Genomic DNA, 57,381 nt, shown 5'->3' with positions numbered 1-57,381 from the left:
GGCGTGCTGCTCGAGCTGTGGGTCGCGCTGCGCGCGAGCGTGCGCGAGGTGCTCGAGGGCACAACCCTCGCCGATCTCGCCGCCTCGCGGCTGCCCGACAATGTGGCCGCGCTCGTGCGCTCGCCCACCGCATGGATCAGTCCCCACCCCGAGCGGCGCACGGACGCGCCGGAGTTCTTCATCTGATCCCCTGATCGGGGGCCGATAACCGGCGCGGTCGAGGTTTTCCTACCTGCGCGGTGGGGATTCGTAACACCACGTCTCTTCGTGTCGCCATCCGCACGGTGCTCCTTAGTCTCCTGGAGACGACGAGTCAGAGGAGACCCCGCATGACACCCACGGAGATCGCTGCTCCCGCCGCCCCGGTGCGCGGCGCACGCGTCCGTCCGTCCGGCAAGCCGAACGGACAGTGGCTGGTCGATGGCACGGCGCCGCTGAACGCGAACGAGGAGTGGAAGCAGGTCGACGACGGCCTGAACGTCCGCGCACGCATCGAGAACGACTACGCGCAGGGCGGCTTCGCCTCGATCGACCCGACGGACCTCCACGGGCGCTTCCGCTGGTGGGGCCTCTACACCCAGCGCAAGCCCGGCATCGACGGCGGCCGCACCGCCACGCTCGAGCCGCACGAGCTGGAGGACGAGTACTTCATGCTGCGCGTCCGCATCGACGGCGGGCAGCTCACGACCGAGCAGCTGCGCGTCATCGGCGGGATCTCCACCGAGTTCGCCCGCGACACCGCCGACCTCACCGACCGTCAGAACATCCAGCTTCACTGGGTGCGCGTCGAGGACGTGCCCGAGATCTGGCGGCGGCTCGAGGGCGTGGGTCTGTCGACGACGGAGGCGTGCGGCGATGTCCCGCGCGTCGTCCTCGGCTCGCCCGTCGCCGGCATCGCCGCCGACGAGCTCATAGACCCCACCCCCCAGATCGACGAAATCACGAGCCGCTTCATCGGGGACCCCTCGCTCGCGAACCTTCCTCGCAAGTTCAAGTCGGCGATCACCGGGCATCCGAGCCAGGATGTCGTGCACGAGATCAACGACGTCGCCTTCGTCGCCGTCGACCACCCCGAGCACGGCGTCGGGTACGACGTGTGGGTGGGAGGCGCGCTCTCGACCGTGCCGCGCCTCGGTGAGCGCCTCGGGGCCTGGGCCGCCCCCGACCAGGTCGCCGCCGTGTGGCACGGCGTCGCCAGCATCTTCCGCGACTACGGCTACCGCCGCCTCCGCAACAAGGCGCGCCTGAAGTTCCTGCTCGCCGACTGGGGAGTCGAGAGATTCCGCGAGGTGCTCGAGACCGAGTACCTCGGCTACCGTCTCGCCGACGGGCCCGCCGCCCCGACGCCGGCCACCCCCGGCGATCACGTGGGTGTGCACCGGCAGAAGGACGGCCGCTTCTACATCGGCGCGACCCCGATCGTCGGCCGCGTCTCCGGCGCGCGCCTGACCGCTCTCGCCGACCTCGTCGAGGCGCACGGGTCGACGCGCGTGCGGACCACGCCGCATCAGAAGTTCGTCGTGCTCGACGTGCCCGAGGACCGGGTCGAGTCGCTCATCGCCGGGCTCGACGCGCTCGAGCTGAGCGCCCGGCCGAGCCTCATCCGGCGGGGCACGATCGCGTGCACGGGCATCGAGTACTGCAAGCTCGCGATCGTCAACACGAAGGACACCGCCCGCGCGGCGATCCTGGAGCTCGAGGAGCGGCTCGACGGCCTCGACCTGAGCGCGCCGCTGAGCGTCCACGTGAACGGCTGCCCGAACTCGTGCGCCCGCATCCAGACAGCGGACATCGGGCTCAAGGGCCAGATCATCACCGATGACGAGGGGAACCAGGTCCCCGGCTTCCAGGTGCACCTCGGCGGCGGCCTCGCCTCGAGCGAGCGCGCGGAGGCCGGCCTCGGTCGCACCGTGCGCGGCCTCAAGGTCACCGCGGACGGCATCGCCGACTATGTCGAGCTGCTCGCGACGCGCTACGTCGCGGGGCGGGCCGGCGACGAGACGTTCGCGCAGTGGGCGCACCGCGTCGACGAGGCGGAGCTGCGATGACCGTCTCGCTCGCGCCGCGCGTCGCGACGCGCCGCTCCGCCGAGGAGCTCGAGGCCCTGGCGCTGCAGGGGAACGCGGAGCTCGGCAGTCTCACCGACGAGGAGGCGACTCCGGCCGAGGTCGTCGCGTGGGTCGCCCGCCACTTCGGGGTCGGTGCCGTCGCCGTCGCGTGCTCGATGGCGGATGCCGCCCTTCCGCACCTCGTGGCCCAGCAGCTGCCCGGGGTCGACGTCCTCTTCCTCGACACCGGCTACCACTTCACGGAGACGATCGCCACGCGCGACGAGGTCGCCCGTGCGCTGGATGTCCGGATCGTCGACGTCCTCCCCGAGCAGACGGTCGCCGAGCAGGATGCCGCCCACGGCGCCGACCTGTTCGCCCGTGACGCGGCGCGGTGCTGCGCGCTGCGGAAGGTGGCGCCCCTCCACGACGCGCTGCAGGGGTACGAGGTGTGGTTCACGGGCGTGCGCCGCGAGGAGGCCCCCACACGCACGAACACACCGCTCGTGTCGTGGGACGCGAAGAACGGCCTCGTGAAGGTCAACCCCGTCGCGGCATGGAGCTTCGACGACCTCATGACCTACGCGACCCTCCACCGGGTGCCGATGAACCTGCTGCTGGACTTCGGATACCCGTCGATCGGCTGCAAGCCCTGCACCCGCCCCGTCGCCCCCGGCGACGATCCCCGCTCCGGCCGCTGGGCCGGACTCGACAAGACCGAATGCGGACTCCACACATGAGCGACATCCTGACCGCGCCCACGCGGCCCGCCCAGCGCCTGTCGACCCTCGATCTGCTCGAGGCCGAGGCGATCCACGTCATCCGGGAGGTCGTCGCCGAGTTCGACCGGCCGGTGCTGCTGTTCTCCGGCGGCAAGGACTCCGTCGTTGTGCTGCACCTCGCCGCGAAGGCCTTCCTCCCGGGCCGCGTGCCCTTCCCCGTGCTGCATGTGGACACCGGGCACAACTTCCCCGAGGTCATCCGGTTCCGCGACGAGACGGTCGAGCGGCTCGGACTCACGCTCGAGGTCGCGCGTGTGCAGGACTACATCGACGACGGTCGCCTGCACGAGCGGGCAGACGGCACCCGCAACCCGCTGCAGACCCAGCCCCTGCTCGATGCGATCGCGGCCGGCCGGCACGATGCCGTCTTCGGCGGCGCGCGCCGCGACGAGGACAAGGCCCGCGCGAAGGAGCGGATCTTCTCGCTCCGCGACGAATTCGGCCAGTGGGATCCGCGTAACCAGCGCCCCGAGCTCTGGAGCCTCTACAACGGCCGGCACACCGCCGGGCAGCATGTGCGCGTGTTCCCGATCTCGAACTGGACCGAGCTCGACATCTGGCGCTACATCGAGCGCGAGCGGATCGCGCTCCCCCCGCTCTACTTCGCGCACCGGCGCGAGGTCTACCGGCGCGACGGAATGTGGATGGCGGTGGGACCGCATTCCGCGCCGCGGCCCGAGGAGACGGTCGAGACGCGCACCGTCCGCTACCGCACCGTGGGCGACATGAGCTGCACCGGGGCCGTCGAGTCTGCCTCGGCGCACGTCTCCGACATCGTCGCGGAGGTCGCGGTGTCGACCCTGACCGAACGGGGCGCCACCCGCGCCGACGACCGCATCAGCGAAGCGGCGATGGAAGACCGCAAGAAGGACGGATACTTCTGATGACCACGCTCGCTCCCTCGACCCTGTTCCGCTTCGCCACGGCCGGATCGGTCGACGACGGCAAGTCGACCCTCGTCGGCCGCCTGCTCCACGACTCGAAGGCGATCCTCGCCGACCAGCTCGAGCAGGTCACCCGCACGTCCCGTGAGCGCGGCTTCGCCGGGGCGGAGGGCATCGACTTCGCCCTGCTGACCGACGGCCTGCGCGCCGAGCGCGAGCAGGGGATCACGATCGATGTCGCCTACCGCTACTTCGCGACGGCCGAGCGCTCGTTCATCCTCGCCGACTGCCCCGGTCACGTGCAGTACACGCGCAACATGGTCACCGGGGCGACCACGGCCGACGCGGTCGTTGTGCTCATCGACGGTCGCAAGGGAGTGCTCGAGCAGACGCGCCGCCACCTCGCCGTCACCGCGCTCCTGCGTGTGCCGCACGTGATCGTCGCGGTCAACAAGATCGACCTGCTCGAATACGCCGAGGCCGCCTTCCGCCCGGTGGAGACGCAGGTGCGCGAGGTCACGACCGAGCTGGGGCTCGGCGACGTGCATGTGCTGCCCGTGTCGGCGCTCGAGGGCGACAACATCGTCGAGCGCTCCGCCCGCACGCCCTGGTATCAGGGTCCCTCCCTGCTCGAGCTCCTTGAGCAGCTGCCCGCGGCCGACGCCGAGGACCGCGAGCAGGAGGCGTTCCGCCTTCCGGTGCAGCTCGTGCTGCGCCCGCAGGGCGGGCTGTCCCCCGTGCTGCTGGCGGAAGAGCCCGGCGCGGCCGAGCGCCTGCGCGACTACCGCGCCGCCGCGGGACGGATCGCGGCAGGGTCGGTGCGGGTCGGCGACCGCGTGCGCGTGCTTCCGGCGGGCATCTCCACGACCGTCGCGGCCGTCGAGCTCGCGGGCGTGCCGGTCGTCGAGGCCGCCGCGCCCCAGTCCGTCGCGGTGCGGCTCGTCGACGACGTCGACGCGGCGCGCGGCAGCGTCCTGGTGGCCGAGGGCGCCGAGCCGACGCTCGCGAAGGAGATCGACGCGAACGTCTTCCTGCTTGACGAGCGGCCGCTCGTGGCCGGCGCCCGGGTGCTCGTCAAGCACGGCACGAAGACGGTCCAGGCGGTGATCGACGAGATCGTCGATCGCCGCGACCTCGATTCGTTCGCGCACGTCCCCGCCGACACGCTCGAGGCGAACGAGATCGGACGCGCGCGCATCCGCCTCGCCGAGGCCCTGCCGCTCGAGCCGTACGCCGTGTCGCGGCACTCCGGATCGTTCCTCGTCATCCGGCCGGGCGACGGCCACACCATCGCGGCCGGCACCGTCCGCGGCTGAACGCACGCGGCGGCGGCATCGCGCCGCTGCGCGGCGCTCCCCTGCCTCCCTTCCCCTCGCACCCGCCGAGGCCGTCGACGCGCCGCGTCCAGGTCTCCGAACGAAAGACAGCACAATGAGCCTCGACAGCAGCCCCCGCCTCGACCTGCGCGTGGCGATCGTCGGCGCGGGCCCGGCGGGCATCTACGCCGGCAACCTGCTCGCGAACGCCGTCGAGGAGGCCGGCGGATCCGTCGCGATCGACCTCCTCGAGTCGCTCCCCGCGCCGTACGGCCTCATCCGCTACGGCGTCGCCCCGGATCATCCGCGCATCAAGGGCATCGTCGACTCGCTGCACGAGATGCTCGACGCGGGGCGCATCCGCTTCCTCGGCAACATCGAGGTCGGTCGCGACCTGTCGATCGAGGAGCTGCAGCAGCGGTACCACGCCGTCATCCTCGCCACCGGTGCGATCCGCGACGCCGCGCTCGACATCCCGGGCATCGGTCTGCCAGGGTCCTTCGGCGCCGCCGACTTCGTCGCCTGGTTCGACGGTCACCCCGACGTGCCGCGCACGTGGCCGCTCGATGCGCGGGAGGTCGCCGTCATCGGCAACGGCAACGTGGCGCTCGACGTCGCGCGCGTGCTCGCGAAGCTGCCCGAGGACCTGCGCACCACCGAGGTCCCCGACAACGTGCTCGAGGGCCTCGAGGCCTCGCGCGTCACCGACGTGCACGTGTTCGGCCGCCGCGGGCCGGGCGACATCAAGTTCACGCCCATCGAGCTGCGCGAGCTCGGCGAGCTCTCGGGCGTCGACATCGTCCTGGATGAGGCGGACTTCGCCGACGTCGACCCCTCGGCCGCCCCGACGAACCAAATGAAGATCATGCTCCGGACGCTGAACTCGTGGCGGGGCACGGAGCCGACCGGGGCGTCCCGGCGCCTTCACCTCCACTTCTGGCACGCGCCGGCGGCCGTGATCGGCGACGACCGGGTCGAGGGGATGCGCTTCGAGCGCACCCGCACCGAGGACGGGCGCGTCGTGGGCACGGGCGAGTTCGTCGAGTATCCGCTGCAGGCGGTGTACCGCGCGGTCGGCTACTTCGGCACCCGGGTCGAGGGAGCGCCGTTCGACGACACGCGCGGCGTCATCCCGAACGTCGCGGGACGCGTCACGGATGCGCCGGGCCTGTACGCCACCGGCTGGATCAAGCGCGGCCCCGTGGGCCTGATCGGCCACACGAAGTCGGACGCGATGGAGACGGTCGGGCACCTCGTCGCCGACGCGCAGGCCGGGCTGCTCGCCGCACCGACGGAGGCGGGCGTGATCGAACTGCTCGAGCAGCGCGACGTCGCCTACACGACGTGGGAGGGCTGGCTCGCGCTGGATGCCCACGAGCGCCACGCCGGCGCGACCCACCGTCACGCGCGCGAGCGCGTGAAGCTCGTCCCCCGCGACGAGCAGGTGGCGATCTCCCGCTCCGGCACGCTCGCACGCGCATGACCTACGTCATCGCGTTGCCGTGTGTGGATGTCAAGGATCGCGCGTGCATCGACGAGTGTCCGGTCGACTGCATCTACGAGGGTGAGCGCAGCCTCTACATCCACCCGGACGAGTGCGTCGACTGCGGCGCGTGCGAGCCGGTGTGCCCGGTCGAGGCGATCTACTACGAGGACGACCTCCCCGACGAGTGGCAGGACTACTACAAGGCGAACGTCGAGTTCTTCGACGAGATCGGCTCCCCGGGCGGCGCCGCCAAGGTCGGCGTGATCCCCAAGGACCACCCCGTCATCGCCGCCCTGCCCCCGCAGGCGCACTGACTCACCACACCGACAAGGCCCCGTGATCTCCGGATCACGGGGCCTTGTCGGCGATCAGGTGCCGGGGGTCACTCGCCGACCAGGGCGGGCTCCCGTGGCTCGTCCGCGGGTGCCGCGGCCTTCGCGGCCGCGACCGTCCTGCGGTGCTCCCTGAGCGACCAGCCGACCGCTGCCGCCCAGAGCACCGAGATCGCGACGAGCGAACCGCTCACAACGCTGTCGGAGGCCTCGGCGGAGGTCAGGATCGTCCGGACGTTCGTGAAGACGATCAGCCCGCCGACGAGCGAGCCGAGGATCCTGGCCGGGATCAGCCGCACGAGCCACGCGGCAAGGGGCGCGGCGACCACCCCACCGGCGAGCAGCGCGAGCACCCACGTCGTGTCGATCCCGGCGCCGCTGAGGCCGACGAAGAAGCCGACGGATGCCGCCACCGCGACGAGGAACTCGCTGGCGTCGATCGTGCCGATCACCTTGCGCGGCTCCAGGCGACCGCTGGCGAGCAGCGCGGGTGTCCCGACCGGGCCCCAACCGCCGCCACCCGAGGCGTCGAGGAAACCGCCGACGAGGCCGAGGGGCGCCAGGAACCTCAGCGAGAGGCGCCCCGCGGCGCGGCGCGCCGGGAGCCCCTTGAGCGTGAAGCGCACGAGCACGTAGATGCCGAGGCCGAGCAGGATCGCGCTGGTGTAGGGCTTCGCCACGTCGGTCGCGAGCCCCGACAGGAAGGTCGCGCCGGCGAACGCGCCGATCGCGCCCGGGATGCCGATCTTGAGCACGGCCCGCCAGTCGACGTTGCCGAAGCGCCAGTGCGACAGGCCCGACACCAGGGTGGTGCCGACCTCGGCGAGGTGCACGGACGCGCTGGCGGCGGCGGGCGCGAGCCCGACCGCGAGCAGCAGACTCGTCGAGGTGACGCCGTAGGCCATTCCCAGCGCACCGTCGACGAGCTGCGCTCCGAGTCCGACGAGAGCGAGGAGGATGATCGTCTGCATGCCTCCGAGAGTAAGGAGGCGCGGCGAGGGGCGCGTCCGCGCCGAAACCTCACGTCACAAAGGCCACCGCTCCGGTAGGAATAGGCGACTCCGGCCCCGCCCGCCGCTCAGTGACCGGTGCTGCGCAGCGTGAACTCGCCCGTGACGGCGGGAAGTCCCCGGCCGTTGTCCCGGCGCGCGACGGGCACGCGGGTGCCGAGCACCTGCGCGACGACATCCTGAGCGATCTTGGCGGGAGTGAGCCCCGCGTCCTCGAGGATCTGCTCGCGCGACGCGTGATCGAGGAACTCGTCGGGAAGCCCGAGCTCGTCCACGGCCGTGTCGATCCCCGCCTCGCGCAGCACCTGGCGCACGCGGGTGCCGATCCCGCCCACCCGGATGCCGTCCTCGAGCGTGATGACGAGACGGTGGCGGGCGGCGAGCTCGACGATCGACGCCGGCACCGGCACGACCCAGCGCGGGTCGACGACGGTCGCTCCGATCCCCTGCGCGCGCAGCCTCGATGCCACGTCCAGACCCAGCCGGGCGAACGGCCCGATACCCACGATCAGGACGTCCTCCGCGTCTCCGCGCGCAAGCACGTCAACGCCGTCCTGCAGGCGCTCGAGGGTCGGGATGTCCTCGCCGACCGCGCCCTTCGGGAAGCGCACGACGGTGGGGGCGTCACGGACGGCGACGGCCTCCTGCAGCTCCTCCCGCAGGCGGGTCTCGTCGCGCGGCGCGGCGATCCTGATCCGCGGCACGATGTGAAGCAGCGCGAGGTCCCACATTCCGTGATGGCTCGGGCCGTCGGGGCCCGTCACGCCGGAGCGGTCGAGCACGAAGGTGACGCCCGCCTGGTGCAGGGCGACGTCCATCAGCACCTGGTCGAACGCGCGGTTCACGAACGTCGAGTACAGCGCCACCACGGGGTGGAGGCCGCCGTACGCGAGGCCGGCGGCCGACGTCACGGCGTGCTGCTCGGCGATGCCCACGTCGTACACGCGGTCGGGGAACCGCTCCGCGAAGGGCGCAAGGCCCGTCGGTCGCAGCATCGCCGCGGTCATCGCGATGACGTCGTCGCGCTTCTCGCCGATGCGGACGAGCTCCTCGGCGAAGACGTCGGTCCACCCGGGAGCGGACGCGCCGAGCGCCCCGCCCGTCACCGGATCGATGCGCCCCACGGCGTGGAACTGATCCGCCTCGTCGTCGAGGGCCGGCTGGTAGCCGCGGCCCTTCTCGGTGATGACGTGCACGATCACGGGGGCGCCGTACGACTTCGCCAGCTCGAGCGTCTCGATGAGTGCGGGCAGATCGTGCCCGTCGACGGGCCCGAGGTACTTCACGTCGAGGTTCGAGTACAGCGCCGAGTTGTTCGTGAAGCGCGACAGGAAGCCGTGCGTGCCGCCGCGGACGCCGCGGTACAGCGCACGCCCTACCGCGCCGAAGCGGCCCGCGATGCGCGACGACTTCTGCGAGAGGTCGCGGTACGTCTCGGTCGTGCGGACGCGGTTGAGGTGGCGCGCCATGCCGCCGATCGTCGGCGCGTAGGACCGGCCGTTGTCGTTGACGACGATGACCAGGTTGCGGTCGTTGTCGTCGGTGATGTTGTTGAGGGCCTCCCATGTCATGCCGCCGGTGAGGGCACCGTCGCCGACGACGGCGACGACGTGGCGGTCGCTGCGGCCGGTGCGGCTGAATGCGCGCGACACGCCATCCGCCCAGCTCAGCGAGCTCGAGGCGTGGGACGACTCGACGACGTCGTGGGGGCTCTCCGACCGCTGCGGGTACCCCGCCAGCCCGCCGCGGGCGCGCAGCGCGGAGAAGTCCTGACGGCCGGTCAGGAGCTTGTGAACGTACGACTGGTGACCGGTGTCGAAGATGATCGGATCCGCCGGGGACGCGAACACCCGGTGAAGCGCGATCGTCAGCTCGACCACGCCGAGGTTCGGGCCGAGGTGACCGCCGGTGCGCGCGACGTTCTCCACGAGGAACGTCCGGATCTCGGCGGCGAGATCGGTCAGCTGCTCGTGCGTGAGGGCGTCGAGGTCGCGAGGATCGCGGATGCCGTCGAGAAGACTCACGTCGCCTCGCTCCGCTGCTCAGTACGTCGCATACGGCTGAGCCTACGCGCGTCATCTGGGATTCCGACGAACGACGAACGGCCCCCGGAGATCCCGAGGGCCGTTCGATGCGGTGCGTCAGACGAGGCTGCGCAGCACGTACTGCAGGATGCCGCCGTTGCGGTAGTAGTCGGCCTCACCGGGGGTGTCGATGCGGACGATCGCGTCGAACTCGATCGTCTGCTTGCCCTCGGCCGAGTGCTCGCTCGGCGCCGCCGTGACCTTGACGGTCTTCGGAGTGACGCCGTTGTTGAGCTCGTCCAGGCCCTCGATCGAGACGATCTCGGTGCCGTCGAGACCGAGCGACTCCCAGCTCTCGCCCGCCGGGAACTGCAGCGGGACGACGCCCATGCCGATCAGGTTCGAGCGGTGGATGCGCTCGAAGCTCTCGGTGATGACCGCCTTGACGCCCAGCAGGCTCGTGCCCTTCGCTGCCCAGTCGCGCGACGAGCCGGAGCCGTACTCCTTGCCGCCGAAGATGACGAGCGGGGTGCCCTGTGCCTGGTAGTTCTGCGACGCGTCGTAGATGTACGACTGCGGGCCCTCGGGCTGCGTGAAGTCGCGCGTGAAGCCGCCCTCGATCTGCTGGCCGTCGTTGACGGCCTTGACGAGCGCGTTCTTCAGGCGGATGTTCGCGAAGGTGCCGCGGATCATCACCTCGTGGTTGCCCCGGCGCGAGCCGTAGGAGTTGAAGTCGCGCTGGGCGACGCCGTGCTCCGTCAGGTACTGCGCGGCCGGGGTGCCCGCCTTGATGTTGCCGGCCGGGCTGATGTGGTCCGTCGTCACCGAGTCGCCGAGGGTGGCGAGGACGCGCGCGCCGGTGATGTTCTCGACCGGGGTGAGCTCCATGGTCATCCCCTCGAAGTACGGCGCCTTGCGCACGTACGTCGAGTTCTCGTCCCACTCGAAGACCGGACCGGTCGGCGTGGGCAGGTTCTTCCAGCGCTCGTCGCCGTCGAAGACGGTGGCGTACTGCTTGATGAACTGCTCGCGAGAGATCGACGAGTCGATGATCTCCTGGACCTCTTCCGGCGCGGGCCAGATGTCCTTGAGGAAGATGTCGTTGCCGTCCGCGTCCTTGCCGAGCGCGTCGGTCTCGAAGTCGAAGTTCATCGAGCCGGCGAGCGAGTAGGCGACGACGAGGGGCGGCGACGCGAGGTAGTTCATCTTCACGTCGGGGCTGATGCGGCCCTCGAAGTTGCGGTTGCCCGAGAGCACCGCGGTGACGGCGAGGTCGTTCTCGTTGATCGCCTCGGAGACCTCCTCGATGAGGGGGCCCGAGTTGCCGATGCAGATCGTGCAGCCGTAGCCGACCGTGTAGAAGCCGAGGGTCTCGAGGTCCTTGTCGAGACCGGACTTCTCGTAGTAGTCGGTGACGACCTTCGACCCCGGGCCGAGCGTGGTCTTGACCCACGGCTTGCGCGTGAGGCCCTTCTGCGCGGCCTTGCGGGCGAGCAGGCCGGCCGCGATCATCACGGACGGGTTCGACGTGTTGGTGCACGACGTGATCGCCGCGAGCGTCACGGCGCCGTGGTCGAGCAGGTACTCGTCGCCCTCGGGCGTGGTGACCTTCACGGGCTTGGAGGCCGCGTGCGGTGCGCCGCTGACGAGCATCGACGGGGCGTGCTCGTGGATCTCGCCCTCGTGCTGGTGCGAGACGCCGTTCACCGCGACGTGCTCGTGCTCGACGCCGGGGGTGTTGCCCGGGTCGGAGGCCGGGAAGGTGCCCTCGACCTCGACGGACTCCTGCGCGTGCGCGCCGTCCGCGTAGCTCAGGATGTCCTTCGCGAACTGCGACTTCGCCTCGGACAGCAGGATGCGGTCCTGGGGACGCTTCGGGCCGGCGATCGACGGGACGACCGTCGAGAGGTCGAGCTCCATGTACTCGCTGAAGACGAGCTCGCGCGCCGGGTCGTGCCAGAGCTGCTGCTCCTTCGCGTACGCCTCCACGAGCGCCACCGTCTGCTCGTCGCGGCCGGTCAGGCGCAGGTAGTCGAGGGTGACGTCGTCGATCGGGAACATGGCGGCGGTCGAGCCGAACTCGGGGCTCATGTTGCCGATGGTCGCGCGGTTCGCGAGCGGCACCGAGGCGACGCCCTCGCCGTAGAACTCGACGAACTTGCCGACAACGCCGTGCTGGCGGAGCATGTCCGTGATCGTCAGCACGACGTCGGTCGCCGTCACGCCGGCGGGGATCTCGCCGCTGAGCTTGAAGCCCACGACGCGCGGGATGAGCATCGACACGGGCTGGCCGAGCATGGCCGCCTCGGCCTCGATGCCGCCGACGCCCCAGCCGAGCACGCCGAGGCCGTTGACCATCGTGGTGTGCGAGTCGGTGCCGACGCAGGTGTCGGGGTACGCGCGCAGCACGCCGTCGACCTCGCGGTCGTAGATGACCTTCGCCAGGTGCTCGATGTTGACCTGGTGCACGATGCCGGTGCCCGGGGGCACCACCTTGAAGTCCTGGAACGCGGTCTGACCCCAGCGGAGGAACTGGTAGCGCTCGCCGTTGCGCTCGTACTCGATCTCGACGTTGCGCTCGAGCGCGTTCTCCGAGCCGAAGAGGTCGGCGATGACCGAGTGGTCGATGACCATCTCGGCCGGCGAGAGCGGGTTGATGCGGTTCGCGTCGCCGCCGAGAGCGGTCACCGCCTCGCGCATGGTGGCGAGGTCGACGATGCACGGCACGCCCGTGAAGTCCTGCATGACCACGCGGGCCGGGGTGAACTGGATCTCGGTGTTCGGCTCGGCGTTCGGGTCCCAGGAGCCGAGCGCACTGATCTGCTCCTTGGTGATGTTCGCACCGTCCTCGGTGCGAAGCAGATTCTCCAGCAGCACCTTGAGGCTGAAGGGGAGCTTCTGGAAGCCTTCGACCGCATCGATGCGGAAGATCTCATAGTCGGTGCTGCCGACCGTCAGGGTGCTCTTGGCACCGAAGCTGTTCACCGTGGACACGGGTGTCTCCTCCTGGTCGACCGCGCACTTGCGCTCCCCATCTTGCCCTCATGCACTGCCTTCGGCCACCAAGGCGGGCCTAACAGCTGGAGGGTGCGGGACGGGCCCGCGGGGAGTGCAAATTTATCTTGACATCGAGATAAATCTACCACGAGGGATCGCGCCGTGATCGACGCGGCCCGCGCGTCTAACGCTCGCGGGCGGCCGGGTACAGCGCGCGGACGGCGAGCCAGGTCACGGCGACGAGCGGGGCGAACAACGGCAGCCCCATGATGAGCTTCAACGTGCCGAGCAGCGTCGTCTCGTTCGCGAGATACAGCGGCAACTGCACGGCAAGGCGCGCGTAGAAGAGCGCTGCCCACGCGAGCGCGAGCCACAGGAACACGCGGCGCTTGCGCCGATCCTGCCGCCAGCCGGTCCCCTCGCCCATCAGGTAGCCGGCGGCGAGCCCGATCAGCGACCAGCCGATCACGGCCGAGATCAGGAACGCCGTGCCGTACACGGCGTTGGTCACGAGTCCGAGCACGAAGTTGTCGCGCCCCTGTCCCGTGAACAGGGCCAGGGCGGCCGCGGCGGCGGCGGCGATGAGACCGCCGAGCGCGGCGGACGGCGGCGACTTCTGTGCGAGACGGATGACCGTGAACACCGCGGCGATGCCGACGGAGAGGCCGAGCGACAGGACGAGCGGATCGGGCCAGAACGTGTACACGACGACGAAGACGAGGCTCGGCAGCACCGACTCGAGGACGCCGCGCACGCCGCCCATCGCCTTCCAGACCACGTGGCCGGTCGTCGCCTCTTCGGCGGGATCGATGCCGGCCCGGCGAGCGGCGCCGCCGATGGCCGCCCCCACGAGATCGGACGCGGAGGGCTCATCCCGCCCGTCGCGGCGCGCGTCGTCCAGGCCCGACTCCGAGTTCATCCCTGCCTCACGCCGACGCGGGCGTCGACGGCATCTTCAGCGGGATCAGGTCGCGCGGCGGCATCGGAGCGCCGCCGCGGACGACGACGATCGACCGGAAGAGGTCCTCCACCTGCTCGGCCGCGGCCGGATCGGAGGCTGCGGCGCCGCCGATGACGCCGCGCAGGAACCAGCGGGGGCCGTCGACGCCGACGAAGCGGGCGAGCCGCATCTGCGCGTCCTGACCGGCGACCACGGGCACCTCGGCAAGCAGCTCGGCCCCGAGCGGGCCCTCGCGCTCCTCGACGCGGCCGCCCTGCTGGCGCACCTGGTCGCGGATCTGGGTGCGGGTCTCGTCCCACAGCCCTGTCGTCCGGGGCGCGGCGAAGGGCTGCACCTGAAGGGTGGAGTCGGCGTAGTCGAGCCCGACGGCGACGATGCGCTTCGTCTGCTCCTCGACCTCGAGCCGCAGGTTCAGGCCCTCGCGCGGCAGCACCTTGATGCCGCCGAGGTCGATGTAGGGACGGACCGGGTTCGCCTCGGTCTCGTCCAGCGGACCGGCCGTGGGGCGATCGCCGGGGGCCGCCTTCCGGCGGATCTCGAGCTCGTCGCTCATGCGTTCCCCTCCTGGGTCTGATAGCCGGTGGAGCCGAAGCCGCCCTCGCCGCGGACATGCTCGGGAAGCTCGTCCACCGGGATGAAGCGCGCCTGCGGCACGGGCATCAGGATCAGCTGGGCGATCCGGTCCCCCACCGCGACGTTGTACGCCTCGCGGGCGTCGGTGTTCAGCAGCGCGACCTTGATCTCGCCGCGGTACCCCGCGTCGATCGTGCCCGGCGCGTTGACGATGGTGATGCCGTGCTTGGCGGCGAGGCCGCTGCGCGGCACGACGAATGCCGCATAGCCGTCGGGCAGTGCGATGCGCACCCCCGTGCCGACGAGCGCGCGCTCACCCGGCGCAAGACGCACCGCCTCCACCGCCACCAGATCCGCGCCGGCATCGCCGGGGTGCGCGTACACCGGCGGGGCCGGTGCGATGATGGGGACGTCCACGGTTTCGGTCACTCCACGAGGGTAATGCAGAACACATCACAGCCTGCTCGCCGCCAAGCCGCCGCGGAGCCGGGCAAGAAGCCTCGCCCGCTGTACCACGAGCGGCTCACTCCCTCGCTCTGGATCCTCGGCGGAGCCGCGGTCGTGGCGCCCATGGCGGCGCTCGTGTTCGTCCAGTACGACGGCACCCTCTCCCTCGCGATCGGCCTCGCCGTCGGCATCCTCGTCGTGGCGACGCTCATCCTGACCTCCCCGGTGATCGAGGTCGCGGATGGCGAGCTGCGTGCGGGACGCGCCCACATCGCAGTCAGCCTGCTCGGCGAGCCGTCGGCAGTGACCGGCGAGGAGGCGCGGACGGCACGCGGGCCGCAGCTCGATCCGCGCGGCTGGCACCTGATACGCGGAGGGGTCGACGGGATCGTCGTCCTTCCGGACATGGATCCCGACGACCCCGTGTCATCGTGGACGCTCTCGTCGCGCACCCCCGACCGCCTCGCGGCGGCCGTGCGTCACGCGCAGAGCGGGCGCTAGGCCTTTATCAGGCGCAGTCGCGGCAGATCGGGCCGTTGGCGTCCTCGTGATCGATCTGCGAGCGGTGCTTCACGAGGAAGCAGTTCATGCAGGTGAACTCGTCTTCCTGGGGCGGGAGCACCACGACGTCGAGCTCGACGTTGGAGAGATCGGCGCCCGGGAGGTCGAAGCTCGACGGGTTGTCCGAGTCCTCCACGTCCACCGAGCCCGACATCGTGTCGGGCACACGCGCCTTCAGCGCCTCGATCGACTCGTTGCCGTCGTCCTCGGTCTTGCGCGGGGCGTCGTAATCGGTTGCCATGTGAGTGGGTCACACTTCTTTCATCAACTGCGGTGCGGTCTCCGCCGTGCGGCGGAGCGGCGATAGTCTGCACGTCCGCCGCCGGATAAGCAAATGCGGGCGCGCGCTGGGATCGAAACTCGCGGCGCGCCCGTTCTATTCCCCGTGTTCGGCCGCGTGCGTGAAACCATGTGAGCGTCGTGAACGCCAGCGGCGCGCCGTGATCCGACAGCGGCGGCCAGCGCGAGCCAGAGGAGGCTGAGCATGGAATCGCTCACCATCATCGGAACCGAGGACGGCCGCCTCGTCCTGGCCACCGAGGCGGGCCAGCGCTTCACGCTCGCGATCGATGACGTGCTGCGCTCGGAGATCCGCAAAGCCCAGCGCGAGCACTCCCCGGCCGAGACGCGCGCGCCCCTGCCGAGCCCGCGCGAGATCCAGGCGCACATCCGCTCCGGCATGTCGGCCGAGGATGTCGCCGAGCTGCTCGGCGCGCCGATCGAGGCGATCCGCAAGTTCGAGACGCCCGTGCTCGCCGAGCGCGAGCACATCGTCGGCCAGGCGCTCGCCGTGCCGGTGCTGATGGGAATCGATCTCGAGCAGGACGAGAACCCGACCTTCGGCGTCGCCATCCGCGCGAAGCTCGCGGAGCTCGGTGCGACGGGCGAGCGCTGGACGAGCTGGAAGGAGTCCTCGGGCTGGATCGTGAAGCTCGAGTTCACCGCCAACGAGGTCGATCACGACGCGCGCTGGAGCTTCGAGCCCCGCCGCAGCGCGCTCTCGCCGCTCAACGGCGACGCGACCCAACTGTCGCGTCAGGGCCCGATGCCGGAGGGGCTGATCCCCCGCCTCCGCGCGCTCGACACGGTCGCGCCCCTCCAGGGCGACGGCTCGGGCGCCGAGGACGCGGATGCCCAGTTCGACTCGGGTGCCTTCGGCCCTCGCCGCCTTCCCGACGCCCAGCCGGAGCCGGGCGCGGAGCACGCTTCCTCGTCGTCGACGGTGCGCGACCTCGCCACCAAGCGCGCCCCCGGCGCGCAGTCGCCCAATCCCGACACGGCCGATCTGCTGGAGGCGCTCCGCCGCCGCCGCGGCCAGCGCGAGCCCGCCCCCGCCTTCGACGCCGACGAGCAGGGCCCCTCGGCTCGGCCCGAGGCGCGCGACTCGGAGCGTCGGGCGCCCGTGGCGCTGTTCGACTCGATGCCGGCCGCCGAGAAGCAGGATCGCGGCGCCACGCCCGAGGCGGACGAGTCGCCGCGCCGCCGCGGTCGCACCTCGATGCCGTCGTGGGACGAGATCGTCTTCGGCGCGCGCAGCGACGACTAGCTGTAGTTCGCCGACACGTTGTGAACGTGTGAGCTGAGGCGAGGGCCTCCGGGACGATGTGGGTTACCACACTCACTACGTCACAACGGAGGCCCTCGTGACTCACGCTAACGCTCCCTTGACGCCGGAAGGGCGTCGTCGCCTCGCATCCGCGATCGTCGATGCCGGTTGGACGATCCGGCGGGCAGCGGAACGGTTCAACTGCTCGCCCGCGACCGCGTCGAAGTGGGCCAAACGCTACGCCGCCGGCGAGCCGCTCACCGACAGGTCGTCACGGCCGGTGTCGTCGCCGCATCAGTTGTCACGGCGCACGGAGCGGCGGATCATCGCGTTGCGGTTCACCCGTCGTTGGGGGCCTCACCGGATCGCGTATCACCTGCGCCTGGCTCGCTCGACGGTCGGGCGGGTCCTGGCCCGCTACGGGATGCCGTTGCTCAAGCACCTGGACCGATTCACCGGACTGCCGGTCCGCAAGCCCAAACCGATCCGTTACGAGGCGTCGCGGCCGGGCGAGCTGGTCCATGTCGACATCAAGAAGCAGGGGCGCATCCCCGAAGGCGGCGGGCACCGCGCCCTCGGCCGGGCAGCAGGCAACCGGGACCGACAGCGCGGTGTCGGCTACGCGTTTGTCCACAACGCGATCGACGACCACTCCCGGCTGGCCTACTCCGAGATCCTCGAAGACGAGCGCAAGGAGACGGCTGCAGCGTTCTGGACCAGGGCGAAGGCGTTCTTCGCCGACGCGGGCATCACGGTCACCGCGGTGATGACGGACAACGGCGCCTGCTACCGCTCACATGCCTTCCGAGACGCGCTCGGCAACGGAGTGAAGCACCGTCGAACGCGGCCCTACCGGCCGCAGACGAACGGGAAGGTCGAGCGCCTCAACCGCACCGCCGAGGACGAATGGGCATACGCCCGCTTCTACCCGAACGAATCGACCCGCATCGAGGCGTTCCCGGCCTGGCTGCATCACTACAATCACCACCGACCCCACACCGCCCTCGGCGGCCAGACCCCGGCCTCACGCGTTCACAACCTCACGGGGAACTACACCTAGCGGTTTCCGACCTCAGCCTGCGTAGGCGCCCAGGCGCAGCAGCGGCACCATGACCTCCTCGGGGGTCACGGAGCCGTGCTGGCCGATCATGTTCTGCGGGCGCTTGTCCTCGAGGCGGTCGTCGTAGAACGCCCACGAGCCGCGCGCCGCGACGAGAAGGTCGCCGATGCGCGGGCGCACCTCGTCCGAGACCTCGCCGAACAGGCCCGCGGCGATCGCCTCGTCGCGCGTGGCGACGTCCGCGGTTCGTCCCGAGGCGACGGTCCACACCCCGGCGGCCGCGCGGGCATCCGATCCCGGCTCGAGATACACGTGAAGCAGCCGGGGCTCGCCGCCCAGGTGCGCCACGCCGTCGAGCCGCGGGTCGCCGTCCTGCAGCAGGACGTGGCGGTGGCGCGGCACATCCACCATTCCGTGGTCGGCGGTCACAAGCGCGCCGACGCCTGCGGGAACCGGCGCGGCGAACGCGGCGTCGACCTCCTCCAGTGCCGAGATCCACGCCTCCGAGTCGACGCCGTGGCGGTGGCCTGCCTTGTCGATCTCGGGCAGGTAGCAGTACACAAGCGATCCCGGCTCGCCCGCGGCGAGCTCGTAGGCGACGCGCACGCGCATCCGGATCTCGTCGGATGCGACGTACTCGGCCCCGCGCAGGATCGCGGCGGTGAGCCCGCTCGTGGAGTACTCCGCGAGGCCGACCGCGAACGTGCGTCGCCCTTCCGCGGCCGCGCGTTCGAAGATCGTGGGGCGGCGCTGCCACGTGGCCGGATCGAGTCCGTCCCGCTCGTAGCCGTTGAGCTGATTGGCGAGTCGTCCCTGATCCGGATCCAGGACGCGGTACCCGACAAGACCGTGCCGGCCTGGATCGGAGCCGGTCAGGATCGAGGTGAGCGCGGCCGCGGTCGTCGACGGGAAGACCGTGCGGGCGACATCCTTCTTTCCGCCCGCTGCCGCGAGGCGGCGGGCATGCCCGGCATGCGCACGCAGCTGATGGGCGCCGAGCCCGTCGATCACGAACAGCACGGCGGATCGCGCGGGGCGCAGATCACCGGATCCGTCGGACAGCGATCGAAGGATGTCCGGCGCAACTCCGGTGAGGCTCCGGGCTGACAGAGAGCCCGTCGGTACGATGGGGGGCATCCGGGCAAGTCTCGCACAACGCGCTTCGCCCGCTCCGGGTCCTGCGCCCGGAGCCCACCGCTCGACCCGACGAGCGTTCGAGAAAGAGAAGCATGGCTCGCAAGTCCTCCGCATCCCCGAGCTCGACGGAACCCGTCGAAGAGCGCATCGAGGACATCGACCTCGAAGCGGAGATGCAGGGGTCGTACCTCGAGTACGCGTACTCGGTCATCTACTCCCGTGCCCTCCCAGACGCCCGCGACGGCCTGAAGCCGGTGCAGCGGCGCATCCTGTACCAGATGGCCGAGATGGGCCTCCGCCCCGACCGCGGTCACGTCAAGAGCGCCCGCGTCGTCGGCGAGGTGATGGGAAAGCTTCACCCCCACGGCGACACGGCGATCTACGACGCGCTCGTGCGCCTCGCGCAGCACTGGGCCCTGCGGGTGCCGCTCATCGACGGCCACGGCAACTTCGGATCGCTCGACGACGGTCCCGCCGCGGCCCGGTACACCGAGGCGCGTCTCGCCGCGCCCGCGCTGTCGCTGACGGCGGACCTCGAAGAGGACGTCGTCGACTTCGTCCCCAACTACGACGGTCAGTTCCAGCAGCCCTCCGTGCTGCCGGCGGCGTACCCGAACCTGCTCGTCAACGGCGCCAGCGGCATCGCGGTGGGCATGGCGACGAACATGGCGCCGCACAACCTCAGCGAGGTCGTGGCGGCGGCGACGCACCTGCTCGAGCACCCGGAGGCGACCACCGCCGAGCTCATGGAGTTCGTGCCCGGCCCCGACTTCCCCTCGGGCGGCATCCTCGTCGGGCTCGACGGCGTCCGCGACGCATACGAGACCGGCCGCGGCGCCTTCAAGCTTCGCGGAAAGGTGTCGGTCGAGCAGATCGCACCGCGCCGCACCGGCATCGTGATCACCGAGCTGCCGTACATGGTCGGCCCCGAGCGCGTGATCGAGAAGCTCAAGGACGCGGTGCAGTCGAAGAAGCTGCAGGGCATCAGCGACGTCGCCGACCTCACCGACCGCAACAACGGCCTGCGCCTCGTGATCGGCATCAAGACCGGGTTCGACCCGCACGCGGTGCTCGAGCTGCTGTACAAGCTCACGCCGCTCGAGGACTCGTTCAGCATCAACAACGTCGCGCTCGTGGACGGGCAGCCGCGCACCCTCGGGCTGAAGGAGCTGCTGCGCGTCTACATCGACCACCGCCTCGCGGTCGTCACGCGCCGCAGCCGGTTCCGCCTCGCCCGGCGCCGCGAGCGGCTCCACCTCGTGCAGGGCCTGCTCGTCGCGATCCTCGACATCGACGAGGTCATCCAGGTCATCCGCTCCTCCGACACGTCGGAGCAGGCGCGCGGGCGCCTGTGCACCGTGTTCGACCTCGACGAGGTGCAGGCCGAGTACATCCTCGAGCTGCGACTTCGCCGCCTGACGAAGTTCTCGCGCATCGAGCTCGAGCAGGAGCGCGACGCCCTGCTTGCCGAGATCGCCCAGCTGGAGGAGCTTCTCGGCTCGGACGTGCTGCTGCGCAAGCAGGTGGCGCTCGAGCTCGACGCCACCGCCGAGAAGCACGCGACGCCGCGTCGCACCCTGCTGATGAACGGCAAGCCCGCCGCGCCCCGGCCGCGCAAGGGCGAGCCCGATCTCCAGATCGCCGACGGGCCCACGACGATCGCGCTGTCGACCACCGGCCGCGCCGTGCGCGTCGAGCTGCAGGAGGGCCAGCAGCTGGTCGCGCCCGCGCGCCGCAGCAAGCACGACGCGCTGCTGACGACCGTCGACGCGACGATCCGCGGCGAGGCCGGCGCGATCACGTCGAAGGGGCGTCTTGTGCGCTTCTCCCCCGTCGACCTGCCCTCGGTTCCCGCGAACTCCGTGCAGCTCGGCGTCGGCGTGAAGCTCCACGACTACATCGGGCTCACCGATCGCAGCGAGCGGATCGTCGGGCTCTTGCGACTGGATGACGACACGCCCGTCGCCCTCGGCACCTCCCAGGGCGTGGTCAAGCGCATCGTCCCATCCGCCCTGCCGCCGAAGCCCGAGCTGGAGATCATCGCGCTGAAGCCCGGCGACGGCCTGGTCGGCGCCGCGACGGCACCCGACGACGCCGAGCTCGTGTTCGTCACGTCCGACGCGCAGCTGCTGCGCTTCGCCGCCTCGTCGGTCCGCCCCCAGGGCGCGCCGGCCGGCGGCATGGCCGGTGTGAAGCTCGCGGCGAAGGCCGAGGCGATCTTCTTCGGCGCCGCCGTCGGTGACGAGACCGTCGTCGTCACCGTCTCCGGGTCATCCGCCGCGATCCCGGGCATGGACACCGGCCGCGCGAAGATCACCGACTTCTCCGAGTTCCCGGCAAAGGGGCGCGCGACCGGCGGCGTCCGCGCGCACTCGCTGCTGAAGGGCGAGGATCGCCTGACGCTCGCGTGGGTGGGTCCGGATCCGGCACGCGCGGTCGACGCGACCGGCACGGTCCGGAAGCTGCCCGAGACGCTCGCCCGGCGCGACGCCTCGGGGCAGCCGCTCGAGGCCCCCGTGGGCTCGATCGGCCGCACCCTGCGCTGATCCGGGCGCGCGCCGGTCCCGTCGTCAGCGACGCCGCGGAGGTGCGATCCGGCTCACGCCCCCAGCAGCCGCCGCAGCACGAGGCGCTCACCCAGCGTCCAGGCGGTCGTGACCGCCAGGTAGAGGGCCGCCGCCAGCGGCACGAAGGCGGCGATCGCCGCGGTCGCGAACGGCAGCAGGCTCACAACGCGGACGAGACCCTCAGCCCCAGGCGCGGCGGCGCCGCCCACGGGCAGCTCGACGGGCTGCAGGCGCCGGGACAGCTGCGCGACCACGGCGATCACGGCGATCAGCACCGCGAACACCGCGATCGACGCGGCCGACGCCGTGCCGGCGACGATGCCGCCCACCAGGCTGTCGCCGAGCCCCACGCCGAACACGGCGTGCGCCAGCAGCTCGTTGGGCGCGCCCCCGATGCGCGGGTGCACGAAGATGCCGTAGACCGCAAGCAGGATGGGCGCCTGCGCGAGCACAGGGAGGCAGCCCTGCAGCGGCGACGCCTTCTCGGAGGCGTAGAGCTCGGCGACCTTCCGCTGCAGGATCTCGGGCTGCCGGCGATGGCGCCGCTGCAGCTCGGCGAGCCGCGGCGCGAGGCGGCGGCGCGTGCGCGCGGCGCGCGCCTGCGAGATCCCCACCGGGATCAACGCGGTACGCACCAGCAGAGTGAGCAGCACCACGGCGACAGCGGCCGAGGCGCCCTCTCCGACGAGGGGCTGGACGAGGATGCTCAGCTGCCCGACCGCCCAGGAGGCGGCCGACAGCAGCGCCTGGACGGGCGCGAGGTCATAGATGTTCACGGGGTTCCTTCGGCTCTGCGACGAAGCGCCGGAGGCGACCGGGGCCCGGGGTGGGCCGCACCGGCGCCCCGACGGCGCCATAACTCGGCGTGCGCCGCGGAGCCCGGGCGCCCAGGAGGGGCGGACCGGCGTCAGCGCGCGGCGCGGAACCGGAAGGCGGGCGCGCGGGGCCGGGCAGTCCCGGCGGTCCCAGCGGCAATGGGCGCCGGCAGCGCCTTGTCTTCGGCATACGGCCGCGGGGCCGTGGGCGCGGCGGCCGGAAGGATCGTGCGAGCGATCGCCCGGATCACCGACGGCGCGTACGCGGCGGCCAGTGCCGCGAACAGAACCAGGATCGCGGCGGCGGGGAGCAGGGCCGCGTCGCCACCGCTGACGAAATGGGACGTCGCGATCACGGCCAGGGGCAGGATCACGGAGAAGAACGTCACCGTTGTCTCCTCCCCTGTCGGCTCACGTGAAGTGTACCGATTGGGATCTCCCGGCGTCGGCTCCTGAGATCAGGCGTCGATCGACTCGCGGCTCAGGCGGTCGGCGGACTCCACGATGAACTCGCGGCGCGGGCCGACCTCGTTGCCCATCAGGATCTCGAAGACACGACCGGCGGCTTCGGCGTCCTCGAGGCGCACGCGGCGCAGCAGGCGTCCCTCGCGCATCATCGTGGTCTCCGCGAGCTGATCGGCATCCATCTCGCCGAGGCCCTTGTACCGCTGGATCGGCTCCTGCCAGCGCTTGCCGGCCTTGCGCAGCTTGTCGAGCAGGCGGTGGAGCTCGGCCTCGCTGTAGGTGTAGATCGTCTCGTTCGGTTTCGAGCCGGGGTTGATCACGATGATCCGGTGCAGCGGCGGCACGGCCGAGAACACCCGGCCGGCCTCGACGAGCGGACGCATGTACCGGTAGAACAGCGTCAGCAGCAGAGTGCGGATGTGCGCGCCGTCGACATCGGCGTCGCTCATCATGATGATCTTCCCGTAGCGCGCCGCATCGATGTCGAACGTTCGACCCGAGCCGGCGCCGACCACCTGGATGATCGACGCGCACTCGGCGTTCGAGAGCATGTCGCTGATCGACGCCTTCTGCACGTTCAGGATCTTGCCGCGGATCGGAAGCAGTGCCTGGTACTCGCTGTTGCGGGCGAGCTTCGCGGTGCCGAGCGCCGAGTCGCCCTCGACGATGAACAGTTCGGACTGCGCGACATCCTGCGTGCGGCAGTCGACGAGCTTCGTCGGCAGCGACGAGCTCTCCAGGGCGTTCTTGCGTCGCTGCGTCTCCTTGTGGGCGCGGGCCGAGACGCGCGCCTTCATCTCGGAGACGACCTTGTCGAGCAGCATCGACGTCTGGTTCTTGTCGTCGCGCTTGGCGGAGGCGAACCGGGCCTTCAGCTCCTCGCGGACGACCTTCGCCACGATGGCGCGCACGGCGGGGGTGCCGAGCACCTCCTTCGTCTGGCCCTCGAACTGCGGCTCGGGCACCTCGACGGTGAGCACGGCGCTGAGACCGGCGAGCACGTCGTCCTTCTCCAGCTTGTCGTTCCCGACCTTCAGGCGACGGGCGTTGGCGGCGACCTGGTCGCGCAGCTGCTTCAGCAGCTCCTGCTCGAAGCCCTGCTGGTGCGTGCCGCCCTTGGGCGTGGAGATGATGTTCACGAACGAGCGGATGTGCGTGTCGTAGCCGGTTCCCCAGCGCAGCGCGATGTCGACGCGGCACTCGCGCTCGACCTCGGTCGAGACCATGTGGCCGTTCGCCTGCAGCATGGGCACGGTCTCGGTGAACGTTCCGGATCCGGTGAGGCGCCACGTGTCGGTGATGGGCGCGTCGGTCGCGAGGAAGTCGACGAACTCGGAGATCCCGCCGTCGAACCGGTACGCGGTCTCGACAGGCTCCTCGCCGCGCTCGTCGCGGATCACGATCTCGAGCCCGGGGACGAGGAATGCGGTCTGACGCGCGCGCGTCACGAGGTCGTCGAGCTGGAACGCCGCGTCCTTCGTGAAGATCTGGCGATCGGCCCAGTACCGCACGCGCGTGCCGGTGACGCCCTTGGCGACCTTGCCGACAACGCGCAGCTCGCTTCGCTCCTCGAACGGGGTGAACGGGGCATCCGGCGTCGGCTCGCCCTTGCCGTCCGCGAACACACCCGGCTCGCCGCGGTGGAACGACATCGCCCACGTCCTGCCGTTGCGGTCGACCTCGACCTCCAGGCGCTCGGAGAGCGCGTTGACGACCGAGGCGCCGACGCCGTGAAGGCCACCGGAGGCGGCGTACGAGCCGCCGCCGAACTTTCCGCCCGCGTGGAGCTTCGTGTAGACGACCTCGACGCCGGACAGGCCGGTGCGGGGCTCGACGTCGACAGGGACGCCGCGCCCGCGGTCGCGGACCTCGACGCTGCCGTCGCCGTGCAGGATGACATCGATGCGCGTGCCGTTGCCGGCGACCGCCTCGTCGACGGCGTTGTCGATGATCTCCCAGAGGCAGTGCATGAGGCCCGGCGAGCCGTTCGAGCCGATGTACATGCCCGGGCGCTTGCGGACGGCCTCGAGGCCCTCCAGGACCTGGAGATGATGGGCGGAGTACTCGGCAGTCACAATCTTCGATGCTAATCGCGCGCGCCCGGATCGCCCGTTGGACACTCCCTTGTCACCTACTCCCGTCTGGGCAGGAGAGGCCCGGCGTACGCGCTGAGCGAAACATGCCGCATGGCGGGCAGGTTTATCAGGGCCGCGTGGTTATATGTGACGCATCCCGCAAGAGTGCACGGATGGACAGAACGAGGAGGCAGACATGATGACCACGACCGAAGCTCCCGCCCCCTCCTACCGCCTCTCGGCGATGGACCGCTGCGACTCGTGCGGTGCGCAGGCGTACATCGCCGCCGAGGTCAACGGCAGCGAGCTGCTCTTCTGCGCCCACCACGGACGCAAGTACGAGGAGAAGCTCCGCTCCGTCGCGACCTCCTGGCACGACGAGACGGCACGCCTGAGCGACGCCGACTGACCGCAGCCGAGGCTTCACGCGCCCGCCGCCCTTCGGGGCCGCGGGCGCGTTCTCGTTCTCGGCGCCGGTGCGCCCCGCCGCGTGACACGACAACTCACGCACGAGAGTGCATCCTGCCCGCGAGACAGCATGTGCGCCGCGCAGTCTCGGCCGCGGGATGCCGCATCGCGCGCGCTACGAAGTCTCGGCCGGGGAACGCCGGCTCGCGGATCAGTCGACGACGACGCGAGGGATGAGCGGGGAGACGCGCAGGACGGGCTCCTCCCCGACGGTGCCGATCGCCTCCGCGAGGGTGGTCGCCGACGACTCCCCCGACGCGCCCGGTCCGAACACGGCGACCTCGTCCCCGACCGCGGAACCGGGCCATGCCGCCACGGTGCTCTCCGCGAGGCCCACCCGCTGAAGGGGGCGCGCGCCGGCAGGCGTGCCGACCGTGACACGTCCGCCGAGGGAGGACGGCAGTCCGTCGAGCGATCCGATGCCGATGTCGACCCCGTCCGCGCGGACGGCGGTCACGCGTGCGACGAGGGTCGCCGCCGGGGCGATGCCGGGCAGCTCCGGGCCGTCCGCCGACCGGATGCCGTAGCAGAACGCCCCGACGCGGACGAGGTCGTACCGGAACTCGGGCCTCGCCCAGCCTGCGGCGCTGGCGGCGAGATGGCGCACCTCGGGCTCAAGCCCCGCGGCTCGAGCCGTCGCCACCGCCGCGTCGAACTCGGCGCGGGCGACGTCGTCGTCCTCGTCGCTCGCCTCGGAGATGTGGCTCCAGATGCCGGCGACGCGGATGCGCCCCGCCCGCTCCAGCTCGGCGGCGCGCGCGACGAACGCGGGCCAGTCCTCGGGCCGCACGCCGTTGCGGTGAAGGCCCGTGTCGATCTTCAGGTGCACGACGGCGGTGTCCTGCGCGGCCTCCGCGATCCGCTCGAGGTAGTCGGCGTCGCCGACGCCGAGCTCGAGACCGCCGTCGAGCGCGACGCGGGCGGCCTCGGCGCCGAGGGTGAGCCAGCAGAACACGCGCGCCCGATCGCCGGCCACGGCCTTCGCGCGCAGCGCGCTCGGCGGGTCGATCGCACCGAACCAGGTGACGCCCGCATCCAGCGCGATCTCGACGATGGTCTCGACACCATGCGCGTACGCGTCGTCCTTGACGACCATCAGCAGCTCGGACGGCGCGATCCGCTCCCGTACCGCGGCGAGATTGGCCACGAGGCGCGACCGCGAGATCCGCAGCTCCGCACTCATTCGGTCACCTCGCGCTCGACGTGCAGGCCCACGGCGCACACGAGCTCGGCGGTGCTGAGTCCCGTCGCCGCGGCCCAGGCGGCGAGACCGTCGCGCACGAGGCCCGATCCGAAGTACACCGCCTCGTCCCCCGCGGCGACGTCGGCATCGCCGATGTCGATGACGCAGACGTCCATGGCGACGCGGCCGATGATGGGCCGCACGGCGCCCGCCAGCTCGACGCCGACGCGGTTGCCGAGGGCGCGCACGACGCCCTCCGCGTAGCCGCCCGCGATCAGCGCGACGCGCGTGTCGGCGACCGCACGGTGGGTGTAGCCGTAGGAGACGCCCTCGCCCGCGAGCAGGCGCTTGGTCGACAGGATCGGCGTGCTCAGGACGAGCGCGGGCGCGCCTCCCGATCCCGGCAGGCCGTACAGCAGTTCGCCGCTCCCCGGCTCCCGGTCGACCAGCTCGAGGCCGGCCGCTGCGGCGGCGGCCGCGTCGCGCTCGTCGACACGCGCGAACCGCACCCCGGCGGCGGCAACCGCGTGCGCGACGACGTCGATCCCGTGGCCCCAGGCGTCACGTCGCAGATCGGCGACGACATCCGGATCGCGGGCGAGTAGCCGCGCGTTGGCGAGGAGGGCCGACCGCGAGATGCGCGCCAACGGGGCTGCGCGCCGGGGGTTCGACCAGGTCACCGACCTAGACTAACCCGGGGGCCCACCGGTCCCGCTGACCCCTCGGAGTGTGAATGTCTGACAACCGCCTCGGCCTCGCCGGCAAGTTCCGCTACCTCGCCGAGCGCGCCCGCCGCATCGACGTGAAGTCGGTCGCGGAGCGCGCCAGAGAGGTGCACGAGCAGCACGGGGCCTGGACGCCTCGGGTGTTCGCGGACATGCTGTGGTCGGCCGCGCGCCACGACGTCGCGTTCCAGGACTACGTCGACTACGACTTCGCCATCCTCTCGAAGGAGGAGCGCGCGACGTACATGACGCATCCCGTCTCGATGCAGCTCGCGCAGCGCTTCGCCCGCAAGGACAAGCGCGTCCTGTTCGAGAACAAGATCGAGTTCAACAAGCTGTTCGACCGCTTCCTCAAGCGCGAGTGGCTCATCGTCGAGGCCGGCAACGCCGACGCCGTCCGCGCGTTCGCGGAGAAGCACGGCACCTTCATCGCGAAGGTGCCCGTCAGCCACATGGGCCTCGGCGTCCGCCGCTACCACGCGAAGGACGTCTCGGACTGGGAGGCGTTCCACCGCGGCCTCATCGAGCGCGACGAGCTGCTGCTCGAGGAGGTCATCCGCCAGCACGACGACCTCGCGGCCGTCTGCCCCGGCACGGTCAACACCACCCGCATCACGGCGTTCTTCGATGGCACGCAGGTGCACGTCCTCGCGATCGCGCAGAAGTTCGGCCGCGGCGCCGTGAGCGACCAGATGTCGTACGGCGGCTTCTACACGATGCTCCACGACGACGGTCGTGCGTTCGGCGCGGGCTACGACTCGCACGGCCACGTGCACGAGAAGCACCCCGACACGGGTTTCCCGATCGCCGAGTTCCGCCTGCCGCTCATCGACGAGGTGCTCGCGTTCATCGACGAGGTCGCGCGCGTCGTGCCCGAGGTCCCCTACGTGGGCTGGGATGTCGTCGTCACCCCGGATGGCCCGGTCCTGGTCGAGGGGAACTGGGGCGCCGGCGTCTACGAGAACAAGCCGAGCGTCACCGGCATCCGCACCGGTCACAAGCCCCGCTACAAGGCCGCGATCAAGTTCTGATCCCCTTCGCTGGTTGAGCGAGGGAGCGAAGCGACCGAGTCGAAACCCCAAAGCCTCCCGGGAGGTTTGGGGGTTTCGACTCGCTTCGCTCGCTCAACCAGCGATCGATCTCACGATCCCGAGCGGCGTGGACTGGTGGCCCTGGCCGAGCGGGTTGTCGCCGAGGATGCGCACGAGGCGCTTCTCCCCCGCCTTGTCGAGCGTCGAACCGAGGATGTTGCCGCCGATGTCGTTGATGTCGACGACGGCCACGTCGATGCCGCCGCCGAGCAGCGCCTGCACACGGCGGGCGACCTCGCGCGGCTTGTCCGGACCGAGCACGACGGCCTGGTTGTACGGCGGGATCGTGCCGCTCGTGGGGCCGTCGATCGCGCGGGCCTTGTCACCGGCGATCCGGTAGAAGTCGCCCTTGCGCCCGAAAGCCTTGGTCACTGCCGCGACGGCGGCGGCGAACAGGATCCGCGGGGTGCCGCACTCGCGCAGCGCCATCTCCATGGTCTCGGGCATGCCGAGGCCGATGCCGTACGGCGTCTTCACAACGTACTTCGACAGGAACCGGGCGAGGGGACGGACCTTGATGTCCGTCAGCAGGTACGAGCGGCCCTGCGTGATCGCGACGATCTTCTCGGTCACGAACAGCAGGTCGCCCGGCTGCACGGCGTCCTTCGCGTACTCGGTGATGATCGCGTCGAGGTCGTCATCCGGCATCACGACGCGCGTGCGCAGCGGGATTCGCTGGACCTTCTCACCGTCGACCTCGACCTCGAGGGCCTTGCCCTCGTTCGCGGCCGCGCTCACTCGAGGTAGTCCCGCAGCGACTGCGAGCGGCTCGGGTGACGCAGCTTCGCCATCGTCTTCGACTCGATCTGGCGGATGCGCTCGCGCGTGACGCCGAACGTGTCGCCGATCTGGTCGAGAGTCTTCGGCTGACCGTCGCCAAGACCGAAGCGCATCCGGATGACGCCCGCCTCGCGCTCGGAGAGCGAGTCGAGCAGGCTCTCGAGCTGACGCTGCAGCATGGTGAAGCCCACGGCGTCGGCCGGGACGACGGCCTCGGTGTCCTCGATCAGGTCGCCGAACTCGCTGTCGCCGTCCTCACCCAGGGGCGTGTGCAGCGAGATCGGCTCACGGCCGTACTTCTGCACCTCGATGACCTTCTCGGGGGTCATGTCGAGCTCCTTGGAGAGCTCCTCGGGTGTGGGTTCGCGGCCGAGATCCTGCAGCATCTGACGCTGCACGCGGGCGAGCTTGTTGATGACCTCGACCATGTGCACGGGGATGCGGATCGTGCGGGCCTGGTCGGCCATCGCGCGCGTGATCGCCTGGCGGATCCACCAGGTCGCGTACGTCGAGAACTTGAAGCCCTTTGTGTAGTCGAACTTCTCGACCGCGCGGATCAGACCGAGGTTGCCCTCCTGGATCAGGTCCAGGAACTGCATGCCCCGGCCCGTGTAGCGCTTCGCGAGCGAGACGACGAGACGCAGGTTGGCGCCGAGCAGGTGCGACTTGGCGCGCTGGCCGTCGCGCGCGACCCACTGCAGGTCGAGGCCGAGCTGGCTCGACTTCTCGGCTGCCGACATCTTCGACAGCTTCTCCTCGGCGAACAGACCCGCCTCTATGCGCATGGCGAGGTCGACCTCCTCCGCCGCGTTCAGCAGCGGGACCTTGCCGATCTGCTTCAGGTAGTCCTTGACCGGGTCGGCCGTGGCGCCCGTGATCTGCGTCGAGTAGACGGGGACCTCGTCCTCGTCGCTCGAGCTGATGACGATCGCGCCCGTGGGCAGCGGCTCTGTGACGACGTTCTTGGGCGCGTCGTCGTCGTCGGACGCCTCGGCGGCGTCGTCCTTGGCGGCCTCTGCCGCCTCGGTGTCGTCGATCTCGACCTCTTCGACCTCGACGGCCTCATCGTCGTCGGGACCGTCGGAGTCCTTGGCGGCCTTCTTGGGCGCAGCCTTCTTCGGAGCGGCCTTTGCGGCCGTCTTCCGCGCTGGCGCCTTTGCCGCGGGCTTGTCGGCCGTCTTCGCCGCGGTCTTGCGCGGCGCCTTCGCCCCTGCCGGGGCCTCGGTCACAGCGGTGTCGACGGGCGCATCCGCTTCCGTCGCGTCCTTCTTCTTCGCGGTGCTCCGCGGAGTCTTCGTGGCAGTGGTCACGTTTCGCCTTTCACCGGCGACGCTTGCGCGCCGCGCCCCCGGGTGTGTACGGGCACTAGTAAGACCCTTGTCAAGTCCAGCGCCGTCATATGCGCCGTCTCGACAACGGGTCGGACACCCATTCTCTCATACGTCGGGCGACGCTCCCTCACCCGACCCTTACGGCGAGGCGGCTCCGCCTCGCGCGACAGTGGAGACAACGGTTCGAGGGGCTCCGGTATTCCGCCGGGAGGCGCTCTTCCGTCAGCTTCCGCGCTTGTCGTCGTCGCCGCTCGGGCGCGACGCGAGGAACCGCTCGAGCTCGGCCGCGAGCTCGTCGGCGCTCGGCAGCTCGCCCTCCCGCAGCCCGCCGACCGTCGGCGTGCCGCCGGCGAGTCCCGCGGCGTAGGCGTCGTAGCGCTCCTCGAGTCCCTGCACCATCCGGCCCAGCTCCTCGTTGCCGGCGATCTGGTCCTCGACCTTGCCGAGATACTCGCGGTTCTCGCCGTACAGCTCGTCCAGCGCGAAGACCAGGCCCGTGGCGGCCATCAGCTTGTCGAGGGCGGCGATCGTCGCCGCCGGGTAGTCGGTCTCGGCCAGGTAGTGAGGCACGAGCAGGACGAAGCCCGCCGTGTCGAAGCCCGACTCGATGAAGCGGTACTCCAGCAGGTGCCCGACCGTCGCCGGCACCTGCGTGCGCGGGTGCCAGATGGAGTGCGCCTCGATCAGGTCGGCGCGGTTTCCGCTGACGGTGACGCCCAGCGTGCGGGTGTGCGGCACCGGCATCGCGATCGCGTGCACCCACGTGATCGACTTCACGGCGTAGCGATCGGCGAAGTCGACCGCCGCCTCGGCGAACGCATCCCACGAGAAATCCGGCTCGTAGCCCGAGAGCAGCAGGAAGGGCTGACCCAGCGCGTCGTGCGCGAGCGAGAGCTCGAGACGCGGCGGCCGGTAGTCGCTCAGGTGATCCTGCTCGAAGGTCACGATGGGGCGCCGCGCCCGGTAGTCGAGCAGCGCGTCGTTCGAGAACACGACGACGGGCCGCGGGTTCAGCTCCTCGCGCGCGAAGTCGATGAGGTTCGACACGGCACCGCCCGCATCGGTGAACCCCGTCATCAGGATGACGAGGGGAAGTCCGTCCGGAACGATCGGACCGTTCGCGACCCGCTCATAGATGTCACCTGTCGAGGGCATGCATCCATGCTACGAGCCCCCGGAGTGCCCGGGACCTGTTCCGCTCTGCGCGTACCTAGGATGGAGGAATGCCGATTCCCGCTCTCGCGCTGACCCAAGACTCGTTCCCCCAGGAAAGCGCGGAGGCCGCGATCCTGGCGCTTCCCTCGTTCGCCGAGGGCGACGAACTCGACCTTCCCGGCCTGCGCCCGGCGCTCGACGCCACGGGATTCACCGGCGCGAAGAACTCGTTCGCCCGCGTCTACGCCCCCGACGTGACCGACCGTCCGCTCGCGGTCGTCGGTCTCGGATCGGATCCGGACGCCACCGCCGTCCGCGAGGCCGTCGGCACCGCCGCACGGATGCTGACCGGCTTCGACACCGTCGCGGTGCACGTCGCCGCCGATGTTGACGACGCCTGGCGCGCCGCCGCCGAGGGCGCATCCCTCGGTGCCTACTCGTTCGAGTCGTACAAGACGCAGGATCCGGAGAAGGCGAAGAAGAAGCGTCGCGCCTCCTCGGTCATCGTGCACGTGCCCGGCCCGGTCGACGACGCCGAGCTCGCCACGGTGCGCGCGGCCGCCGAGGCGGTCGCCCTGGTGAAGGATCTCGTCTCGACCACGGCCGACCGCCAGAGCCCGGAGCAGCTCGCCGAGGCCGCGGTGGCCGCCACGGCCGATCTCGACATCGACGTGACCGTGTACGACGAGGAGGCCCTCGAGGAGGGCGGCTTCGGCGGCATCCTCGGCGTCGGCAAGGGATCGGACCGCCCGCCCCGCCTCGTGCGCCTCGAGTGGGCGCCGGAGGGCGCGCAGCGCCACATCGCGCTCGTCGGCAAGGGGATCACGTTCGACACCGGCGGCCTCTCGCTCAAGCCCGCGGCCTCGATGCTCGGCATGAACGAGGACATGACCGGCGCCGCCGAGGTGCTCGCCGTCGTCCGCGCCGCCGCGCAGCTCGAGCTCCCCGTGCGCGTCACCGGCTGGATGTGCATCGCCGACAACATGCCCTCGGGCCGCGCCACGCGCCCGGGAGACGTGCTCACCATGCTCGACGGCACCACGGTCGAGGTGACGAACACCGATGCCGAGGGACGCCTCGTCCTCGCCGACGGCCTGGTCGCGGCGAGCCGCGAGAACCCGGATGTCATCGTCGACGTCGCGACCCTGACCGGCGCCGTGATGGCCGCCCTGGGCACGCGCCACACCGGCGTGATGGGCCACGGCGATGCGGTCGACGCGTTCCTGCGCTCGGCCGACCGCACCGGAGAGCTCGCCTGGCCGCTCCCCCTGCCTGAGCACATCGCCGAGCAGCTCGAGTCGCGCGTCGCCGATCTCCGCAACGCCGACATGGGAAACCGCAACGGCGGCGCCCTGTACGCGGGGCTGTTCCTGCAGCACTTCGTCGGTCGCACGGGTGACGGCGACGACGCCCCGCGGATCCCGTGGGTGCACCTCGACATCGCCGGCTCCGCCATGAGCGCGAGCGCCGCCTACGGCTTCACGGACAAGGGGCCCACGGGGGCCAGCATCCGCGCGCTGATCGATTTCGTCGCCGCGGGTGGAGAGGTGCAGTGACCGCTCACGACTTCGACGTCGTCGTCCTCGGCGGCGGCAGCGGCGGATACGCCGCCGCGCTGCGCGCCTCCGAGCTCGGCAAGACCGTCGCACTGATCGAGAAGGACCGCCTCGGCGGCACGTGCCTTCACCGCGGGTGCATCCCCACGAAGGCGCTGCTCCACGCGGCCGAGGTCGCCGATTCCGTGCGCGAGGCCGCCTCGTACGGCGTGACCGCCTCGCTCGGCGGCATCGACCCAGCCGGCCTGCGCGCGTACCGCGAGGGAATCGTCGCGAAGAAGTTCAAGGGCCTCGAGGGCCTCATCGCCCGTCGCGGGATCACCGTGATCGCGGGCGAGGGACGGCTCGAGGCCGGACGCACTGTCCGGGTCGGAGACGACACGTACACGGGCCGCGACGTCGTGCTGGCCACCGGCTCGTACAGCCGCACCCTGCCGAGCCTGGAGATCGGCGGCCGCATCCTGACGAGCGAGGGCGCCCTCGCCCTCGACGAGGTCCCGGGAAGCGTCATCATCCTCGGCGGCGGCGTGATCGGCGTCGAGTTCGCCAGCGTGTGGCGTTCCTTCGGCGCCGAGGTCACGATCGTCGAGGCGTTCGAACACCTGATCCCGAACGAGGACATCGCTCTCAGCAAGGGCCTCGAGCGCGCATACCGCAAGCGCGGCATCCAGGCGCGCCTCGGCGTCCGCTTCGCCTCGGCGACGCAGGATGGCGACGGCGTCACGGTCACGCTCGAGGACGGCGCCTCGCTTCGCGCCGACTACCTGCTGGTCGCCGTCGGCCGTGGGCCGGCAACCGCCGGTCTGGGTTTCGAGGAGGCCGGCGTCTCGCTGGATCGCGGCTTCGTCACGGTCGACGAGCGACTGCGCACGACCGCGGAGGGGGTGTGGGCCGTGGGCGACATCGTGCCCGGCCTCCAGCTCGCTCACCGCGGGTTCCAGCAGGGCATCTTCGTCGCCGAGGCGATCGCGGGGCTCGATCCCGTGCCCGTTCCCGAGACGCAGATCCCGAAGGTCACCTACTCCCATCCCGAGGCGGCTTCCGTCGGGCTGACGGAGGCGCAGGCGGTCGCCGAGCACGGCGCCGAGGGCGTGACCTCGTACGAGTACAACCTGGCCGGAAACGGCAAGAGCGAGATCATCGGCACGGGCGGGCTCGTCAAGGTCGTGCGCCGCGTCGACGGCCCCATCCTGGGCGTGCACCTGCTCGGCGACCGGGTGGGCGAGCTCATCACGGAGGGGCAGCTCGCGGTCGCCTGGGAGGCGCACCCCGAGGACATCGCGCCGCTCATCCACGCCCACCCCACCCAGAGCGAGGCGCTCGGCGAGGCCTTCCTGGCTCTTGCGGGCAAGCCGCTTCACGCGATCTGAAACCCGATGCGGCCCGATCCGAGGACCGCACGTCACTAAGCTGTAGAACGTCATCGAATCCTGAAGGAGACTCCGACATGAGTACTTCCGTGGTCCTCCCCGAACTCGGCGAAAGCGTCACCGAGGGAACGGTCACCCGCTGGCTGAAGAAGGTCGGCGACACGATCGCCGTCGACGAGGCCCTGTTGGAGATCTCGACCGACAAGGTCGACACCGAGATCCCGTCGCCCGTCGCAGGCGTGATCGAGGAGATCCTCGTTCAGGAGGACGAGACCGTCGAGGTCGGCGCCGTGCTGGCGAAGATCGGCGACGGCTCGGGCTCCGGCGCGCAGGACGACGCGCCGGCCGCCGAGCAGGCGCCCGCCGAGCAGGCGCCCGCCGAGGCCGCTCCGGCGGAGCAGGCGCCGGCCGAGCAGGCGCCCGCGCCCGCCGCCGAGGCCCCCGCCGAGCAGCCCGCACCGGTCGCCGAGACGGCGCCGGCCCCGAGCTCGTCCGGCGACGCCACCGACATCGTGCTTCCCGAGCTCGGCGAGAGCGTCACCGAGGGAACGGTCACCCGCTGGCTGAAGAAGGTCGGCGACGAGATCGCCGTCGACGAGGCGCTGCTGGAGATCTCGACCGACAAGGTCGACACCGAGATCCCCTCGCCGGTCGCCGGCGTGATCCAGGAGATCCTCGTCCAGGAGGACGAGACCGTCGAGGTCGGCGCCGTGCTCGCCCGCGTCGGCAGCGGCGCCCCGGCTGCCGCGCAGGAGGCTCCGGCCGCCCCGGAGGCGCCCGCACAGGAGGCGCCGGCACAGGAGGCCCCGGCACAGGAGGCCCCGGCTCCGGCTCAGGAGGCCCCGGCTCCGGCCGCGCCGGCGCAGCCCGCCGCTCCGGCCCAGCCCTCGGCTCCGGCGCAGGAGGCCCCGAAGGCCGAGCCCGCCGCGCCCACGTTCACGCCCTCGGCGGACGACGACAAGGTCTACGTCACGCCGCTGGTGCGCCGCCTCGCCGCGCAGAACGGCGTCGACCTGGCGACCGTCACGGGCACCGGTGTCGGCGGCCGAATCCGCAAGGAGGACGTCCTGAAGGCTGCGGAGACCGCTTCGGCTCCCGCCGCCGCCGAGGCGCCCGCCCAGGCCGCTCCCGCCACGAAGCTCGAGGTCTCGGAGCTGCGCGGCACGACCCAGCCGATGTCGCGCCTGCGCAAGGTGCTCGCGTCGCGCGCGGTCGAGTCGATGAACTCGACGGCGCAGCTCACCACCGTGGTCGAGGTGGATGTGACGAAGGTCGCCGCTCTGCGCAGCCAGGTGCAGAGCGACTTCGTCGCGAAGACCGGCGGCAAGCTGTCGTTCCTTCCGTTCTTCGCTCTCGCCGCGGCCGAGGCGCTGCAGGCGTACCCGATCATCAACTCGACGCTGGACGGCGAGAACATCGTCTACCCCGCGTCCGAGAACATCTCGATCGCGGTCGACACGCCGCGCGGCCTGCTCACTCCGGTGCTGCGCGACGCGGCGACGAAGAACCTCGCTCAGATCTCGACCGAGATCGCCGACCTCGCCGCGCGCACGCGCGACAACAAGCTGAAGCCCGACGAGCTCGCGGGCGGCACGTTCACGCTGACCAACACCGGTTCGCGTGGCGCGCTGTTCGACACCCCCGTCGTGTTCCTGCCGCAGTCGGCGATCCTCGGCACGGGAATCGTCTACAAGCGTCCCGGTGTCGTGAAGGTCGACGGCGTGGAGGCCATCGGCATCCGCTCGTACGTCTACCTCGCGCTGTCCTACGACCACCGCACGATCGACGGCGCCGACGCGGCCCGCTTCCTGTCGGCGGTCAAGGCCCGTCTCGAGGAGGCTGCCTTCACGGGCGACCTCGGCATCTGACCCGCTGCCTGAAGGGGCTCGGCCGGCATCTCGCCGGTCGGGCCCCTTCCGCATTCACGCGGGGGCTCATCCTGCTCCCGAGAGAGCCTGCGCGCTGCGGATGAGCCAGCGGCCGTCGAGCCTGACGAGCTGCATCAGCACGGCCTGCGGCGCGCCGTCCGCATCCTGGACGCGGAAGACCGCCACGTCGCCGTAGTCGTCGAGCAGCACGGCCTCGGCCGACGCGGCCACCGCGGCGAGCACCTCGTCCGGGAAAGGCTCCGCGGGGTCGTCCCGGATGCCCTCGCACAGCGGGTCGCCGTGCGCGGCGCAGTCGGCGAGTTCCGCGAGCAGCCGCTCGGCCGCGGCCTGCGCGTCCTCGGCCGGGGCATCGGCGGTGCCGCTCGGTTCGGGAGTCGGCACCCCCGGCGCGGCGGTGGCGGGCGCGGTCGCCGAGGGTGTGGGCGTGGCGCCCTTCGCCGCGTGGGCATCGGCCGGCTCCGGATCCGACGGCCACATGAGCCCGCCGACCACAACGAGCACCGCCGCGGCCGCTCCCACCAGCACCGGCAGTCTCCGCCCCGTGCCCAGGGCGCGCCGCGCCGCGGTGCGCGTCCTGTCGAGCGCGTCTCCTACGGCGTCGGCGAGGCCCGGATCCGTGAAGTGCCCGAGGATGCCGGCAAGACTCGCACCCGGGCTCGGCCCCGCGGGAAGCTCCGGTGCGTCGTCGAGGCGCACGACCGCACCGGCATCCGCTGCCCTTCCCTCGCCGCGCTCGATCGCCCTGGGCGCGTAGCACTCGAACAGCGCGTCTTCGAGCGCCCCCAGTGCGCGGTGAAGCCGGCGCGGTCGTTCGAGGGCGTCTCGCGCCTCCTCGATCACTCGGCGCAGCACCCGGTCCTTCGTGTGCGCGGCGGCCCGCGCGAGGAGCGCACTCGCCTCCTCCGCCACGGGAGCGCCGTCATCCGCCGGCGCGAACAGCGGGCGCCCCTCGTCGTCGATCCACCACCGGCCGGGCGGCGGCTCGGCCTCCGGCGGGACGTCCTCCCACGCCTCGCACGCGCCGCGCGCGAGGCTCACGGCGACGGTCACCAGCTCGCCGCCCGCCAGCGGCCTGTTCTCCGCCGCGCGACGGTCGAGCAGGCGCGCGAGCGGCTCGCGGCACCAGGGAAGCTCGAGGTCGTGGCCGTCGGCGCGCCGGACGAGGTCGAGGGGGACCAGGAGGTGGTGGGGAAGATCCGACCTGCCGAGGAAGACGCGACCGGCGCAGGCCTCGGCGTCGGCGAGCAGCACGCGCCGCTCCCCCGCCGCGGCGAGCATCCCCGCCACGGGCGCGTGCGGCAGGGCGATGCGCCGAATGGGTCGATAGGCGTCCGTGAGGGGCGGCTCGGACCCGGCCGGCGCGGGGTCGAGGACGGACGGCGCGTCAGAGGGGCGAGCGGTGGCGGACATGCGGCAATCCTGCGCCGCAGCGCGTCGCCGTGGGGCTCGATGCCGCAGGTGTGCATCGCCCTGCGCGAACATCGGCCTGTGGACGGGTCGCTGCGGCACCGGACGGGTCGGAACGTCGCCGGGCACTGGGTAGTCTGGAGGTATGGCAGCACGCACCCCCGAGGCAGAGAAGCGCCCCGGTTTCTTCCGGCAGATCCGGTCCCTGTTCACCTTCACACGCGAGGTGTACCCGTGGCTCGGCTGGCTGCTGCTCGGCATCCTGGTGCTGGGTCTCGCGGTCGGCATCCTGCTGGGCGTGCTGCTCCAGCCCGACCCGCTCGGCCTCATCCTGTGGGGTCTTGCCGGTCTTATGCTCGGCCTGCTCGCCGCGATGATGACGCTCACGCGCCTCTCGACCAAGGCGATGTACCGCAAGCTCGACGGAATGCCCGGCGCCACCGGCCACGTCCTGTCGACGATGCTCGGCCGCAACTGGCGCTCGAGCGAGATGCCCGTGGGTGTGAACCCGAAGACGCAGGAGGCCGTGTACCGCGCGGTCGGCCGCGGCGGCGTGGTCATCGTCGGCGAGGGAAGCCGCGGCCGCCTGACGCGCCTCATGCGCGACGAGCGGATGAAGGTCAGCCGGGTCGCGAACGGGGTCCCCGTCCACGAGCTCTACGTCGGACACGGCGAGGACGAGGTCTCGATCGCCGAGCTCGTCCGCACGATCAAGTCGTACCCGAAGGCCATCGACCGCGCCACGATGGGCGCCGTGGTCCAGCGCATCGAGTCGGTGTCGCAGTCGCTCGCGTCGCTGCCGATCCCCAAGGGAATCGATCCGACCAAGGCACGCGCACCGCGTCCGCGCTGATCCTGACCTGAGAAGCCCCGCCACGGCGGGGCTTCTCCCATCTCCGGGGACGCCGCCTCGGGCGGCCCGCGCCCGCTACGCGCGGACCAGGATGGTGCCGGCGGCGCGATCGTGGAGGCCGCGCTGATCCGGATCCCAGATCACGGCAGGGATCACGAGCACCAGCAGCAGCGTCCGAACGATCGGACGCCACAGGCCGGGCCATCCGCCGGTCGCGAGCTGCAGGCGCATCCCCGCGATCCGATGGCCGGGGCTGCCGCCGATCGTCGGGATGAACAGGATGTGCACCACGGCGAAGATCGCCATCGTCGCGAGCGGGTCGTAGTCGAAGAAGGCGATGGAGATGACGACAGCAGCGAGCCAGTCGATCGCGAGCCCGGCGAGGCGTCGCGGGACCCGCGCCACGCTTCCGCGTCCGGTCGGCGGCAACCCCAGTCGCTGGCCGGGGTACGCGTCTGCGGAGGTGGTCATCTCGAGTCCCTTCGGCCGCTCGTTACGGCGCATCGCTCCAGCCTAGATCGCCCTGGCGGGCGCGCCTTCCGAGGGCCGCCGTAACATGCCGGAAACATAAGGGACACCCTTGGGCAATGCCCCACCTATACGGTCGTGGCGTCACCTGCGTTCCAGGCGATCCCCACCCGAAGTCCCACCAATCTGGAGCCTCAATGTTCAACGACTCATCCGAGGTGCTGAAGTTCATCAAGGACAACGATGTCAAGTTCCTCGACATCCGCTTCACCGACCTTCCCGGTGTTCAGCAGCACTTCAACATCCCGGCCTCGACTGTCGATGAGGACTTCTTCACGGTGGGACAGCTGTTCGACGGCTCCTCGATCCGAGGCTTCGCGAACATCAACGAGTCGGACATGCAGCTGATCCCCGACGTCACGACCGCGTACCTCGACCCGTTCCGCGAGGCGAAGACGCTGATCATGGTGTTCGACATCTACAACCCGCGCAACGGCGAGATCTACTCCAAGGACCCGCGCCAGGTCGCGAAGAAGGCCGAGAAGTACCTCGCCTCGACCGGCATCGCCGACACCGCGTTCTTCGCGCCTGAGGCCGAGTTCTTCATCTTCGACGACGTCCGCTACGAGGTCTCGCAGGGCAAGAGCTTCTACTCGGTCGACTCCGAGGAGGCCGCGTGGAACTCGGGCCGCGAGGAAGAGGGTGGAAACCTCGCGAACAAGACCCCGTACAAGGGCGGCTACTTCCCGGTCTCGCCGGTCGACAAGCAGGCCGACATCCGCGATGACATCGTGCTGAAGCTCATCGAGGCGGGCCTCGAGGTCGAGCGCTCGCACCACGAGGTGGGCACCGCCGGCCAGGCCGAGATCAACTACAAGTTCGACACGATGGTCCACTCGGCGGACGACATCCTGAAGTTCAAGTACATCGTGAAGAACACCGCCGAGGAGTGGGGCAAGACGGCGACGTTCATGCCGAAGCCGCTCTTCGGCGACAACGGCTCGGGCATGCACACGCACCAGTCGCTGTGGGCCGACGGCAAGCCGCTCTTCTACGACGAGAAGGGCTACGCGCAGCTCTCGGACATCGCCCGCTGGTACATCGGCGGCCTGCTGAAGCACGCTCCCGCCGTCCTCGCGTTCACGAACCCCACGCTGAACTCGTACCACCGCCTGGTCAAGGGCTTCGAGGCCCCGGTCAACCTCGTCTACTCGGCCGGTAACCGCTCGGCGGCCATCCGCATCCCGATCACGGGTTCGAACCCGAAGGCGAAGCGCATCGAGTTCCGCGCCCCCGACTCGTCGGGCAACCCGTACCTCGCGTTCGCGGCGCAGCTGATGGCCGGCATCGACGGCATCAAGAACCGCATCGAGCCGCACGAGCCGGTCGACAAGGACCTGTACGAGCTGCCGGCCGAGGAGGCGAAGAACATCCCCCAGGTTCCGAACTCCCTCGTCGACTCGCTCGACGCGCTCGACAAGGACCGCGAGTTCCTCACCGCCGGTGGCGTGTTCACCGACGAGCTGATCGACACGTGGATCGACTACAAGCACGAGAACGAGATCAAGCCGATGGCCCAGCGCCCGCACCCGTTCGAGTTCGAGCTGTACTACGGCGTCTGATCCAGACCCCGCACGGAGGCCCCGTCACCTTTCGAGGTGGCGGGGCCTCCGTCGTTGTTGCGTGATCAGCCGGCGCGCCCGGCCACGAGACAGCAGCGGGCGGGCGAGACAGCAGTCGCCACACGTCGTCTCGCGCGCAGAGCGCAGTCTCGCGCGCAGAGCGCAGTCTCGGCCGCGGAGCGCAGTCTCGGCCGCGGAACGCAGCCTCACCCGCACGCGCAGGATCCGCAGCGGTGGCGAGGTCAGCCGTAGAACAGGCGGTCGAAGACGCGGCGGGCGCGGCGGGCGGTGCCCAGCCAGTCCTGCTCGAGCTGCGTGGCGCTGTGGGGCGGGTATTCGAGGATGCGGCCGATGCCGTCCAGCAGGCGCCGGTCGGTGGGCAGGACGTCGCTCGTCTGGCCCGACAGCAGCGTGTTCGCCGAGCGAAGACGCGCGGCGAGCAGCCACGCGGCCCGCAGCAGGGCGGCGTCCTCCGCGATGACGAGGCCCGCCTCCACCGCGGCGTCCAGTGCCGCGAGAGTCGAGGTCGTGCGCAGGCCGGGAACCGTGCGGGCGTGCTGCAGCTGCAGCAGCTGTACGAGCCACTCCACGTCGCTGAGGCCGCCGGGTCCGAGCTTGAGGTGCCGAGTCGGGTCGATGCGCTGCGGAAGGCGCTCGGTCTCGACGCGTGCCTTGATGCGCTTGATCTCGCGCACCGCCTGCGCGTCGGGCTGCTCGGGGTAGCGGACGTCGTCGGCGAGCTGCATAAATGCGTCGATGAGCTTCACGGATCCCGCGACCCCACGCGCCCGCAGCAGGGCCTGGGCCTCCCACGACACCGACCAGCGGCGGTAGTACTCCGCGTAGGCGTCGAGCGAGCGCACGATGGGGCCCTTGCGGCCCTCGGGGCGCAGGTCGGCGTCGAGCTCGAGCGGCAGGCGGAAGTCCTCCGAGACGCGGCGCAGCTCGGCCACGATCTTCAGCGCCAGCGTCTCGGCGCGATGCGGCTCCACCGCCTCGGTCCGGTACACGTAGAGGACGTCCGCGTCCGAGCCGAAGCCGAGCTCGGCGCCGCCGAAGCGACCCATGCCGATGATCGCGAAGTCGAGCGATGCGTCGTCCTCCGGCACGACCTCGCGTCTCACGGCGCGCAGCGTTGCCCGCAGCGTCACCTCGGTGATCGTGGTGAGCGCGTCGCTCAGCTGCTCGAGCGTGGTGACGCCCAGCACGGCGCCCATCGCGGTGCGGAGCATCTCGCGGCGGCGCAGCGCCCGCACGGCCCGCATGGCATCCTCGATGGTGTCGTGCCGGGTCTGGATGGCCCGCGCCTCCTCCTCGAGGGACGGCCCGGACCGCGGCCGCAGCTGCTCGTCGTTGTCGAGCCAGGCGACCGACTCGGGGATCCACTCCATCAGCTCGCCCGCGTAGCGCGACGCGGACAGCAGTCGGGTCAGCCGCTCGGCCGCGCCCGAGGAGTCGCGCAGCATGCGCAGGAACCAGGGCGTCTCCCCCAGCCGCTCGCTGATGCGCCGGAAGGCGACGAGGCCGTAGTCCGGATCCGCGCCCTCGGCGAACATCCGCAGCATGACCGGGATGAGGTGGCGCTGGATCGTCGCCTTGCGGCTGAGGCCGCTCGTGACGGCTCCGATGTGCCGCAGCGCCACGGCGGGCTCGCGGAAGCCGATGGCGGCGAGGCGGTCGCGCGCCTGCTCCTCCGTGAGCGATCCCTCGTCCTGGGGAAGGCGGGCCACGGCCGAGAGCAGTGGTCGGTAGAACAGGCGCACGTGGATCTCGCGCACCTCGCGCTTGATGTCCTCCCAGACCTCCTCTACGCCGTCCGCCGACTCGGCGAGGCCCGTGGCGCGGGCGAGGCGGCGCAGGCCGTCCTCGGTGCGCGGCATGAGGTGCGTGCGCGAGAGTCCGACGAGCTGCAGCCGGTGCTCGATCAGGCGCAGTGTGCGGTAGTCGCGCGCGAAGACCGCGGCCTCCTCGCGCCCGATGTAGCCGCCGGCCTCGAGCGCGTCGATGGCGTTCAGCGTGCCGCGGTGGCGGACGTCCTCATCCGACCGCCCGTGCACAAGCTGCAGCAGCTGCACGGCGAACTCGATGTCGCGGATGCCACCGGGCCCGAGCTTGACCTGATGCGGGACGTCCTCGGCGGGGATGTGCTCCATCACGCGCTCGCGCATGCGCTGGACGCTGTCGACGAAGTCCTCGCGCTGCGAGCTCGACCAGACCTTCGGCTGTGTCGCCGCGACGTACGCCTCGCCGAGGGTGGGATCGCCCGCGAGCGGTCGCGCCTTCAGCAGCGCCTGGAACTCCCAGCTCTTGGCCCAGCGGTCGTAGTAGGCGATGTGCGACTCGAGGGTGCGCACAAGGGCGCCCTGCTTGCCCTCCGGCCGCAGGTTCGGGTCGACCTCCCACAGCGCGGGCTCGGCCTCGATGCCGTCGATTCCCCGCATCGTCTGGATCGCGAGCCGCGTCGCGATCTCGATCGCGCGCGCCTCGGAGAGCTCGGTCCCCGCGGCCGGCTCGCCGACGAAGATCACGTCGACGTCGCTGACGTAATTCAGCTCACGCGCCCCGGACTTTCCCATCCCGATGATGGCGAGCCGCGTCCGCAGCACCTCGTCGCGCGGGAAGCCGCCGAAGCCGCCCGAGTTCGTCACCTTCGTCCGGGCGATCGCGAGGGACGCGTCCAGCGCCGCGCCGGCGGCGTCCGCGAGGGCCGCGCTCACCGCGTGGACGATCTCCACCGGATCCGGGTGCATGAGGTCGTACACGGCGATCTCTGCCAGCTGCGCACGATAGGCGACCCGCAGGTCGATCCAGGATGCCTCGTCACCGGATGCCGCGAAGCCGTCCTCGTCGGCGCCGACCGCCGCGCCGAGGGCACGTCTCAGCTCCTCGGTCGTGGGAAGTCTCCGCCCCGCTCCCGGCAGGGCGGCGAGCTGCTCCGGCCGGCGCAGATAGAAGTCGGCGAAGCCGCGGGACGCCCCGAGCAGGCGCCACACGACCTCCCGGCCGCGCTCATCCTGCAGGACGTCGCGCACCGCCTGGGCGCGGCGTCGCGCGACGCGCACGAGGCCGGCGAGGGCCTCGTCCGGATCCGCGGCGCGGCTCGCTTCGGCGAGCAGCGTCTCGCGCGCGATGCCGACGAGCTCGCTCAGCTCTGCCAGGTGCGTCTCGGCGTCGTCGAAACGCGAGAAGCCGAGTCGCGCGAGCTGCGTCAGCGATGACGCACGATCCGGAGCCATGAAGCGCGGCTCAGATGATGTCGAGGCTGTGCTTCAGCTCGAACGGCGTGACCTGCGAGCGGTACTGCTCGTACTCGCGACGCTTGTTGCTGAGGACGTAGCTGAAGACCTGCTCGCCGAGGGTCTCGGCGACGAGCTCGCTCTCCTCCATGTAGCGGATCGCGTCGAACAGGCTGGAGGGAAGGCGGCGGTAGCCCAGTGCGCGGCGCTCCGACTCGCTCAGCGCCCAGACGTTGTCCTCGGCCTCGGCGGGGAGCTCGTACTCCTCCTCGATGCCCTTCAGGCCGGCGGCGAGCATCAGCGCGTAGGCGAGGTACGGGTTCGCGGCCGAGTCGATACCGCGGTGCTCGATGCGCGCCGACTGGCTCTTGCCCGGCTTGTACAGCGGCACGCGCACAAGCGCCGAGCGGTTGTTGTGACCCCAGGTGATGTAGCTCGGGGCCTCGTCACCGCCCCACAGGCGCTTGTACGAGTTCACGAACTGGTTGGTCACGAGCGCGATCTCGTTCGCGTGGCGCAGCAGGCCCGCGATGAAGCGGCGTCCGGTCTTCGAGAGCTGGTACTGCGCGCCCTCCTCGTAGAAGGCGTTCGTGTCGCCCTCGAAGAGCGACATGTGCGTGTGCATGCCGCTGCCGGGCTCGCCGTGGAGCGGCTTCGGCATGAACGTGGCGTGCACGCCCTCCTCGATCGCGACCTCCTTGACGACCGTGCGGAACGTCATGATGTTGTCCGCCATCGTCAGGCCGTCGGCGTAGCGCAGGTCGATCTCGTTCTGGCCCGGTCCGCCCTCGTGGTGGCTGTATTCGACCGAGATGCCGAGGTCCTCGAGCATCCGCACCGAGCGGCGGCGGAAGTCGTGCGCCGTGCCGCCGGGGACGTTGTCGAAGTACCCGGCGCGGTCGACCGGCTCGAGGCCGTGCGGGCCCGGCTTGTCGGACTTCAGCAGGTAGAACTCGATCTCGGGGTGCGTGTAGAACGTGAATCCGGCGTCCGCCGCCTTCGCGAGGGTGCGCTTGAGGACGTTGCGGGGGTCCGCGACCGCGGGCTGCCCATCCGGCGTCGTCAGGTCGCAGAACATGCGGGCGGTCGGATCGATCTCGCCCCGCCACGGCAGGATCTGGAACGTCGTCGGGTCCGGGTGCGCGAGCAGGTCGGACTCGTACGTGCGGGTCAGGCCCTCGATGGCCGAGCCGTCGAAGCCGATTCCCTCGCTGAACGCGCCCTCGACCTCCGCGGGAGCGATCGCGACCGACTTGAGCGTGCCGACGACGTCCGTGAACCAGAGGCGCACGAACTTGACGCCGCGCTCCTCGATCGTGCGCAGTACGAAGTCCCGCTGCTTGTCCATCGTGTCCCTTCGGGGGTGGCGTCGGCCGGTCGAACGCGGCCGCAGTGCCGCTCGATCAGCCTACTGGTCCGAGGGCGCGCGACCGCGCTGCCGACGCGGTCCGGATGACCCCGATCGGCGGCGATCGGACGGATCAGGGGGTGCCGCCCCAGCTGTCCTCGCGCTTCTCGTCCTCGTCCCACGCCTTCGAGCGGGCGGCGAGCACCTCGGGCGCACGCGACGCCTCCTCCTTGCTCGCAAACGGGCCGATCCGGTGGATCGACGGCGACTCGGGGCCGTGCTCCACCTCACCGGTGCGGGAGTTGTACCACCAGCTCTGCTCGATCTCGTCGGGCGTTCCATCGATCGTCATGCCCCGATCCTAGGCACCCGGATGGATCCGTCGCAGGGGGTTGCGCGAGAGCGACCGCGCGCGTCAGACGACGCCCGTCGACAGGCTGGATGTGACGCGCGGCGCCTGCTGATGCCCATGAGCCTGCATCCGGGCGGGCCAGCCTGTGCGCCGGTGCGCGGCCGGGGCCGCAGGATGCGCGCGCACCGTCAGCGGAACAGCGCCTCGACGCGCTGGGCGTCCGAGCGGCCCCGTGCGCGGCGGGCGGCGGGGCGGGCCTTGGACCCAGGCCGAGTGAAGTGAAGCGCGGCCACCAGCCCGAGACCGAGAACGGCGCCCCACAGGATCATGAGCTGCACGGCCGGGCCCACGACGACGCCGGGCGTCAGTCCTTCCCGGAGCTCGACCTCGCCGACGAGCAGCCCCGACTGATCCACGCCGAGGGCCGAGACCGTCGCGCCGTCGGGGGCGATGATCTGGCTCGTGCCGACCGTCGAGAGGTTGACGACGGTGCGTCCGGTCTCGATCGCCCGCATGCGCGCGAAGGCGAGCTGCTGCAGGTTCTCGTCGGTGCCGCGGAAGTCGGCGTTGTTTGTCTGGAACATGAACACCTGGGCGCCATCTCGCACGCCCTCCCGGATCAGGTCGTCCGCGATCACGTCGAAGCAGATCGCGAGGCCGACGACCGTGTCCGCGAGGCGCACGACCGGCGCGTCCGTTCCCGGCGTGTACTCGCGTCCGATCATCCCGATCAGGTCGGGCACGATCGCCTCGAAGAACGGCCGATCCGGCACGTACTCGCCGAACGGCACCGGATGACGCTTGGCGTGGGTCTGGAGGCCCCCGGCGACGTCGGCACCGTCGGCCGTCCACAGCATCGACGTGTTGAACACGTCCTCGCCCTTGACCGAGGCGGCGTTCATCAGGATCGGCGCGCCATACGCGCGCGCGGCGTTCGAGAGCTCGGCCGCGGTGACGGGATCCTGCAGCGGGTCGTAGTCGACCCCGCCCTCCGGCCACACCACGAGGTCGACGGGCTCGGTCTTCAGCGGCTCGGACGCCTCGAGCTGCGCGCGCAGGATTGCCCAGTCCTCGCGCTCGTCGAAGTAGGCCGTGGGGCCGTTCCCCTGCACCGCGCCGACGCTGAGCGTGCCCGCGGTGGAGGTCTGCCACTGCGGGACGAGGAGCAGGATGAGCGCCGTCGCGGTCGCGGGGATCAGGGCGGGCAGGCGCCTTCCGCGCACCCGCACGACCTCGATGACCGCGGCGCAGAACAGGACGATCAGGAATGTCAGACCCGTCACGCCCACCCAGGAGGCGACTTCCGCGAGCGGGCTCGCTGACTGGCTCATCCCGATCCGGCCCCAGGCGAAGCCGCCGTAGGGCCAGTTGCTCGTGACGAGCTCCCTCGCGGTCCAGAGCGCCGCCACCAGGAGCGGCAGCCCCACCAGCCGCGGCCAGCGGCCGTGCGGGAACCAACCGTAGGCGAGGGCGATCGGGATGGCGCCGAGGCCGGTGAAGACCGTCTGCAGGCCGGCGAGGGCGACCCACGGCACCCACGCCTGGGGGTTGTCGCCGAGGAACTGCGCGGACCAGTCGATGTGCGGGAACCAGAACGCGGCGCCGAAGGCGAGGCCGACGAGCAGCGCCCCGCCCGCGCGGCGGCCGATCAGCGACACGAGCGATAGCGCGACCGCCACCGGCGCGAGCGCCCAGATCCCGAGCGCGGGGAACGAGGCGTCGAGGGCGAACCCGCCGAGCGCGGCGGCGATCGCCGCGGCCCCCAGCGGCAGGAGCGGACGGATCGGGGGACGACGGCGGCGTGCGGCCGCGGGACGGGAGCGGCTCATACCGAGCTGTAGGCGACGATGCCGCGGCGGACGGCGTCGAGCGCGCGGCGGGCGGTGCGGGCGAGCTCGCCGTCGGCGACCTGGGACAGCTGGTCGAGCAGATCGATCGTCTGCTTCGACCAGCGGACGAAGTCGCCGGCGGCCATGTCGGCCTCTATGAGGACGCGGTCGAGAAGCCCGCCGCGCGCCCACAGGTGCATGGCGGCGGCAAGCCCGGTCGCGACGGGCTCGGTGCCGGGGAGGCGGTTGTCCTGCTCGAGGTCGTCGAGGCGGGCCCACAGCTCCTCGGTCTCGGCGAGGGCGATGCGGAACGCGCCGCGCGGGAGGGAACGAGGATCCGCTCCCCCGTCGTCGCGACCGCGGGGCTCGTACACGAGGCAGCACGCGAGCGCCGCGAGCGATGCGGCGTCGAGGTTCTTCCAGATCCCCGTGCGCAGCGACTCGGCGACCAGCAGGTCGCGCTCCCCGTAGATCCGCCGCATGCGTCGGCCGGCGTCGGTCAGCGTCGCCTCGTCGCCGTCGAGGCGCACGTAGTCCAGGGCGGTGAGCACGTCGATGATCCGGTCGAACACCCGCGCGACGGTGCCCGTGCGGTTCTCGATCTGCCGGCGGGTCTTGTCGCTCTGCCGGCGCAGCTTCCAGTACCGCTCGGCCCAGCGGGCGTGCTTCTCGCGATCGGGACAGCGGTGGCAGGGGTGTCGCTGCATGCGGCGGCGGAGGCCGTTGATCTCGCGCTGCCGCTTCTCGCGCGTGCCGCGCCCCGCCGTGACGTCCCGGCTGTTCAGCCGCTCGAGGTCGCTGAGGTCGCGGCGGATGCCCGAGTACTCGGCGAAGTCGCCGTGCTCGCACGTCATCGCCTTCTCGTAGCCGGCGAGCGACTCCTCGGCCTCCTTGACCTGCCTGGCGAGACCGACGACCGCGCGATCCGCCTGGAACTGCGCGAAGGACGACTCCAGCACCTCGCGCGCCCGCGGCCGCCCGAACTGGTCGATCAGGTTGACCGCCATGTTGTATGTGGGCCGGAAGCTCGAGTTCAGCGGATAGGTGCGACGCGACGCGAGCGCGGCGACGGACTGCGGGTCCATCGACTCGGTCCACTGCACGACGGCGTGACCCTCGACGTCGATGCCTCGGCGCCCGGCACGTCCGGTGAGCTGCGTGTACTCGCCCGACGTGATCGCCACGCGCGCCTCGCCGTTGAACTTCTCGAGCTTCTCGAGCACGACCGTGCGCGCGGGCATGTTGATCCCGAGGGCGAGCGTCTCCGTCGCGAACACGACCTTCACGAGCTTGCGCCGGAACAGCTCCTCGACGACCTCCTTGAACGCCGGCAGGAGCCCCGCGTGGTGGGAGGCGATGCCGCGCTCGAGGTTCTCGACCCATTCGAAGTAGCCGAGTGCCGCGAGGTCCTCATCGGGCAGCGCGCCCGTGCGCGACAGCACGATCTCGCGGATCTCCCGCCGCTCCTCGGCGGTCGTCAGCCGCAGCCCGGACCGCCGCACCTGCTGCACGGCGGCGTCGCAGCCGACACGGCTGAAGATGAAGAAGATCGCCGGCAGGAGGTTCGATCGCTCGAGCAGCTGCACGACCTCTGGCCGGTCGATCCGCTCCGCCCGCCGCGGGGGCCCGGGTCGCTGATACCCGCCCCGCCGCTTGCCGCCGCGACGCGCCTCGTAGAACGAGCTGTTCGCGGCGAACGCCTGGCCGCCGCGCATCCGCAGGAGCTCCTGGTTCACCGCCGACGTCGCCGCGCCGGCGCGATCGTCGAACAGCGGCAGCAGGTCGCCACGGACGAGCACGTGCTGCTCGAGGGGCACGGGACGCGTCTCGGAGACGATGACCTCGGTGTCGCCGCGGACGGTGTCGAGCCAGTCGCCGAACTCCTCGGCGTTCGACACGGTCGCGCTGAGCGACACAAGCCGGACGTCGGCGGGAAGGTGGATGATGACCTCCTCCCACACCGCCCCGCGGAAGCGGTCGGCGAGGTAGTGGACCTCATCCATCACGACGTACCGCAGGCCGCGCAGGGCCGGCGAGTCGGCGTACAGCATGTTGCGCAGCACCTCGGTCGTCATGACCAGCACGCGCGCGTCGCCGTTGATGTTCGTGTCGCCCGTCAGCAGGCCGACCTCGTCCTCGCCGTAGACGTCCTGCAGCTCGCGGAACTTCTGGTTCGACAGCGCCTTCATCGGCGTCGTGTAGAACGCCTTCTGGTTCGGCGTCTGCATCGCCAGATGCACGGCGAACTCGCCGACGATCGTCTTGCCCGCGCCGGTGGGCGCCGCCACGAGCACGCTGCGACCGGCCTCCAGGGCGCGGCAGGCCTCGATCTGGAAGTCGTCGAGCTCGAACCGCTGCAGCTCGGCGAAGGCGTGCGTCTGCGGGTGCTCGCGGTTCTCCCGCGCGAGGGCGTAGCGCTCGGCGGGCGTCCCCTCGCTCATGTCGCCTCAGTCAGCAGCGCGTCCTCGCGCTTGCGCTTGCGCCGGTCGAACAGGAACGCGACGCCGACCGCGGCGAAGTACAGCACGACGAGCACGGCCGCCAGCATCAGCATCGACACGACGTCGGCCGCCGGCGTGGCCACGGCGGAGAAGGCGGTGGCCACCACGATCGCGACGCGCCAGCCCTTCAGGATCTCCACCGCCGACAGGATGCCCGCGAGGTTGAGCGCCACGAGGAACACCGGGGTGACGAACGCGATGCCGACCGCGATGAGCGTCTTGAACACGAGGTCGTAGTAGCGCTCGGCGTCGTAGATCTGTGACGCGTACTGCGACTCCGGGACGAACGACGCCATGATCAGCAGGATGTGCGGAAGGATCAGCACCGCGACCGCGCAGCCCGCGAAGAACAGCGGCACGGCGGTCGCCATGAAGCCGATCGTGTACCGCACCTCGCGGCGCGTGAGGCCCGGCATCACGTAGGCCCAGATCTGCCACAGCCAGATCGGCGCCGAGATCAGCAGGCCGATCGCGAACGCGATCCTCAGGCGCATGTCGAACGAGCTCGTCGCGCCTGTGTACGTCAGGCGCGTGAAGTCGTCGCCGAGCTCCTCGGCGACCAGCTCGATCGGGTGAAGCAGGAACTGGATGATCGGATCGGTGACGAAGAACGCCACCACCATGCCGACGACGAGCGCGGCGGCGGCGATCATCAGCCGGCGACGCAGCTCGATCAGGTGGTCGGCAAGCGACATCCGCCGGTCGCGGTACGGCTGATCGTCCTTCGAGACCGGGGGCTCGGTAGCCACCACGGTTACGGGCGAGGCTGCGTGCCGGGTTCGTCCGTGCGCGTCTCGCCCGCTGCGGGAATCCGGTCTGCCTGCTGGCCCGATGCCGGGTAGCCCGACGACGCGTCGGCGGTGCCCTGCGCGGGCTCGTCCTCGGCCTTCATCTGCTTGATCTCGCCCCGGAACACGCGGGCGGACTGGCCGAGGCTGCGCGCGAGCGCGGGAAGGCGCGCGGCACCGAACAGAAGGAGGATGACGGCGAGGAGGATCAGCAGGTGCCATCCGGTCAGGTTGCCCATGGGGGATCTCCATCGTTCGGCGGTGAGGGAATCACCGTCAGTCTAACCGCCGGTGTCCCGGGGGACGCCGAGGCGGATGTCAGGTGTCTTCGCCGTACAGCGCGAGCGCCTCGGCGGCCCAGTCGGCCGCGGCGCGCCGGGCGGACGCCGGCTCCAGGATCTCGACCCGGCCGGCGCGTCGCGCGGCAAGGCGCTTGAGGGTGCGAGCGTCCGAGACCCGCAGGCGCACGGTGGTGGTGCCGCCGGATGAGGTCGACTCCGCCCCCGACAGGTAGTCGGCGATGAGCGGGGTGAGCTCGTCCGGGAACCGCACGACCGCGATCTCGTCGTTCTCGCCCGGCTCGAACAGCTCGGGGACGGGTTCGTGGGCGTGCTCGATCGGCAGGTCGGTGACGCGGGGCTCGCTGACCCGCTCGAGCAGGAAGTTCCGCATCGCGCGCCGCATGTGGCACCAGCCCTGCAGGTACCACTGGCCGCCCGTCACGATGACCTTCACCGGATCGACCGTGCGGGTCGTCGGGTCGGAGTCGGGTCGGCGGTAGGTGAACGACAGCGCGACCTGGTCGCGCAGGGCCTGGGAGACCAGCGCGCGGACCTCGTCGACCGGTCCGGGCACAACGACCACCTCGGCCGGCGCGCCCGACGCGCCGCGGGAGAGCTTCGCGAGGAGCCCCGCGTAGACCTCGCCCGTCGCCACGCCAGGAAGGGATCCGGCGAGACGGAGCCCACCGAGCAGCGCCGCGGCCTCGCGCGCAGTGAGCCGGGGCGAGCGCTCGAGCCCCACCGACTGGGTGAGCTCGATGATCCCCTGCTCGTCGAGCAGGTCCCAGTTGATGTCGAACAGGTCGTCAGGCATCTGCTCGGGGCGGCCGATGAGCGTCAGCTTCTCCACCATCGTGCGCATCTGCGCGGGAGTGACGTCGAAGTCGCGCGCGGCGTCCTCGAGCGACACCTCGCCCCGCTCGACGAGGTACGGCACGAGCGTGAGGTACAGCGTCACGCGGTCGGGGGTCAGCAGCTTGCCGTTCATGCATCGCTCCCCTGGCTCTCGTGCACGTCGCGGGCCGCGCGGAGTCGCTCGACGACCGCGGCGCGCAGCACCTCGGGCTCGACCACGCGGACCTCGGGTCCGTACGAGGCGAGCTCGTCCGCGAAGATGTGAAGGTCGACGTACGGCACGCGCATGCCCTGCGCGGCCGGCTCGCCCCGCCGGGCGAGACGCAGCGCGGCCTCGGTTCCGGGCGTGATCTCCAGCAGCGCGCGGTTGCGGGCGGCGACATCCTGCAGTCCCTGCAGCGCGCGCTCCCCCGCGCCGTCGCGCAGGGCCGGATCGAATCGCTCCCGCGTCGCGACGACGTCACCGACGATGCGGGAGAGCAGGAACATCCGGTCGCCGTCGGCCTGGACATCGTGGGCGTACACGTGCCAGCGCCCCTCGTAGTCGATCAGCGCGAGGGGACGCACCGTGCGACGCCGGGGCTTCTCCTCCCCCGGCTTGAGGTAGTCGAAGGTGACGACGCGACACGCCTCGATCGCGTCGCGCAGCGGCGCGAACGACGGCTCGCGCACGGTCATCCGAGGCGCGAAGCCGATGATCGGCTCGTCGACCTCGATGCCCAGGGCGCGGATCTTGCGCAGCCCGGTCGTGGCGTCCTTCGACAGCGAGCCCTCGCTCCACACCGAACCCGCGAGCGCCAGGATAGACACCTCCGCCGGGGTGAAGGAGATATCGGCCGGCAGGTCGTATTCCGCTTTCGGGATGCGATAGCGCGCCTCGCGCAGATCGTTCGGATCGGCGCTGTCGCCGATGGTCTCGATCGGGACGCCGAGCTCGCGCAGGTCGTCCTTGTCGCGCTCGAACATCTTCTCCAGCGCGTCCGGCTTCGCCGATGCGCGCTGGCGGTACCCGGAGACCGTCTCGAGGATCTGCTGCTTGGTGAGCCCGATCTCGGTGGCCATCAGGGCCACGATCAGGTTCAGCTGGCGCTCTTCCGCCTGGATCCGCTCGACCACCTGGCCATCCTAGGGCGCGGGGCGCCCCTCGCGGGCCCGCGCTTACTGCGCGGCGACCGTGTCGGCGGGGACAGTGCCGAGGACGTCGATGACGAACACGAGGGTGGAGTTCGCCGGGATGCCGGTGCGCTCCTCCTCGCCGTAGCCCTGATCCGGCGGGATGACGACCATGACCTGCGAGCCGACCGTCTGCCCCTCGAGAGCCTTCGCGAATCCGGGCACGACCTCGTCCTGCGGGATGGCGACCGGCGACGCCGGCATCCCCTCCTGCGCCTGCCAGGTCGAGTCGAACACCTCGCGCTCGGCCCATGTCACGCCCGTGTAGTGGACGACGGGTGCGTCGTCGGCGCCGAGCGCCGGGCCGTCGCCCTTGATCAGGGTCTGCACAACGACGTCCTTCGGTGCATCGGCATCGGGGACGATGATGCCGGGGACGCCATCGGGCGTGCGGACGACGGAGGGAAGTCCGATGCCGGCGTTGAACTGCACCTGGCCGGATGCCGCACGCGGCAGGACCTTGCGGACGTCGATCACGGCGACGAGAGAGCCCTCGGCGGGAAGTCCCGCCTGCTCGTAGTAGGCACGCGCGTCCTCGGCGATGCCGTCCTGCGAGATCGCCACCGCGATCCGGGATCCTTCGGTCGCGCACATCAGCGCGTCCTCGAACGCGGGGAACTGCTGCGTCCAGCCGGAGAACGCGCTGAACGACGAGAGGTCGCCGTCGTAGGCGGTGCCGAGCAGCTTCGATCCGGTCTCGCCGTCGAACAGCGAGATGTCGAGCACGCCCGGCTGGTCGAGGTGGGTGATCGCCATCCCGTCGCCGTGCTCGATGTCGGCGTAGGCGTCGTCCTCCGCGACGAACGGCGTCCGCACGTCGAGCTGAGGCGCGGAGGCGAGGTCGCCCGAGACCCCGATCAGCGACATCGTCGCCGGGTCGCTGTCGGCGACGCGGTCGCAGTCGGCGGCCGCGGTGCCCGCGGGCGCGCAGCCGACGAGACCGAGTCCGACGAGGGCGGCGATCGAGAGGACGGCCGTAGTTCTCCGCATGCCGTTCAGTCTATGCGTCCGTCGCGGGTGCCTCTGACGCCGCCGGGGCGTCGTCGGCGGCCGTCCGGCCCGAGGCGATGCGCGCGCCCTGGGCGCCCTTCTGCGCCTCGCGGATGCGCTTGCGCAGGTTCTTGTCGGTGATGTCTCGGTCGCCGACGGCACCGGGCGTCCAGATCTCGACGTCCTCGTCCGAGAAGCTGTTCTTCGAGGCGCGGCGCTTCACCTCGGGCGCCACGACGCCCGGCGCGAGCCGCCGCGCCGAGATCAGGAAGCCGGTATGGGCGACCATGCGGTGATCGGGGCGCACCGCGAGGCCCTCGACGTGCCAGCCGCGGACCATCGTCTCGTTCGCCTCGGGCTCGGTGAACGCGCCCGTACCGCGGATGTACTCCGCCACGCGCGAGAGCTGGGTGGCGGTCGCGACGTAGCAGATCACCACGCCGCCGGGGGTGAGGGCGTCGGCCACCGCGTCCATGACCTCCCACGGGGCGAGCATGTCGAGCACAACGCGGTCGATCGACCCCGCCTCGACGGTGCGCGGCAGCGCCTCGGCGAGGTCTCCCTCGCGCACCTCCCAGAAGTCGGGCATCTCGCCGAAGAACGTCTCGACGTTGCCGCGCGCGACCTCGGCGAACTCGGCCCGGCGCTCGAAGGAGATGAGGCGGCCCTCGGTGCCGACGGCGCGCAGCAGCGAGAGCGACAGGGCGCCGGATCCGACACCGGCCTCGACCACGACCGCGCCGGGGAAGATGTCGGCCTGCGCGACGATCGCCGCGGCGTCCTTCGGGTAGACGATCGCGGCGCCGCGCGGCATCGACATGACGAAGTCCCGCAGCAGCGGGCGCAGCGCGAGGTACTCGTGACCCGAGCTGTTCTCGAACACCGAGCCATCCGGGTGCCCGATGAGCTGCTCGTGCTTCAGCACTCCATGGTGCGTGTGGAGTTCGCCGCCCTCGCGCAGCGTGACGGTGTGCATGCGCCCCTTGGGGCCGGTCAGCTGCACGCGGTCGCCATAGCGGAACGGGCCGCGGGGGCGGGGCATCTCGGTCACTTGGTCTCGCTCCGCTCGCTCGGGACGACGCTCGCCAGGTCCGCCTTCGCGGGGCCGTGCTCCGCGTGGAGCGCGCGCAGGTCGGCGGCCGTCCGCTCGGCGAGGGTCGGCCACAGCGCGTCGGCGCCGAGGTCGTCGAGCGGCAGGATGTTCGGCACGCCGAGGGCCACGGCCCCCGACGCGATTGCCGAGCGCAGGCCATTCGGCGAGTCCTCGATCGCGACGGTGTCCGCGATGTCGACACCGAGGGCCGCAGCACCCTGCAGGTAGGGGTCGGCGAAGGGCTTCGGGCGCGAGACCTCGTCGCCCGCGACGACCACGTCGAACGCCTCGAAGCCGATGAGATCCAGGATGGACAGGGCCATGTGGCGGTACGACATCGTCACGAGACCCGTCTTGATCCCGGCCGCACGCAGGTCGCGCAGCAGCTCGACCGCTCCCGGACGGAACGGCACGCCCTTGTCGGCGCACATCGCGATGACGCGGGCGGTCAGCGTCGAGATGATCTCGTCGACGCCGAGGCGCACTCCCGCGTCCTGCAGGATCCGGGCCGAGTCGGAGAGGCTCAGGCCGACGAGGCGGAGGGCGTCCTCATGCGTCCAGGTGCCGCCGTACTCGGCGACGAGCGGAGCCTCCGCCGCGATCCAGTACGGCTCGGTGTCGACGAGGGTGCCGTCCATGTCCCACAGGACGGCGGCGAGCCGGGAACCGGGCTGCGCGTCCGGGAACTCAAGGGGTGAAGTCACCGAGACAGCCTAGCCGCGGCGCACCTCACGAAAGCCTGGGCCGATTGCGCGCGTCAGGCCACGGGCGCGCACGACGCGCCTATCCTGGGACGAAGTCCCGCCGGGCACGTCGCCGGGCGGAGGGAGAGGAGCCGAGTGGAGCACGAGGCCGACACCGCAGGCACCCCGCAGGGCGCGACCCTCGGACGCAGGATCATCGTCGCCGCGTTCGACGGATGGAACGACGCGGGCGAGGCCGCGACGAGCGCGGTCAACCTCCTTCTGTCCGAGGGCGAGTACGAGCCCGTGGTGAGCGTCGATCCCGAGCTGTACTTCGACTACCAGTACACGCGCCCGACCGTCGAGACCGACGGCGAGGGCCGCCGAGGACTGCGCTGGCCCGAGGCGACGCTCCACCGCCCGGTCGGACCGCGCGACGGGCGCACGGAGTTCTGGGTGCTCACCGGCGTCGAGCCTGCCCGCGCGTGGCAGGCGTTCGCCGCGGAGTTCGTCGACGTGGCTCTGCGCGAGGACGTGACCGGCTTCGTCACGCTCGGCTCGATGATGGCCGATGTGCCGCACACCCGGCCGATCTCGATCTTCGCCGGCAGCGACAACGAGGCACTGCGCGCGGCGCTCGGCCTCGAGCGCAGCAGCTACGAGGGCCCGGTCGGCGTCCTCAGCGTGCTCGGCGACGCCGCCGAGCGTGCGGGCATCCCCTCCGCGAGCCTCTGGGCGAGCGTCCCCCACTACGTCGCGGGCCACACGCCGTCGCCGAAGGCCACGCTCGCGCTGCTCGACCGGCTCGAGGAGCTCGCGGCGGCCGACGTGCCGCGCGGCACGTTGTCGGCCGAGGCCGCGACCTGGGAGGCGACCATCGACGCCGCGGCCGCGGACGACGAGGAGATGCGCGAGTACATCCACCAGCTCGAGCAGGCCCGCGACACGGTCGACGCCCCGGAGGCGTCGGGCGACGCGATCGCGCAGGCGTTCGAGAGCTACCTGCGCCGCAGCGACGGCCGCGGCGGCAAGGACGACCGGCGCTAGTTTTCTCACGCCCCACGCATCCGCTGGGGCATGCCGCGTGCGAGCGCAGCGAGCGTGCCGCGGAGCGGCCAACCGGCGTGCCCGGATGGAGCGCCAGCGACGTTGATACTGATAACGCCCCGCTCGGGTCTGACCCTGCCAGCGACTGACGCGATGTCTACCGGCTGATCCGTCGGCCCGGGCGGGGTGTCCTCCATGTGGCCGGCCAGGCGGACATGACC

At 71.1% G+C, this 57,381-nt stretch carries 49 protein-coding genes (1 of these 49 only partly in view); 19 read left to right on the top strand and 30 right to left on the bottom strand.

Annotated features, from left to right (window positions below; translation table 11 throughout):
• The 7 genes from IR155_RS07030 to fdxA form a co-directional block, all read left to right on the top strand.
• A protein-coding gene (locus IR155_RS07030; RefSeq protein WP_135114133.1) for an RrF2 family transcriptional regulator crosses the window boundary here: on the top strand, positions 1-186 show its 3' end. 297 nt of this gene lie to the left of the window's left edge; only the last 186 of its 483 coding nucleotides appear in the window; the start codon falls outside the window, past its left edge; the stop codon is at positions 184-186.
• A 143-nt stretch (positions 187-329) separates the two neighbouring features.
• Complete coding sequence (locus IR155_RS07025) at positions 330-2,048, top strand: nitrite/sulfite reductase (protein WP_135114132.1); 1,719 nt, start codon at positions 330-332, stop codon at positions 2,046-2,048.
• Entirely contained in the window at positions 2,045-2,788 is a 744-nt protein-coding gene (locus IR155_RS07020; RefSeq protein ID WP_135114131.1) for a phosphoadenylyl-sulfate reductase, read from the top strand. Before IR155_RS07025 ends, IR155_RS07020 begins: the two co-directional genes overlap by 4 nt.
• Complete coding sequence (gene cysD / locus IR155_RS07015; protein ID WP_135114130.1) at positions 2,785-3,714, top strand: sulfate adenylyltransferase subunit CysD; 930 nt, start codon at positions 2,785-2,787, stop codon at positions 3,712-3,714. The genes IR155_RS07020 and cysD overlap by 4 nt, the downstream gene beginning before the upstream one ends.
• Positions 3,714-5,030: a sulfate adenylyltransferase subunit 1 gene (locus tag IR155_RS07010; RefSeq protein WP_135114129.1), complete on the top strand. Its 1,317-nt coding sequence runs from the start codon at positions 3,714-3,716 to the stop codon at positions 5,028-5,030. The genes cysD and IR155_RS07010 overlap by 1 nt, the downstream gene beginning before the upstream one ends.
• Before the next feature lie 115 nt (positions 5,031-5,145).
• Complete coding sequence (locus tag IR155_RS07005) at positions 5,146-6,513, top strand: FAD-dependent oxidoreductase (protein WP_135114128.1); 1,368 nt, start codon at positions 5,146-5,148, stop codon at positions 6,511-6,513.
• Positions 6,510-6,830 carry a ferredoxin gene (fdxA, locus tag IR155_RS07000; protein WP_135114127.1) on the top strand — a complete coding sequence of 107 codons (321 nt, stop codon included), beginning with the start codon at positions 6,510-6,512 and terminating at the stop codon, positions 6,828-6,830. Before IR155_RS07005 ends, fdxA begins: the two co-directional genes overlap by 4 nt.
• Positions 6,831-6,898: 68 nt before the next feature.
• On the opposite strand, the gene IR155_RS06995 is transcribed toward fdxA, so the two are convergent.
• From IR155_RS06995 to dut, 6 genes are all read right to left on the bottom strand, one after another.
• Positions 6,899-7,819: a sulfite exporter TauE/SafE family protein gene (locus IR155_RS06995; RefSeq protein WP_135114126.1), complete on the bottom strand. Its 921-nt coding sequence runs from the start codon at positions 7,817-7,819 to the stop codon at positions 6,899-6,901.
• 107 nt (positions 7,820-7,926) lie between these two features.
• Complete coding sequence (gene dxs, locus IR155_RS06990) at positions 7,927-9,882, bottom strand: 1-deoxy-D-xylulose-5-phosphate synthase (protein WP_135114125.1); 1,956 nt, start codon at positions 9,880-9,882, stop codon at positions 7,927-7,929.
• A 117-nt stretch (positions 9,883-9,999) separates the two neighbouring features.
• Positions 10,000-12,876, bottom strand: a complete 2,877-nt coding sequence (locus tag IR155_RS06985; RefSeq protein ID WP_135114124.1) for an aconitate hydratase — start codon at positions 12,874-12,876, stop codon at positions 10,000-10,002.
• A 187-nt stretch (positions 12,877-13,063) separates the two neighbouring features.
• On the bottom strand, positions 13,064-13,798 hold the full coding sequence (locus tag IR155_RS06980; protein ID WP_135114123.1) for a DUF3159 domain-containing protein: 735 nt from the start codon (positions 13,796-13,798) through the stop codon (positions 13,064-13,066).
• Between the two features lie 7 nt (positions 13,799-13,805).
• Positions 13,806-14,393 (bottom strand): DUF3710 domain-containing protein, encoded by a 588-nt coding sequence (locus IR155_RS06975; RefSeq protein ID WP_135114122.1) that lies wholly within the window; start codon positions 14,391-14,393, stop codon positions 13,806-13,808.
• Positions 14,390-14,842, bottom strand: coding sequence for a dUTP diphosphatase (dut, locus tag IR155_RS06970; protein ID WP_194210305.1), 453 nt, complete (start codon positions 14,840-14,842; stop codon positions 14,390-14,392). Before dut ends, IR155_RS06975 begins: the two co-directional genes overlap by 4 nt.
• 12 nt (positions 14,843-14,854) lie before the next feature.
• Here dut and IR155_RS06965 point away from each other — a divergent pair, with 12 nt between their 5' ends.
• Positions 14,855-15,361: a DUF3093 domain-containing protein gene (locus IR155_RS06965; RefSeq protein ID WP_135114121.1), complete on the top strand. Its 507-nt coding sequence runs from the start codon at positions 14,855-14,857 to the stop codon at positions 15,359-15,361.
• 7 nt (positions 15,362-15,368) lie between these two features.
• Here IR155_RS06965 and IR155_RS06960 read toward each other — a convergent pair whose 3' ends face one another.
• On the bottom strand, positions 15,369-15,662 hold the full coding sequence (locus IR155_RS06960) for a DUF4193 domain-containing protein (RefSeq protein WP_135114120.1): 294 nt from the start codon (positions 15,660-15,662) through the stop codon (positions 15,369-15,371).
• Positions 15,663-15,905: 243 nt separating this feature from the next.
• On the opposite strand from IR155_RS06960, the gene sepH reads away from it, so the two are divergent.
• Both sepH and IR155_RS06950 read left to right on the top strand, forming a co-directional pair.
• The gene (gene sepH / locus IR155_RS06955; RefSeq protein WP_135114119.1) at positions 15,906-16,967 is read left to right on the top strand and encodes a septation protein SepH; all 1,062 of its coding nucleotides are present in this window, start codon (positions 15,906-15,908) and stop codon (positions 16,965-16,967) included.
• A gap of 97 nt (positions 16,968-17,064) precedes the next feature.
• On the top strand, positions 17,065-18,027 hold the full coding sequence (locus IR155_RS06950) for an IS481 family transposase (RefSeq protein ID WP_135114118.1): 963 nt from the start codon (positions 17,065-17,067) through the stop codon (positions 18,025-18,027).
• Between the two features lie 12 nt (positions 18,028-18,039).
• Here IR155_RS06950 and IR155_RS06945 read toward each other — a convergent pair whose 3' ends face one another.
• A complete protein-coding gene (locus tag IR155_RS06945) occupies positions 18,040-19,047 on the bottom strand; it encodes an alkaline phosphatase family protein (RefSeq protein WP_233441143.1) in 1,008 nt (335 codons plus the stop codon).
• A gap of 209 nt (positions 19,048-19,256) precedes the next feature.
• Here IR155_RS06945 and IR155_RS06940 point away from each other — a divergent pair, with 209 nt between their 5' ends.
• Positions 19,257-21,710, top strand: a complete 2,454-nt coding sequence (locus IR155_RS06940; RefSeq protein WP_228066772.1) for a DNA gyrase/topoisomerase IV subunit A — start codon at positions 19,257-19,259, stop codon at positions 21,708-21,710.
• A 53-nt stretch (positions 21,711-21,763) separates the two neighbouring features.
• Here IR155_RS06940 and yidC read toward each other — a convergent pair whose 3' ends face one another.
• The 3 genes from yidC to IR155_RS06925 form a co-directional block, all read right to left on the bottom strand.
• Positions 21,764-22,507: a membrane protein insertase YidC gene (yidC, locus tag IR155_RS06935; protein WP_135114116.1), complete on the bottom strand. Its 744-nt coding sequence runs from the start codon at positions 22,505-22,507 to the stop codon at positions 21,764-21,766.
• A gap of 131 nt (positions 22,508-22,638) precedes the next feature.
• Positions 22,639-22,935, bottom strand: a complete 297-nt coding sequence (locus IR155_RS06930) for a hypothetical protein (RefSeq protein WP_135114115.1) — start codon at positions 22,933-22,935, stop codon at positions 22,639-22,641.
• A gap of 69 nt (positions 22,936-23,004) precedes the next feature.
• A complete protein-coding gene (locus IR155_RS06925; RefSeq protein ID WP_135114114.1) occupies positions 23,005-25,086 on the bottom strand; it encodes a DNA gyrase/topoisomerase IV subunit B in 2,082 nt (693 codons plus the stop codon).
• Positions 25,087-25,282: 196 nt separating this feature from the next.
• Between IR155_RS06925 and IR155_RS06920 the strand changes: the two genes are divergently transcribed.
• Entirely contained in the window at positions 25,283-25,495 is a 213-nt protein-coding gene (locus tag IR155_RS06920; protein WP_135114113.1) for a DUF7455 domain-containing protein, read from the top strand.
• A 210-nt stretch (positions 25,496-25,705) separates the two neighbouring features.
• Here the strand turns inward: IR155_RS06920 and IR155_RS06915 are convergent, their stop codons facing one another.
• Both IR155_RS06915 and IR155_RS06910 read right to left on the bottom strand, forming a co-directional pair.
• Positions 25,706-26,737 (bottom strand): alanine racemase, encoded by a 1,032-nt coding sequence (locus IR155_RS06915; protein WP_135114112.1) that lies wholly within the window; start codon positions 26,735-26,737, stop codon positions 25,706-25,708.
• A complete protein-coding gene (locus IR155_RS06910) occupies positions 26,734-27,417 on the bottom strand; it encodes an alanine racemase (RefSeq protein ID WP_135114111.1) in 684 nt (227 codons plus the stop codon). The genes IR155_RS06915 and IR155_RS06910 overlap by 4 nt, the downstream gene beginning before the upstream one ends.
• Positions 27,418-27,470: 53 nt before the next feature.
• Here IR155_RS06910 and IR155_RS06905 point away from each other — a divergent pair, with 53 nt between their 5' ends.
• Positions 27,471-28,493 (top strand): sugar-transfer associated ATP-grasp domain-containing protein, encoded by a 1,023-nt coding sequence (locus IR155_RS06905; RefSeq protein ID WP_135114110.1) that lies wholly within the window; start codon positions 27,471-27,473, stop codon positions 28,491-28,493.
• Between the two features lie 93 nt (positions 28,494-28,586).
• Here the strand turns inward: IR155_RS06905 and IR155_RS06900 are convergent, their stop codons facing one another.
• The 3 genes from IR155_RS06900 to IR155_RS06890 all read right to left on the bottom strand — a co-directional run bounded on the left by IR155_RS06900 (position 28,587) and on the right by IR155_RS06890 (position 31,819).
• On the bottom strand, positions 28,587-29,291 hold the full coding sequence (locus IR155_RS06900; protein ID WP_135114109.1) for a coenzyme F420-0:L-glutamate ligase: 705 nt from the start codon (positions 29,289-29,291) through the stop codon (positions 28,587-28,589).
• Positions 29,288-30,643 (bottom strand): RNA polymerase sigma factor, encoded by a 1,356-nt coding sequence (locus IR155_RS06895; protein WP_135114108.1) that lies wholly within the window; start codon positions 30,641-30,643, stop codon positions 29,288-29,290. The genes IR155_RS06900 and IR155_RS06895 overlap by 4 nt, the downstream gene beginning before the upstream one ends.
• A gap of 243 nt (positions 30,644-30,886) precedes the next feature.
• Entirely contained in the window at positions 30,887-31,819 is a 933-nt protein-coding gene (locus IR155_RS06890) for a proteasome assembly chaperone family protein (protein ID WP_135114107.1), read from the bottom strand.
• 68 nt (positions 31,820-31,887) lie between these two features.
• Here IR155_RS06890 and IR155_RS06885 point away from each other — a divergent pair, with 68 nt between their 5' ends.
• From IR155_RS06885 to sucB, 3 genes are all read left to right on the top strand, one after another.
• Complete coding sequence (locus IR155_RS06885) at positions 31,888-33,375, top strand: leucyl aminopeptidase (protein ID WP_135114106.1); 1,488 nt, start codon at positions 31,888-31,890, stop codon at positions 33,373-33,375.
• A complete protein-coding gene (gene lpdA, locus IR155_RS06880; protein ID WP_135114105.1) occupies positions 33,372-34,745 on the top strand; it encodes a dihydrolipoyl dehydrogenase in 1,374 nt (457 codons plus the stop codon). The genes IR155_RS06885 and lpdA overlap by 4 nt, the downstream gene beginning before the upstream one ends.
• A 77-nt stretch (positions 34,746-34,822) precedes the next feature.
• The gene (gene sucB, locus IR155_RS06875) at positions 34,823-36,613 is read left to right on the top strand and encodes a 2-oxoglutarate dehydrogenase, E2 component, dihydrolipoamide succinyltransferase (RefSeq protein WP_135114104.1); all 1,791 of its coding nucleotides are present in this window, start codon (positions 34,823-34,825) and stop codon (positions 36,611-36,613) included.
• A 66-nt stretch (positions 36,614-36,679) separates the two neighbouring features.
• Here sucB and IR155_RS06870 read toward each other — a convergent pair whose 3' ends face one another.
• Positions 36,680-38,044 carry a hypothetical protein gene (locus IR155_RS06870; protein ID WP_135114103.1) on the bottom strand — a complete coding sequence of 455 codons (1,365 nt, stop codon included), beginning with the start codon at positions 38,042-38,044 and terminating at the stop codon, positions 36,680-36,682.
• A gap of 142 nt (positions 38,045-38,186) precedes the next feature.
• On the opposite strand from IR155_RS06870, the gene IR155_RS06865 reads away from it, so the two are divergent.
• Positions 38,187-38,894: a DUF4191 family protein gene (locus IR155_RS06865; protein ID WP_135114102.1), complete on the top strand. Its 708-nt coding sequence runs from the start codon at positions 38,187-38,189 to the stop codon at positions 38,892-38,894.
• A gap of 75 nt (positions 38,895-38,969) precedes the next feature.
• Here IR155_RS06865 and IR155_RS06860 read toward each other — a convergent pair whose 3' ends face one another.
• Positions 38,970-39,365, bottom strand: a complete 396-nt coding sequence (locus tag IR155_RS06860; RefSeq protein ID WP_135114101.1) for an RDD family protein — start codon at positions 39,363-39,365, stop codon at positions 38,970-38,972.
• 194 nt (positions 39,366-39,559) lie between these two features.
• Between IR155_RS06860 and glnA (IR155_RS06855) the strand changes: the two genes are divergently transcribed.
• On the top strand, positions 39,560-40,984 hold the full coding sequence (gene glnA, locus IR155_RS06855; RefSeq protein ID WP_135114100.1) for a type I glutamate--ammonia ligase: 1,425 nt from the start codon (positions 39,560-39,562) through the stop codon (positions 40,982-40,984).
• Between the two features lie 242 nt (positions 40,985-41,226).
• On the opposite strand, the gene IR155_RS06850 is transcribed toward glnA (IR155_RS06855), so the two are convergent.
• From IR155_RS06850 to IR155_RS06795, 12 genes are all read right to left on the bottom strand, one after another.
• A complete protein-coding gene (locus IR155_RS06850) occupies positions 41,227-44,220 on the bottom strand; it encodes a bifunctional [glutamine synthetase] adenylyltransferase/[glutamine synthetase]-adenylyl-L-tyrosine phosphorylase (protein WP_135114099.1) in 2,994 nt (997 codons plus the stop codon).
• A 10-nt stretch (positions 44,221-44,230) separates the two neighbouring features.
• Positions 44,231-45,568 (bottom strand): type I glutamate--ammonia ligase, encoded by a 1,338-nt coding sequence (gene glnA, locus IR155_RS06845; RefSeq protein WP_135114098.1) that lies wholly within the window; start codon positions 45,566-45,568, stop codon positions 44,231-44,233.
• A gap of 133 nt (positions 45,569-45,701) precedes the next feature.
• Positions 45,702-45,920: an SPOR domain-containing protein gene (locus tag IR155_RS06840; RefSeq protein ID WP_135114097.1), complete on the bottom strand. Its 219-nt coding sequence runs from the start codon at positions 45,918-45,920 to the stop codon at positions 45,702-45,704.
• Between the two features lie 188 nt (positions 45,921-46,108).
• The gene (lnt, locus tag IR155_RS06835) at positions 46,109-47,749 is read right to left on the bottom strand and encodes an apolipoprotein N-acyltransferase (protein ID WP_135114096.1); all 1,641 of its coding nucleotides are present in this window, start codon (positions 47,747-47,749) and stop codon (positions 46,109-46,111) included.
• Positions 47,746-50,190, bottom strand: a complete 2,445-nt coding sequence (locus IR155_RS06830) for a DEAD/DEAH box helicase (protein ID WP_135114095.1) — start codon at positions 50,188-50,190, stop codon at positions 47,746-47,748. Before IR155_RS06830 ends, lnt begins: the two co-directional genes overlap by 4 nt.
• Positions 50,187-50,945, bottom strand: coding sequence for a twin-arginine translocase subunit TatC (gene tatC, locus IR155_RS06825; protein WP_135114146.1), 759 nt, complete (start codon positions 50,943-50,945; stop codon positions 50,187-50,189). Before tatC ends, IR155_RS06830 begins: the two co-directional genes overlap by 4 nt.
• Before the next feature lie 59 nt (positions 50,946-51,004).
• The gene (tatA, locus tag IR155_RS06820; RefSeq protein WP_135114094.1) at positions 51,005-51,277 is read right to left on the bottom strand and encodes a Sec-independent protein translocase subunit TatA; all 273 of its coding nucleotides are present in this window, start codon (positions 51,275-51,277) and stop codon (positions 51,005-51,007) included.
• 79 nt (positions 51,278-51,356) lie between these two features.
• The gene (locus tag IR155_RS06815) at positions 51,357-52,307 is read right to left on the bottom strand and encodes a helix-turn-helix transcriptional regulator (RefSeq protein WP_135114093.1); all 951 of its coding nucleotides are present in this window, start codon (positions 52,305-52,307) and stop codon (positions 51,357-51,359) included.
• On the bottom strand, positions 52,304-53,290 hold the full coding sequence (locus IR155_RS06810; protein ID WP_233441142.1) for a helix-turn-helix transcriptional regulator: 987 nt from the start codon (positions 53,288-53,290) through the stop codon (positions 52,304-52,306). The genes IR155_RS06815 and IR155_RS06810 overlap by 4 nt, the downstream gene beginning before the upstream one ends.
• A gap of 42 nt (positions 53,291-53,332) precedes the next feature.
• Positions 53,333-54,337, bottom strand: a complete 1,005-nt coding sequence (locus tag IR155_RS06805) for an FKBP-type peptidyl-prolyl cis-trans isomerase (protein ID WP_135114092.1) — start codon at positions 54,335-54,337, stop codon at positions 53,333-53,335.
• Between the two features lie 10 nt (positions 54,338-54,347).
• Positions 54,348-55,379 (bottom strand): tRNA (adenine-N1)-methyltransferase, encoded by a 1,032-nt coding sequence (locus tag IR155_RS06800; protein ID WP_194210306.1) that lies wholly within the window; start codon positions 55,377-55,379, stop codon positions 54,348-54,350.
• Between the two features lie 5 nt (positions 55,380-55,384).
• The gene (locus IR155_RS06795) at positions 55,385-56,134 is read right to left on the bottom strand and encodes an HAD family hydrolase (protein WP_267899513.1); all 750 of its coding nucleotides are present in this window, start codon (positions 56,132-56,134) and stop codon (positions 55,385-55,387) included.
• A 135-nt stretch (positions 56,135-56,269) separates the two neighbouring features.
• On the opposite strand from IR155_RS06795, the gene IR155_RS06790 reads away from it, so the two are divergent.
• Positions 56,270-57,160 carry a PAC2 family protein gene (locus IR155_RS06790; protein ID WP_233441141.1) on the top strand — a complete coding sequence of 297 codons (891 nt, stop codon included), beginning with the start codon at positions 56,270-56,272 and terminating at the stop codon, positions 57,158-57,160.
• Positions 57,161-57,381: the final 221 nt, after the last annotated feature.

Source organism: Microbacterium paludicola (assembly GCF_015235415.1).
Lineage (GTDB): Bacteria > Actinomycetota > Actinomycetes > Actinomycetales > Microbacteriaceae > Microbacterium > Microbacterium paludicola.
This window is presented reverse-complemented; position numbering and strand designations above follow the sequence as displayed.

Bases quoted from the DNA above. Each gene is read 5' to 3' on its own strand.
- IR155_RS06890 (WP_135114107.1), bottom strand. From the start codon at position 31,819: ATGCCCTCGACAGGTGACATCTATGAGCGGGTCGCGAACGGTCCGATC.
- tatA (WP_135114094.1), bottom strand. From the start codon at position 51,277: ATGGGCAACCTGACCGGATGGCACCTGCTGATCCTCCTCGCCGTCATC.
- IR155_RS06975 (WP_135114122.1), bottom strand. From the start codon at position 14,393: ATGAGCGACGAGCTCGAGATCCGCCGGAAGGCGGCCCCCGGCGATCGC.
- sucB (WP_135114104.1), top strand. From the start codon at position 34,823: ATGAGTACTTCCGTGGTCCTCCCCGAACTCGGCGAAAGCGTCACCGAG.
- IR155_RS06905 (WP_135114110.1), top strand. From the start codon at position 27,471: ATGTCTGACAACCGCCTCGGCCTCGCCGGCAAGTTCCGCTACCTCGCC.
- IR155_RS06870 (WP_135114103.1), bottom strand. From the start codon at position 38,044: ATGTCCGCCACCGCTCGCCCCTCTGACGCGCCGTCCGTCCTCGACCCC.
- IR155_RS07005 (WP_135114128.1), top strand. From the start codon at position 5,146: ATGAGCCTCGACAGCAGCCCCCGCCTCGACCTGCGCGTGGCGATCGTC.
- IR155_RS07020 (WP_135114131.1), top strand. From the start codon at position 2,045: ATGACCGTCTCGCTCGCGCCGCGCGTCGCGACGCGCCGCTCCGCCGAG.
- lnt (WP_135114096.1), bottom strand. From the start codon at position 47,749: ATGAGCCGCTCCCGTCCCGCGGCCGCACGCCGCCGTCGTCCCCCGATC.
- IR155_RS06980 (WP_135114123.1), bottom strand. From the start codon at position 13,798: ATGAACTCGGAGTCGGGCCTGGACGACGCGCGCCGCGACGGGCGGGAT.
- IR155_RS06800 (WP_194210306.1), bottom strand. From the start codon at position 55,379: ATGCCCCGCCCCCGCGGCCCGTTCCGCTATGGCGACCGCGTGCAGCTG.
- IR155_RS06865 (WP_135114102.1), top strand. From the start codon at position 38,187: ATGGCAGCACGCACCCCCGAGGCAGAGAAGCGCCCCGGTTTCTTCCGG.
- IR155_RS06960 (WP_135114120.1), bottom strand. From the start codon at position 15,662: ATGGCAACCGATTACGACGCCCCGCGCAAGACCGAGGACGACGGCAAC.
- IR155_RS06920 (WP_135114113.1), top strand. From the start codon at position 25,283: ATGATGACCACGACCGAAGCTCCCGCCCCCTCCTACCGCCTCTCGGCG.
- tatC (WP_135114146.1), bottom strand. From the start codon at position 50,945: ATGTCGCTTGCCGACCACCTGATCGAGCTGCGTCGCCGGCTGATGATC.
- IR155_RS06915 (WP_135114112.1), bottom strand. From the start codon at position 26,737: ATGAGTGCGGAGCTGCGGATCTCGCGGTCGCGCCTCGTGGCCAATCTC.
- glnA (WP_135114098.1), bottom strand. From the start codon at position 45,568: ATGGACAAGCAGCGGGACTTCGTACTGCGCACGATCGAGGAGCGCGGC.
- IR155_RS06815 (WP_135114093.1), bottom strand. From the start codon at position 52,307: ATGAACGGCAAGCTGCTGACCCCCGACCGCGTGACGCTGTACCTCACG.
- IR155_RS07010 (WP_135114129.1), top strand. From the start codon at position 3,714: ATGACCACGCTCGCTCCCTCGACCCTGTTCCGCTTCGCCACGGCCGGA.
- cysD (WP_135114130.1), top strand. From the start codon at position 2,785: ATGAGCGACATCCTGACCGCGCCCACGCGGCCCGCCCAGCGCCTGTCG.
- IR155_RS07025 (WP_135114132.1), top strand. From the start codon at position 330: ATGACACCCACGGAGATCGCTGCTCCCGCCGCCCCGGTGCGCGGCGCA.
- IR155_RS06940 (WP_228066772.1), top strand. From the start codon at position 19,257: ATGGCTCGCAAGTCCTCCGCATCCCCGAGCTCGACGGAACCCGTCGAA.
- IR155_RS06850 (WP_135114099.1), bottom strand. From the start codon at position 44,220: ATGGCTCCGGATCGTGCGTCATCGCTGACGCAGCTCGCGCGACTCGGC.
- fdxA (WP_135114127.1), top strand. From the start codon at position 6,510: ATGACCTACGTCATCGCGTTGCCGTGTGTGGATGTCAAGGATCGCGCG.
- IR155_RS06860 (WP_135114101.1), bottom strand. From the start codon at position 39,365: ATGACCACCTCCGCAGACGCGTACCCCGGCCAGCGACTGGGGTTGCCG.
- glnA (WP_135114100.1), top strand. From the start codon at position 39,560: ATGTTCAACGACTCATCCGAGGTGCTGAAGTTCATCAAGGACAACGAT.
- IR155_RS06830 (WP_135114095.1), bottom strand. From the start codon at position 50,190: ATGAGCGAGGGGACGCCCGCCGAGCGCTACGCCCTCGCGCGGGAGAAC.
- IR155_RS06840 (WP_135114097.1), bottom strand. From the start codon at position 45,920: ATGACGATCGATGGAACGCCCGACGAGATCGAGCAGAGCTGGTGGTAC.
- IR155_RS06885 (WP_135114106.1), top strand. From the start codon at position 31,888: ATGCCGATTCCCGCTCTCGCGCTGACCCAAGACTCGTTCCCCCAGGAA.
- sepH (WP_135114119.1), top strand. From the start codon at position 15,906: ATGGAATCGCTCACCATCATCGGAACCGAGGACGGCCGCCTCGTCCTG.
- IR155_RS06995 (WP_135114126.1), bottom strand. From the start codon at position 7,819: ATGCAGACGATCATCCTCCTCGCTCTCGTCGGACTCGGAGCGCAGCTC.
- IR155_RS06965 (WP_135114121.1), top strand. From the start codon at position 14,855: ATGCAGAACACATCACAGCCTGCTCGCCGCCAAGCCGCCGCGGAGCCG.
- IR155_RS06805 (WP_135114092.1), bottom strand. From the start codon at position 54,337: ATGCGGAGAACTACGGCCGTCCTCTCGATCGCCGCCCTCGTCGGACTC.